Source organism: Salmonella sp. SJTUF15581, assembly GCF_043356775.1.
In the GTDB taxonomy this organism is placed as follows: domain Bacteria; phylum Pseudomonadota; class Gammaproteobacteria; order Enterobacterales; family Enterobacteriaceae; genus Salmonella; species Salmonella enterica.
The window spans coordinates 1-57671 of the sequence record NZ_JBEUJY010000004.1 but is presented as its reverse complement, the minus strand read 5'-3'; the positions used below and the strand labels follow the sequence as shown (position 1 = coordinate 57671).

56 protein-coding genes and 3 pseudogenes (1 of these 59 running past the window's edge) are annotated in these 57671 nt (G+C 51.6%); 35 read left to right on the top strand and 24 right to left on the bottom strand.

The genetic code is table 11. The annotated features are described in order from the left end of the window. The 3 genes from rluC to ABVN36_RS09310 form a co-directional block, all read left to right on the top strand. A protein-coding gene (rluC, locus tag ABVN36_RS09320) for a 23S rRNA pseudouridine(955/2504/2580) synthase RluC (protein ID WP_023138620.1) crosses the window boundary here: on the top strand, nucleotides 1–633 show its 3' portion. It extends 327 nt beyond the left edge of the window; the window shows 633 of its 960 coding nt (coding positions 328–960); its start codon lies beyond the left edge, outside the window; its stop codon occupies nucleotides 631–633. A gap of 155 nt (nucleotides 634–788) precedes the next feature. Further along, the gene (locus ABVN36_RS09315; RefSeq protein ID WP_077908632.1) at nucleotides 789–1532 is read left to right on the top strand and encodes a DUF3053 domain-containing protein; all 744 of its coding nucleotides are present in this window, start codon (nucleotides 789–791) and stop codon (nucleotides 1530–1532) included. A 203-nt stretch (nucleotides 1533–1735) separates the two neighbouring features. Further along, complete coding sequence (locus tag ABVN36_RS09310) at nucleotides 1736–1960, top strand: hypothetical protein (RefSeq protein ID WP_023138622.1); 225 nt, start codon at nucleotides 1736–1738, stop codon at nucleotides 1958–1960. 71 nt (nucleotides 1961–2031) lie between these two features. On the opposite strand, the gene ABVN36_RS09305 is transcribed toward ABVN36_RS09310, so the two are convergent. Beyond that, entirely contained in the window at nucleotides 2032–2616 is a 585-nt protein-coding gene (locus tag ABVN36_RS09305; protein WP_001137605.1) for a nucleoside triphosphate pyrophosphatase, read from the bottom strand. Nucleotides 2617–2813: 197 nt separating this feature from the next. Here ABVN36_RS09305 and yceD point away from each other — a divergent pair, with 197 nt between their 5' ends. From yceD to ptsG, 14 genes are all read left to right on the top strand, one after another. Beyond that, entirely contained in the window at nucleotides 2814–3335 is a 522-nt protein-coding gene (gene yceD / locus ABVN36_RS09300) for a 23S rRNA accumulation protein YceD (RefSeq protein WP_001174492.1), read from the top strand. Nucleotides 3336–3386: 51 nt separating this feature from the next. Then, complete coding sequence (gene rpmF, locus ABVN36_RS09295) at nucleotides 3387–3560, top strand: 50S ribosomal protein L32 (RefSeq protein WP_000290727.1); 174 nt, start codon at nucleotides 3387–3389, stop codon at nucleotides 3558–3560. A gap of 133 nt (nucleotides 3561–3693) precedes the next feature. Then, complete coding sequence (plsX, locus tag ABVN36_RS09290; RefSeq protein ID WP_001518286.1) at nucleotides 3694–4773, top strand: phosphate acyltransferase PlsX; 1080 nt, start codon at nucleotides 3694–3696, stop codon at nucleotides 4771–4773. Nucleotides 4774–4852: 79 nt separating this feature from the next. After that, complete coding sequence (fabH, locus tag ABVN36_RS09285) at nucleotides 4853–5806, top strand: beta-ketoacyl-ACP synthase III (RefSeq protein ID WP_000288148.1); 954 nt, start codon at nucleotides 4853–4855, stop codon at nucleotides 5804–5806. 15 nt (nucleotides 5807–5821) lie between these two features. After that, a complete protein-coding gene (gene fabD, locus ABVN36_RS09280; RefSeq protein WP_023138623.1) occupies nucleotides 5822–6751 on the top strand; it encodes an ACP S-malonyltransferase in 930 nt (309 codons plus the stop codon). 12 nt (nucleotides 6752–6763) lie between these two features. Next, a complete protein-coding gene (fabG, locus tag ABVN36_RS09275) occupies nucleotides 6764–7498 on the top strand; it encodes a 3-oxoacyl-ACP reductase FabG (RefSeq protein ID WP_000007236.1) in 735 nt (244 codons plus the stop codon). 155 nt (nucleotides 7499–7653) lie between these two features. Continuing rightward, nucleotides 7654–7890: an acyl carrier protein gene (gene acpP / locus ABVN36_RS09270; protein ID WP_000103754.1), complete on the top strand. Its 237-nt coding sequence runs from the start codon at nucleotides 7654–7656 to the stop codon at nucleotides 7888–7890. Nucleotides 7891–7975: 85 nt separating this feature from the next. Beyond that, nucleotides 7976–9217: a beta-ketoacyl-ACP synthase II gene (gene fabF, locus ABVN36_RS09265; protein ID WP_023138624.1), complete on the top strand. Its 1242-nt coding sequence runs from the start codon at nucleotides 7976–7978 to the stop codon at nucleotides 9215–9217. 123 nt (nucleotides 9218–9340) lie between these two features. Next, on the top strand, nucleotides 9341–10150 hold the full coding sequence (gene pabC / locus ABVN36_RS09260) for an aminodeoxychorismate lyase (RefSeq protein ID WP_000478649.1): 810 nt from the start codon (nucleotides 9341–9343) through the stop codon (nucleotides 10148–10150). A gap of 2 nt (nucleotides 10151–10152) precedes the next feature. Next, complete coding sequence (gene yceG / locus ABVN36_RS09255; RefSeq protein WP_023138625.1) at nucleotides 10153–11175, top strand: cell division protein YceG; 1023 nt, start codon at nucleotides 10153–10155, stop codon at nucleotides 11173–11175. Beyond that, complete coding sequence (tmk, locus tag ABVN36_RS09250; protein ID WP_000535399.1) at nucleotides 11165–11806, top strand: dTMP kinase; 642 nt, start codon at nucleotides 11165–11167, stop codon at nucleotides 11804–11806. The genes yceG and tmk overlap by 11 nt, the downstream gene beginning before the upstream one ends. Continuing rightward, on the top strand, nucleotides 11803–12807 hold the full coding sequence (gene holB / locus ABVN36_RS09245) for a DNA polymerase III subunit delta' (RefSeq protein ID WP_023138626.1): 1005 nt from the start codon (nucleotides 11803–11805) through the stop codon (nucleotides 12805–12807). The genes tmk and holB overlap by 4 nt, the downstream gene beginning before the upstream one ends. Nucleotides 12808–12817: 10 nt before the next feature. After that, a complete protein-coding gene (locus tag ABVN36_RS09240; protein WP_000480268.1) occupies nucleotides 12818–13615 on the top strand; it encodes a metal-dependent hydrolase in 798 nt (265 codons plus the stop codon). 294 nt (nucleotides 13616–13909) lie between these two features. Then, nucleotides 13910–15343, top strand: a complete 1434-nt coding sequence (gene ptsG / locus ABVN36_RS09235; RefSeq protein WP_000475705.1) for a PTS glucose transporter subunit IIBC — start codon at nucleotides 13910–13912, stop codon at nucleotides 15341–15343. Between the two features lie 85 nt (nucleotides 15344–15428). On the opposite strand, the gene fhuE is transcribed toward ptsG, so the two are convergent. Then, nucleotides 15429–17603 carry a ferric-rhodotorulic acid/ferric-coprogen receptor FhuE gene (gene fhuE, locus ABVN36_RS09230; protein WP_023138627.1) on the bottom strand — a complete coding sequence of 725 codons (2175 nt, stop codon included), beginning with the start codon at nucleotides 17601–17603 and terminating at the stop codon, nucleotides 15429–15431. Nucleotides 17604–17944: 341 nt separating this feature from the next. Between fhuE and hinT the strand changes: the two genes are divergently transcribed. From hinT to ABVN36_RS09190, 8 genes are all read left to right on the top strand, one after another. Then, complete coding sequence (gene hinT, locus ABVN36_RS09225; protein WP_033903635.1) at nucleotides 17945–18304, top strand: purine nucleoside phosphoramidase; 360 nt, start codon at nucleotides 17945–17947, stop codon at nucleotides 18302–18304. Between the two features lie 2 nt (nucleotides 18305–18306). Further along, complete coding sequence (locus tag ABVN36_RS09220) at nucleotides 18307–18681, top strand: YcfL family protein (protein ID WP_000589563.1); 375 nt, start codon at nucleotides 18307–18309, stop codon at nucleotides 18679–18681. A 13-nt stretch (nucleotides 18682–18694) separates the two neighbouring features. Then, entirely contained in the window at nucleotides 18695–19333 is a 639-nt protein-coding gene (gene lpoB, locus ABVN36_RS09215) for a penicillin-binding protein activator LpoB (protein WP_000164359.1), read from the top strand. Beyond that, entirely contained in the window at nucleotides 19314–20138 is an 825-nt protein-coding gene (gene thiK / locus ABVN36_RS09210) for a thiamine kinase (RefSeq protein WP_023138629.1), read from the top strand. Before lpoB ends, thiK begins: the two co-directional genes overlap by 20 nt. A gap of 10 nt (nucleotides 20139–20148) precedes the next feature. After that, entirely contained in the window at nucleotides 20149–21174 is a 1026-nt protein-coding gene (gene nagZ, locus ABVN36_RS09205; protein WP_000529342.1) for a beta-N-acetylhexosaminidase, read from the top strand. Between the two features lie 24 nt (nucleotides 21175–21198). Continuing rightward, entirely contained in the window at nucleotides 21199–21741 is a 543-nt protein-coding gene (ycfP, locus tag ABVN36_RS09200) for an alpha/beta hydrolase YcfP (protein WP_000587945.1), read from the top strand. A gap of 254 nt (nucleotides 21742–21995) precedes the next feature. Next, on the top strand, nucleotides 21996–23300 hold the full coding sequence (gene ndh, locus ABVN36_RS09195) for an NADH-quinone dehydrogenase (RefSeq protein ID WP_000211053.1): 1305 nt from the start codon (nucleotides 21996–21998) through the stop codon (nucleotides 23298–23300). Nucleotides 23301–23478: 178 nt separating this feature from the next. Then, nucleotides 23479–24018, top strand: a complete 540-nt coding sequence (locus tag ABVN36_RS09190) for a glycine zipper 2TM domain-containing protein (RefSeq protein ID WP_001043449.1) — start codon at nucleotides 23479–23481, stop codon at nucleotides 24016–24018. A gap of 73 nt (nucleotides 24019–24091) precedes the next feature. On the opposite strand, the gene comR is transcribed toward ABVN36_RS09190, so the two are convergent. After that, complete coding sequence (gene comR / locus ABVN36_RS09185; protein WP_000205985.1) at nucleotides 24092–24727, bottom strand: TetR family copper-responsive transcriptional repressor ComR; 636 nt, start codon at nucleotides 24725–24727, stop codon at nucleotides 24092–24094. 241 nt (nucleotides 24728–24968) lie between these two features. Here comR and bhsA point away from each other — a divergent pair, with 241 nt between their 5' ends. After that, complete coding sequence (bhsA, locus tag ABVN36_RS09180; protein WP_000800159.1) at nucleotides 24969–25226, top strand: multiple stress resistance protein BhsA; 258 nt, start codon at nucleotides 24969–24971, stop codon at nucleotides 25224–25226. A gap of 96 nt (nucleotides 25227–25322) precedes the next feature. Here bhsA and ABVN36_RS09175 read toward each other — a convergent pair whose 3' ends face one another. Both ABVN36_RS09175 and mfd read right to left on the bottom strand, forming a co-directional pair. Then, complete coding sequence (locus ABVN36_RS09175) at nucleotides 25323–26288, bottom strand: L,D-transpeptidase family protein (protein ID WP_000482967.1); 966 nt, start codon at nucleotides 26286–26288, stop codon at nucleotides 25323–25325. Between the two features lie 147 nt (nucleotides 26289–26435). Beyond that, nucleotides 26436–29882 (bottom strand): transcription-repair coupling factor, encoded by a 3447-nt coding sequence (gene mfd, locus ABVN36_RS09170; RefSeq protein ID WP_001114323.1) that lies wholly within the window; start codon nucleotides 29880–29882, stop codon nucleotides 26436–26438. Between the two features lie 337 nt (nucleotides 29883–30219). Between mfd and lolC the strand changes: the two genes are divergently transcribed. Genes lolC through cobB form a run of 5 tightly spaced genes read left to right on the top strand, consistent with a single transcriptional unit; the run spans nucleotide 30220 to nucleotide 35137 of the window. Beyond that, a complete protein-coding gene (gene lolC / locus ABVN36_RS09165) occupies nucleotides 30220–31419 on the top strand; it encodes a lipoprotein-releasing ABC transporter permease subunit LolC (protein ID WP_001518787.1) in 1200 nt (399 codons plus the stop codon). Continuing rightward, nucleotides 31412–32113: a lipoprotein-releasing ABC transporter ATP-binding protein LolD gene (gene lolD / locus ABVN36_RS09160; protein WP_001033714.1), complete on the top strand. Its 702-nt coding sequence runs from the start codon at nucleotides 31412–31414 to the stop codon at nucleotides 32111–32113. The genes lolC and lolD overlap by 8 nt, the downstream gene beginning before the upstream one ends. Continuing rightward, complete coding sequence (gene lolE, locus ABVN36_RS09155; protein ID WP_000168091.1) at nucleotides 32113–33357, top strand: lipoprotein-releasing ABC transporter permease subunit LolE; 1245 nt, start codon at nucleotides 32113–32115, stop codon at nucleotides 33355–33357. The genes lolD and lolE overlap by 1 nt, the downstream gene beginning before the upstream one ends. A gap of 28 nt (nucleotides 33358–33385) precedes the next feature. After that, complete coding sequence (nagK, locus tag ABVN36_RS09150) at nucleotides 33386–34297, top strand: N-acetylglucosamine kinase (RefSeq protein WP_000291319.1); 912 nt, start codon at nucleotides 33386–33388, stop codon at nucleotides 34295–34297. An 18-nt stretch (nucleotides 34298–34315) separates the two neighbouring features. Continuing rightward, nucleotides 34316–35137, top strand: coding sequence for a Sir2 family NAD+-dependent deacetylase (cobB, locus tag ABVN36_RS09145; RefSeq protein ID WP_001191856.1), 822 nt, complete (start codon nucleotides 34316–34318; stop codon nucleotides 35135–35137). Nucleotides 35138–35218: 81 nt separating this feature from the next. On the opposite strand, the gene potD is transcribed toward cobB, so the two are convergent. The 5 genes from potD to potA form a co-directional block, all read right to left on the bottom strand. Next, nucleotides 35219–36265 (bottom strand): spermidine/putrescine ABC transporter substrate-binding protein PotD, encoded by a 1047-nt coding sequence (gene potD / locus ABVN36_RS09140; protein ID WP_000759329.1) that lies wholly within the window; start codon nucleotides 36263–36265, stop codon nucleotides 35219–35221. 24 nt (nucleotides 36266–36289) lie between these two features. Then, entirely contained in the window at nucleotides 36290–37069 is a 780-nt protein-coding gene (gene potC, locus ABVN36_RS09135) for a spermidine/putrescine ABC transporter permease PotC (RefSeq protein ID WP_000580299.1), read from the bottom strand. 315 nt (nucleotides 37070–37384) lie between these two features. Further along, nucleotides 37385–38395, bottom strand: coding sequence for an SPI-2 type III secretion system effector SifA (gene sifA, locus ABVN36_RS09130; protein WP_020898685.1), 1011 nt, complete (start codon nucleotides 38393–38395; stop codon nucleotides 37385–37387). Nucleotides 38396–38723: 328 nt separating this feature from the next. Continuing rightward, a complete protein-coding gene (gene potB / locus ABVN36_RS09125; protein ID WP_000799391.1) occupies nucleotides 38724–39587 on the bottom strand; it encodes a spermidine/putrescine ABC transporter permease PotB in 864 nt (287 codons plus the stop codon). Further along, entirely contained in the window at nucleotides 39571–40707 is a 1137-nt protein-coding gene (gene potA / locus ABVN36_RS09120; RefSeq protein ID WP_000531607.1) for a spermidine/putrescine ABC transporter ATP-binding protein PotA, read from the bottom strand. The genes potB and potA overlap by 17 nt, the downstream gene beginning before the upstream one ends. A 250-nt stretch (nucleotides 40708–40957) precedes the next feature. Here potA and pepT point away from each other — a divergent pair, with 250 nt between their 5' ends. Then, the gene (pepT, locus tag ABVN36_RS09115; RefSeq protein ID WP_000359412.1) at nucleotides 40958–42187 is read left to right on the top strand and encodes a peptidase T; all 1230 of its coding nucleotides are present in this window, start codon (nucleotides 40958–40960) and stop codon (nucleotides 42185–42187) included. Nucleotides 42188–42190: 3 nt separating this feature from the next. Next, nucleotides 42191–43525 carry a lipopolysaccharide assembly protein LapB gene (locus tag ABVN36_RS09110; protein ID WP_023138630.1) on the top strand — a complete coding sequence of 445 codons (1335 nt, stop codon included), beginning with the start codon at nucleotides 42191–42193 and terminating at the stop codon, nucleotides 43523–43525. A gap of 39 nt (nucleotides 43526–43564) precedes the next feature. Here the strand turns inward: ABVN36_RS09110 and roxA are convergent, their stop codons facing one another. From roxA to rluE, 9 genes are all read right to left on the bottom strand, one after another. Further along, the gene (gene roxA, locus ABVN36_RS09105; protein WP_000456514.1) at nucleotides 43565–44686 is read right to left on the bottom strand and encodes a [50S ribosomal protein L16]-arginine 3-hydroxylase; all 1122 of its coding nucleotides are present in this window, start codon (nucleotides 44684–44686) and stop codon (nucleotides 43565–43567) included. An 80-nt stretch (nucleotides 44687–44766) separates the two neighbouring features. Beyond that, nucleotides 44767–46230, bottom strand: a complete 1464-nt coding sequence (phoQ, locus tag ABVN36_RS09100) for a two-component system sensor histidine kinase PhoQ (protein WP_001031687.1) — start codon at nucleotides 46228–46230, stop codon at nucleotides 44767–44769. Beyond that, nucleotides 46230–46901, bottom strand: a complete 672-nt coding sequence (gene phoP, locus ABVN36_RS09095) for a two-component system response regulator PhoP (protein WP_001537766.1) — start codon at nucleotides 46899–46901, stop codon at nucleotides 46230–46232. Before phoP ends, phoQ begins: the two co-directional genes overlap by 1 nt. 126 nt (nucleotides 46902–47027) lie before the next feature. Then, a complete protein-coding gene (purB, locus tag ABVN36_RS09090) occupies nucleotides 47028–48398 on the bottom strand; it encodes an adenylosuccinate lyase (protein WP_000423763.1) in 1371 nt (456 codons plus the stop codon). Nucleotides 48399–48401: 3 nt separating this feature from the next. Further along, entirely contained in the window at nucleotides 48402–49043 is a 642-nt protein-coding gene (gene hflD, locus ABVN36_RS09085) for a high frequency lysogenization protein HflD (protein WP_001519653.1), read from the bottom strand. An 86-nt stretch (nucleotides 49044–49129) separates the two neighbouring features. Further along, nucleotides 49130–50236, bottom strand: coding sequence for a tRNA 2-thiouridine(34) synthase MnmA (gene mnmA, locus ABVN36_RS09080; RefSeq protein ID WP_000004540.1), 1107 nt, complete (start codon nucleotides 50234–50236; stop codon nucleotides 49130–49132). A 53-nt stretch (nucleotides 50237–50289) separates the two neighbouring features. Next, nucleotides 50290–50751 (bottom strand): NUDIX hydrolase, encoded by a 462-nt coding sequence (locus ABVN36_RS09075; protein ID WP_023138631.1) that lies wholly within the window; start codon nucleotides 50749–50751, stop codon nucleotides 50290–50292. A gap of 11 nt (nucleotides 50752–50762) precedes the next feature. After that, a complete protein-coding gene (locus ABVN36_RS09070) occupies nucleotides 50763–51092 on the bottom strand; it encodes a lysozyme inhibitor LprI family protein (RefSeq protein ID WP_023138632.1) in 330 nt (109 codons plus the stop codon). After that, nucleotides 51089–51754, bottom strand: a complete 666-nt coding sequence (rluE, locus tag ABVN36_RS09065) for a 23S rRNA pseudouridine(2457) synthase RluE (protein ID WP_001249412.1) — start codon at nucleotides 51752–51754, stop codon at nucleotides 51089–51091. Before rluE ends, ABVN36_RS09070 begins: the two co-directional genes overlap by 4 nt. Nucleotides 51755–51925: 171 nt before the next feature. Between rluE and icd the strand changes: the two genes are divergently transcribed. Together icd and sopF are read left to right on the top strand one after the other, a co-directional pair. Then, complete coding sequence (gene icd / locus ABVN36_RS09060) at nucleotides 51926–53176, top strand: NADP-dependent isocitrate dehydrogenase (protein WP_000444508.1); 1251 nt, start codon at nucleotides 51926–51928, stop codon at nucleotides 53174–53176. A gap of 457 nt (nucleotides 53177–53633) precedes the next feature. Then, nucleotides 53634–54758 (top strand): type III secretion system effector SopF, encoded by a 1125-nt coding sequence (sopF, locus tag ABVN36_RS09055; RefSeq protein ID WP_000917278.1) that lies wholly within the window; start codon nucleotides 53634–53636, stop codon nucleotides 54756–54758. 285 nt (nucleotides 54759–55043) lie between these two features. Here sopF and ABVN36_RS09050 read toward each other — a convergent pair. The 5 genes and pseudogenes from ABVN36_RS09050 to ABVN36_RS09030 form a co-directional block, all read right to left on the bottom strand. Continuing rightward, nucleotides 55044–55227: pseudogene (locus tag ABVN36_RS09050) on the bottom strand (hypothetical protein); the annotation flags it as partial. A gap of 391 nt (nucleotides 55228–55618) precedes the next feature. After that, nucleotides 55619–55720: pseudogene (locus ABVN36_RS09045) on the bottom strand (tail fiber assembly protein); the annotation flags it as partial. Between the two features lie 161 nt (nucleotides 55721–55881). Continuing rightward, the gene (locus tag ABVN36_RS09040) at nucleotides 55882–56088 is read right to left on the bottom strand and encodes a hypothetical protein (RefSeq protein ID WP_023138633.1); all 207 of its coding nucleotides are present in this window, start codon (nucleotides 56086–56088) and stop codon (nucleotides 55882–55884) included. A gap of 320 nt (nucleotides 56089–56408) precedes the next feature. Further along, nucleotides 56409–56903, bottom strand: a pseudogene (locus ABVN36_RS09035) (lipoprotein EnvF); the annotation flags it as partial. A 15-nt stretch (nucleotides 56904–56918) separates the two neighbouring features. After that, a protein-coding gene (locus ABVN36_RS09030) for an IS1 family transposase (RefSeq protein WP_223367361.1) occupies nucleotides 56919–57616 on the bottom strand; the annotation gives its coding sequence in 2 pieces (ribosomal slippage) (nucleotides 56919–57367 and nucleotides 57367–57616; 699 coding nt in all). Nucleotides 57617–57671: the final 55 nt, after the last annotated feature.

Genomic DNA, 57671 nt, shown 5'->3' with positions numbered 1-57671 from the left:
GGCACCGCCGTACACGGCGGGAGCGGGTTAAGTTTTGGCGTCATCGAAGGGCTGCGGGCGTTGCGTCCGGAAGCGCGATTCCTGGAACTGGTGCATCGTCTTGACCGCGATACCTCCGGCGTGCTGTTGGTGGCGAAAAAGCGCTCCGCGCTGCGTTTGCTGCATGAGCAACTGCGCGAAAAGGGAATGCAGAAAGATTATCTTGCGCTGGTGCGCGGCCAGTGGCAATCGCACGTTAAAACCGTACAGGCGCCATTATTAAAGAACATTCTGCAAAGCGGCGAACGTATTGTTCGCGTGAGCCAGGAAGGCAAAACATCAGAAACGCGCTTCAAGGTGGAAGAGCGCTATGCCTTCGCCACGCTGGTGCGCTGTAGCCCGGTAACGGGCCGTACGCATCAGATTCGCGTACATACCCAATATGCCGGTCACCCTATTGCGTTCGACGATCGCTACGGCGACCGTGAGTTTAATCAACAGCTTACCGAAGCGGGAACCGGTCTTAAACGTCTCTTTCTGCACGCCGCGGCGTTGAAGTTCACGCATCCGGGAACGGGCGAAGTCATGCGCATTGAAGCGCCAATGGATAACGCCCTGAAGCGCTGTCTGCAGGTGCTGCGTAACGCAAAATAGTTCCTCTCTCGGGCAGGTTATCTGCCCGAATCTCACTTTTCTCATAATATTTTTGTTTTGCTGTATCCGACGCATTTTTACCGTTGTGTACTGTTTATTCTTGCGATCCGGATTTCGGCGTGTTTAAGGACGAACAGATGGCCAATACTAGCTGGATGCGCTCATTTACTCAGCGTTGGGGAAAATACGTTATCGTGCCGCTCGTGATCGCGATGTTGGCCGGTTGCGAAGGGAAGGGCGATAGTTCACGACGGGCTTTCGTTGAGTATTTGAATACGCAAATCATTACGTCTCCCGTGGTGGGCGTCTGTGAGTTGACGCCAGCCCAACGTCAGGCTTTTGGTCATTACGCCGATGACTACGATGTACTATTAGCTGCCTACGGGCAAATCTTTGCTGTGGTGTATGAGACCGGCCAAGAGGATAAGATCACCGGTGTTATTCAGTCTGAGCGTGATAATCTGGTTTTCCTGAACGAGCTACGTGTGGCTCGTGACGTAAACAATCGATTTATCCTTCGGTTGAAAAATGTGAGTAGTGAAAACAGAAAAAAATATTCTGCTTTAAAGCTCCCCTCTGATGTGAAGCCTGTCTTTGACGCTGCGTGGAATAAAACCGTAACACCGCTGGATGAGACGATGACTCGCTATTATTTTCTGCGCGGAAAGCGGCTCGACCAACTGGTCGCAATGGGCGAGTTTCTGCAAAAACAGGGAAATAAAGTCCGCTTTGAAACGAATGGAAAAGCGGTTTTTGCCGACCTGGCAGCAAAAGAACACTTTCAGGATCAACAATTTAATTTTTTCATTACGCAGAATGATATAAACCATCTTACTCAGCAGATGGTTGAATTTATAAATAGTCAACAAGATGCGGCTGATGCTGGCGGCGTTAATTAAAGGAATGTGTCGTGAGGTGAAGCAATGTTAGGGGGGGCGTAAACTCATCGCGAGATGGAATTTAACGAGTCGCAAGGGGAAGGTTTCAGGACAGTAAACGTCCTGAGAGTTGCTCGCGAGAAGAAGTTCGTAAGCCGCTTTTGACGCCGTAGAGCGCGTCAGGCGAGTGTTGAGAACATGTGTTTTTACAAAACTGAACTGAGATGGGGAATTCATTAACGCGCACGTACACCGCTATTGAAACCCTATGGGATAAAACGCACCGTACATCGGTTCGTAATGCCAATGCTTTTTTTCTGATCGGTGAATGGATTGACCAGGAAACGGGCCCGCACGAAGAGAGTGAAGATCGGCAGGCGCTAAATTGTTCACAACAAGCGCTTTCCAGTTGGTTAGAACTGGAAGCGGTCGAAACTGCTCCCCAATAAACGGGAGATAACTACCAACACGTGCAGAAACGGCTTTTAGCGGTATTTGAAAAGCCTACAGAGTAGGCCGTTTATTGCTGTAGCGGGTTGAAGCCCTCCCGTCGCAGCATCTGGCACAGAGCAATAAGCGGCAAGCCGATCAGCGTGTTCGGATCGCGACCCTCCAGGCGCTCAAATAATGCAATGCCTAAACCTTCGCTTTTAAAACTTCCCGCGCAGTGCAGCGGATGCTCTTTACGGACATAGTCGTCTATTTCCGCTTCGCTTAAATGGCGAAAATGAACGTCAAAAGGCTCCACTTCGGTTTGTAAGTGCCCGGAGGCGGAGTTATACAGTGCCAGTCCGGTATAAAACGTCACAATATTTCCGCTGGCTTTGGCTAATTGCTGACGCGCTTTTTCTTCCGTCAGCGGTTTGCCGGTGATTTCGCCGTCCAGAACACAAATTTGGTCGGAGCCAATAATCAAATGATTCGGGAAACGCGCGGCGAGCGATTGCGCCTTCGCCTGCGCCAGCCGCAGCACCAACTGACGCGGCGCTTCGCCCGGCATGGGGGTTTCATCAACATCCGGCGCGGCGCATTCGAAAGGAATCGTCAGCTTTTCCAGCAGCGCGCGACGCCAGGGAGAGGTAGACGCAAGGATGAGACGGGGCATATTTTTTCCCTCAGATATAGCGTAATGATGAGAGCCATCTTAAACTATGCTCTTCGGTCTTCAAGCCTGTCATACTGACTCGTCTTGAGCGAAAATAAGTCTGTAACCCGCAATGTGTGCGAATTATTGGCAAAAGGCAACCGCAGGCTGCCTTTTTCTTTGACTATATGACGTTACGAAGTTAATATGCGCGCCCTATGCAAAAGGTAAAATTACCCCTGACTCTTGATCCGGTTCGTACCGCTCAAAAACGCCTTGATTACCAGGGTATCTATACCCCCGATCAGGTTGAGCGCGTTGCCGAATCTGTAGTCAGTGTGGACAGTGATGTGGAATGCTCCATGTCGTTCGCTATCGATAACCAGCGTCTCGCCGTTTTAACCGGCGATGCGGTCGTTACGGTGTCGCTCGAATGCCAGCGTTGCGGGAAACCGTTTACCCATCAGGTTCACACAACGTATTGTTTTAGCCCTGTCCGTTCCGACGAGCAGGCTGAAGCACTGCCGGAAGCGTATGAGCCGATTGAGGTAAACGAATTCGGCGAAATCGATCTGCTGGCGACGGTTGAAGATGAAATCATCCTCGCCTTGCCGGTAGTTCCGGTGCATGATTCTGAACACTGTGAAGTGTCCGAGGCGGACATGGTCTTTGGCGAACTGCCTGATGAAGCGCAAAAGCCAAACCCATTTGCCGTATTAGCCAGCTTAAAGCGTAAGTAATAGGTCTTCCCCGCGGACGCAGGGATAAACCGTAATTGAGGAGTAAGGTCCATGGCCGTACAACAGAATAAACCAACCCGTTCCAAACGTGGCATGCGTCGTTCCCATGACGCTCTGACCGCAGTCACCAGCCTGTCTGTAGACAAAACTTCTGGTGAAAAACACCTGCGTCACCACATCACTGCCGACGGTTACTACCGCGGCCGTAAGGTCATCGCTAAGTAATCGCGCGATACTCGATGCCTTTTGCATCACAGGCGTGCCTGTGGTGTAAAAGCCGAAGAGTACAAGCGTGATAAAGCTTAGTGAGGATTTCTCCGCGTAAGCGGAGAACACCGAACCAGGCAGCGACGATACCTTGACACGTCTAACCCTGGCGTTAGATGTCATGGGGGGCGATTTTGGTCCTTCCGTGACGGTGCCTGCAGCATTGCAGGCACTGAACGCTAATTCGCAGCTCACTCTTCTTTTAGTCGGGAATCCCGATATTATCACGCCATTACTTGCCAAAGCTGACTTTGAACAACGTTCGCGTCTGCAGATTATCCCTGCACAGTCAGTTATTGCCAGTGATGCCCGGCCTTCGCAGGCGATCCGCGCCAGTCGCGGGACATCCATGCGTGTGGCCCTGGAGCTTGTGAAAGAAGGCCGAGCCGAAGCTTGCGTTAGCGCCGGTAATACCGGGGCGCTGATGGGGCTGGCGAAATTATTACTCAAGCCTCTTGAGGGGATTGAGCGTCCGGCGTTGGTGACGGTATTACCGCACCAGCAAAAGGGCAAAACGGTAGTGCTTGATTTGGGGGCCAACGTCGATTGCGACAGTACCATGCTGGTGCAGTTTGCCGTGATGGGCGCCGTTTTGGCGGAAGAGGTCGTCGGGATCAAAAATCCCCGCGTGGCGCTACTCAATATCGGGGAAGAAGAAACCAAAGGCCTCGACAGTATTCGCGAAGCCTCTTTAATGTTAAAAACAGTCCCAACCATCAATTACATCGGCTACCTTGAGGCGAATGAGTTACTGACGGGAAAAACCGATGTACTGGTGTGTGACGGCTTTACAGGCAATGTCACACTTAAAACGATGGAGGGGGTTGTCAGAATGTTCCTTTCACTGCTGAAATCACAGGGCGAGGGGAAAAAACGGTCGTGGTGGCTGCTGTTATTAAAACGTTGGTTACAAAAAAGCCTGACGAGGCGATTCAGTCACCTCAACCCCGACCAGTATAATGGCGCCTGTCTGTTAGGATTGCGCGGCACGGTGATAAAAAGTCATGGTGCGGCCAATCAGCGAGCATTTGCAGTCGCGATTGAACAGGCAGTGCAGGCGGTGCAGCGACAAGTTCCTCAGCGAATTGCCGCTCGCCTGGAATCTGTATACCCAGCCGGATTTGAACCGCTGGACGATGGCAAAGGCGTAAACCTGCGGGCGCACAGATAATATCGCTGTCTCCCCGGTGCCGCCAGCGTGCCAGACGTTTACAGGTAACGGTATATAACCGAAAAGTGACTGAGCGTACATGTATACGAAGATTATTGGTACTGGCAGCTATCTGCCCGAACAAGTGCGGACTAACGCCGATCTGGAAAAAATGGTTGAGACCTCTGACGAGTGGATTGTCACTCGTACAGGTATTCGTGAACGCCATATCGCCGCGCCGAATGAAACTGTCGCGACGATGGGCTTTACCGCTGCGAATCGCGCGATTGAGATGGCGGGGATCGATAAAGACCAAATTGGCTTGATTGTGGTGGCTACCACATCAGCAACGCATGCATTTCCAAGCGCGGCATGTCAGATTCAAAGTATGCTCGGTATTAAAGGTTGCCCGGCGTTTGATGTCGCGGCAGCGTGCGCAGGTTTCACCTACGCGTTAAGCATCGCCGACCAGTACGTTAAATCCGGCGCGGTTAAACACGCGCTGGTGGTCGGTTCCGATGTATTAGCCCGCACTTGCGATCCTGGCGATCGCGGTACGATCATTATTTTCGGCGATGGCGCAGGCGCGGCCGTACTGAGCGCTTCTGAAGAACCGGGTATTATCTCCACTCATCTTCATGCCGATGGCCGTTACGGTGAATTACTGACCCTGCCGAATGCCGATCGCGTAAATCCGGATAACCCGATTTACCTGACAATGGCGGGCAATGAAGTCTTTAAAGTGGCGGTCACTGAACTGGCGCATATTGTCGATGAGACGCTGGCGGCTAATAACCTGGATCGCTCAGAACTCGATTGGCTGGTGCCGCATCAGGCTAACCTGCGTATCATTAGCGCGACAGCGAAAAAACTCGGCATGTCGATGGACAATGTCGTCGTCACGCTGGACAGGCACGGCAATACCTCCGCGGCTTCTGTGCCGTGCGCGCTGGATGAAGCCGTGCGTGACGGGCGAATTAAAGCCGGTCAGCTGGTATTGCTTGAAGCCTTCGGGGGTGGATTCACCTGGGGCTCCGCGCTGATTCGTTTCTAGTATAAGGATTTAAACATGACGCAATTTGCATTTGTGTTCCCCGGTCAGGGTTCTCAGAGCGTTGGGATGTTGGCCGAAATGGCGGCAAATTACCCTATCGTAGAAGAAACGTTTGCTGAAGCTTCTGCGGCTCTGGGATATGATCTGTGGGCGCTCACCCAGCAAGGTCCAGCGGAAGAACTGAATAAAACCTGGCAGACGCAGCCGGCGTTATTAACCGCTTCCGTCGCGCTTTGGCGCGTTTGGCAGCAGCAGGGCGGTAAAATGCCTGCGTTAATGGCAGGTCACAGCCTGGGCGAATATTCCGCGCTGGTTTGCGCTGGCGTCATCAACTTTGCTGATGCCGTTCGTCTGGTGGAAATGCGTGGTAAATTCATGCAGGAAGCGGTTCCGGAAGGCACTGGCGGCATGTCTGCGATCATCGGTCTGGATGATGCCTCTATTGCTAAAGCCTGTGAAGAATCTGCCGAAGGGCAGGTTGTATCGCCGGTTAACTTTAACTCGCCGGGACAGGTGGTTATCGCCGGGCATAAAGAGGCGGTAGAACGCGCGGGCGCAGCCTGTAAAGACGCTGGCGCGAAACGCGCGCTGCCGCTGCCGGTGAGCGTACCGTCGCACTGCGCGCTGATGAAACCAGCGGCAGATAAGCTGGCGGTTGAATTAGCCAAAATTACCTTTAGCGCGCCAACGGTGCCGGTAGTAAACAACGTTGACGTGAAATGTGAAACCGATGCCGCCGCTATCCGCGATGCGCTGGTTCGCCAGTTGTACAATCCGGTACAGTGGACGAAGAGCGTGGAATTTATCGCGGCGCAGGGCGTTGAACATCTTTATGAAGTGGGTCCAGGTAAAGTCCTCACTGGTCTGACGAAACGTATTGTCGACACCCTGACAGCGTCGGCGCTGAACGAGCCGGCGGCGCTGTCTGCGGCACTTACGCAATAAAAGAGGAAAACCATGAGCTTTGAAGGAAAGATTGCGCTGGTGACTGGTGCAAGCCGTGGCATAGGCCGCGCAATTGCAGAGACTCTCGTTGCCCGCGGCGCGAAAGTTATCGGGACTGCGACCAGTGAAAATGGTGCGAAGAACATTAGCGACTATTTAGGTGCTAACGGGAAAGGTTTGATGTTGAATGTGACCGATCCTGCATCTATTGAATCTGTTCTGGAAAATATTCGCGCAGAATTTGGTGAAGTGGATATCCTGGTTAATAATGCCGGTATCACTCGTGATAATCTGTTGATGCGAATGAAAGATGATGAGTGGAACGATATTATCGAAACCAATTTATCATCCGTTTTCCGCCTGTCAAAAGCGGTAATGCGCGCTATGATGAAAAAGCGTTGTGGTCGCATTATCACTATTGGTTCTGTGGTTGGTACCATGGGAAATGCAGGTCAGGCAAACTACGCTGCGGCGAAAGCGGGCCTGATCGGTTTCAGTAAATCACTGGCGCGTGAAGTTGCGTCCCGTGGTATTACTGTCAATGTTGTGGCTCCGGGTTTTATTGAAACGGACATGACGCGTGCGCTGTCTGACGATCAGCGTGCGGGTATCCTGGCGCAGGTGCCTGCGGGTCGCCTCGGCGGCGCTCAGGAAATCGCCAGTGCGGTTGCATTTTTAGCCTCTGACGAAGCGAGTTACATCACTGGTGAGACTCTGCACGTCAACGGCGGAATGTACATGGTTTAATCACGATTGAAAAATATTTGCGTTATTAGGGCGAAAGGCCGCAAAATAACGTAAAATCGTGGTAAGACCTGCCGGGATTTAGTTGCAAATTTTTCAACATTTTATACACTACGAAAACCATCGCGAAAGCGAGTTTTGATAGGAAATTTAAGAGTATGAGCACTATCGAAGAACGCGTTAAGAAAATTATCGGCGAACAGCTGGGCGTTAAGCAGGAAGAAGTAACCAACAATGCTTCTTTCGTTGAAGACCTGGGCGCAGATTCTCTTGACACCGTTGAGCTGGTAATGGCTCTGGAAGAAGAGTTTGATACTGAGATTCCGGACGAAGAAGCTGAGAAAATCACCACCGTTCAGGCTGCCATTGATTACATCAACGGCCACCAGGCGTAAGTGAACATCTCCAGGCGGTCGTTCGACCGCCTGAGTTTTATCTTTTTGTCCCACTAGAATCATTTTCCCTCCCTGGAGGACAACCGTGTCTAAGCGTCGTGTAGTTGTGACCGGACTGGGCATGTTGTCTCCTGTCGGCAATACCGTAGAGTCTACCTGGAAAGCTCTCCTTGCCGGTCAGAGTGGCATCAGCCTGATCGACCATTTCGATACTAGCGCCTATGCAACGAAATTTGCTGGCTTAGTAAAGGATTTTAACTGTGATGACATTATCTCGCGCAAAGAACAGCGCAAGATGGATGCCTTCATTCAATATGGAATTGTCGCTGGCGTACAGGCCATGCAGGATTCTGGCCTTGAAGTGACGGAAGAGAACGCAAGCCGTATTGGCGCCGCTATCGGCTCCGGTATCGGTGGTCTCGGTCTGATCGAAGAAAACCACAGTTCGCTGGTAAAAGGCGGACCGCGTAAGATTAGCCCGTTCTTTGTTCCGTCGACGATTGTTAACATGGTAGCAGGCCATCTGACTATCATGTATGGCCTGCGTGGGCCAAGCATCTCTATTGCGACTGCCTGTACTTCAGGCGTGCATAACATCGGCCATGCCGCGCGTATCATCGCCTATGGCGATGCGGACGCGATGGTGGCAGGTGGCGCAGAAAAAGCCAGTACGCCGCTGGGCGTAGGTGGTTTTGGCGCAGCGCGCGCGCTGTCGACCCGCAACGATAACCCACAGGCGGCGAGCCGTCCGTGGGATAAAGAACGCGATGGTTTTGTATTGGGCGACGGTGCCGGTATGTTGGTGCTTGAAGAGTACGAACATGCAAAAGCGCGTGGTGCGAAAATCTATGCTGAAATCGTCGGCTTTGGTATGAGCAGCGATGCTTACCATATGACGTCGCCGCCGGAAAATGGCGCAGGCGCTGCGCTGGCGATGGTTAACGCGTTGCGTGATGCCGCGATTGAGCCTGCTCAGATTGGCTACGTCAACGCGCACGGCACGTCGACGCCTGCCGGCGACAAAGCTGAGACGCAGGCAGTTAAGTCAGTCTTTGGCGATGCTGCAAGCCGAGTGATGGTGAGCTCGACCAAATCGATGACCGGCCATCTGTTGGGCGCCGCAGGCGCAGTAGAGTCTATTTTCTCTATTCTGGCGCTACGCGATCAGGCCATTCCGCCAACCATTAATCTGGCTAACCCGGATGAAGGTTGCGATCTGGACTTCGTGCCGCACGAAGCGCGCCAGGTCAGCGATCTGGAGTACGCTCTGTGTAACTCCTTTGGCTTTGGCGGAACTAACGGTTCCTTGATTTTTAAAAAGATCTAAGTTAAGCCAGAGACAAACATTAATAAAAAGGTCCGCTTGTCGGGCCTTTTTTATCAGGCATATCACCTCTTGTTCTGCGTTATTCATCCTGCCACACTAGCAGGCGACGGATAAGGAGCCACTATGTTTTTAATTAATGGCCATGCGCAGGATCAACTTGCTGCAAGCGACCGGGCGACGCAGTTCGGCGATGGCAGTTTTACGACCGCACGTATTGTTGATGGCAACATTTGCCATCTGGAAGCGCATCTTCAGCGCTTGCAGGTTGCCTGTGAAAAATTACGGATCGCTTTTAGCCATTGGTCGACCCTTCGGCAAGAGATGACAATGTTGGCCACAGGGCATGATTCAGGCGTGTTGAAAGTGATCATTAGCCGTGGTAGCGGCGGCCGGGGATACAGCGCCATGAATTGTCAGGCAGCTACCCGAATCCTCTCCGTTTCTGCTTATCCCGCTTATTATTCTCAGTGGCGTAAGCAAGGCATCACTCTTACCCTTAGTCCCATACCGCTTGGGCGCAATCCTTATCTTGCCGGATTAAAACATCTGAACCGCCTCGAACAGGTGTTGATTCGCTCTCATCTTGAGCAGACGGACGCCGATGAGGCGCTGGTTCTTGACAGCGAGGGATGGGTTACGGAATGCTGTGCGGCTAATTTGTTCTGGCGTACAGGCGACATTGTTTTTACGCCGCGTCTGGATCAGGCCGGGGTGAACGGCATTATGCGACAATTTTGTTTACGCCAACTGGCGCAATCTCCTTTCCAGGTTCTTGAAGTACAGGCGAGAGAGGAGGCAGTCAGGCAGGCGGATGAGATTATCATTTGCAACGCGCTAATGCCGATTATTCCCATACGCGCCTATCACGGGACGTCGTATTCTTCGCGAACACTGTTTCAATTTTTAGCCCCATTTTGTGAGCATCCGAATTAGTTATGAAAAAATTGTCAGGCGTTTTCCTTCTGCTGTTGGTTGTGCTGGGTATTGCCGCGGGCGTGGGGATGTGGAAAGTTCGCCATCTGGCGAACAGCACGTTACTTATTAAAAACGAGACTATCTTTACGCTCAAGGCGGGAACGGGGCGGCTGGCGCTTGGCGACCAGCTTTATGATGAAAAAATCATTAATCGCCCCCGGGTATTTCAGTGGCTGCTGCGCGTGGAGCCTGAGTTATCGCACTTTAAAGCGGGAACTTACCGTTTTACGCCGGGGATGACCGTACGGGAGATGCTTGAGTTGCTGGAGAGCGGCAAAGAAGCGCAATTCCCGTTGCGGTTTGTGGAAGGGATGCGCCTTAGCGACTACCTGAAACAGCTACGAGAGGCGCCGTATATTCGCCATACATTGCCGGATGATGACTACGCCACTGTCGCTCAGGCATTAAAGCTTGCGCATCCGGAATGGGTAGAAGGGTGGTTCTGGCCCGATACCTGGATGTATACCGCCAACACCAGCGATGTCGCTATTCTCAAGCGAGCGCATCAAAAGATGGTGAAAGCTGTCGATACTATCTGGAAAGGCCGGGCCGAGGGGCTGCCTTATAAAGATCAGAACCAACTGGTGACAATGGCCTCGATTATTGAAAAAGAGACGGCTGTCGCCAGCGAACGCGATCAGGTGGCCTCAGTCTTTATTAATCGCCTGAGAATCGGTATGCGCCTTCAGACCGATCCCACCGTGATTTACGGGATGGGGACGAGTTATAATGGTAACTTGTCGCGTGCGGATCTGGAAAAGCCGACGGCTTATAACACGTATACCATAACCGGGCTGCCGCCAGGACCGATTGCATCGCCCAGCGAAGCGTCATTGCAGGCGGCGGCGCATCCGGCGAAAACGCCGTATCTCTATTTTGTGGCCGACGGTAAAGGCGGTCACACATTTAACACCAATCTTGCCAGCCATAATCGGTCAGTGCAGGAGTACCTGAAAGTGCTTAAGGAAAAAAATGGGCAGTAATTATATCGTCATCGAGGGCCTGGAAGGCGCCGGAAAAACCACTGCGCGCGACGTGGTGGTGGAGACCCTTGAGCAACTGGGTATTCGTAATATGATTTTTACCCGTGAGCCGGGCGGTACGCAGCTTGCCGAAAAACTAAGAAGTCTGGTGCTGGATATCCGATCGGTAGGCGACGAAGTGATTACCGATAAAGCGGAAGTACTGATGTTTTATGCCGCTCGCGTACAGCTCGTCGAAACGGTAATCAAACCCGCGCTGGCGCAAGGCGTATGGGTGATCGGCGATCGCCACGATCTCTCGACCCAGGCGTATCAGGGGGGAGGGCGCGGCATTGATCAAACCATGCTGGCGACACTACGCGATGCCGTGCTGGGCGATTTTCGCCCTGACCTGACGCTGTATCTGGATGTCACGCCGGAAGTCGGGCTAAAACGCGCCAGAGCGCGCGGCGATTTGGATCGCATTGAGCAGGAATCTTTTGATTTCTTTAACCGGACTCGCGCGCGCTATCTGGAACTGGCGGCGCAAGACTCGCGTATCCGCACCATTGACGCGACCCAGCCGCTGGATGCCGTCATGCGCGACATTCGCGCCACGGTGACGAAGTGGGTGCAGGAGCAAGCGGCATGAAATGGTATCCATGGTTACGGCCCGCCTATGAAAAACTGGTAGAAAGTTACCAGGCGGGACGTGGGCACCATGCGCTACTGATTCAGGCCTTACCTGGCATGGGCGACGAGGCGCTGTGCTATGCGCTGAGCCGTTATCTGTTATGCCAGCAGCCTGAGGGCCACAAAAGCTGTGGGCATTGCCGTGGCTGTCAGCTTATGCAGGCTGGCACGCATCCGGACTATTACACGCTGACGCCGGATAAAGGCAAAAGCAGCCTCGGCGTAGATGCGGTACGCGAGGTCAGCGAGAAATTGTACGAGCACTCCCGTCTGGGCGGCGCGAAGGTGGTGTGGATTGCGGATGCGGCGCTATTAACCGACGCCGCTGCCAATGCGTTGCTCAAAACGCTGGAAGAGCCGCCGGAGCAAACCTGGTTTTTCCTTGCCAGCCCGGAGCCTGCTCGTCTGTTGGCGACATTACGCAGCCGCTGCCAGCTGCATCATCTGGCGCCGCCGTCCGAATCGTATGCGATGTCATGGTTGTCGCGAGAAGTGACGGCGTCACAAGAAGCATTGCTCACGGCGCTACGTCTGAATGCGGGGTCGCCCGGCGCCGCGCTGGCGCTGTTGCAGTCTGAACGCTGGGCGCAGCGTGAGGCGCTGTGTCAGGCGTTAATGGACAGTTTGCATACGGGCGACTGGTATGCGTTATTAACGGCGCTCAATCATGAGCAAGCCCCGGCGCGCTTGCACTGGCTGGCGACGCTGCTGGTAGACGCGCTGAAACGTCAGCACGGCGCGTCGTACCTGACAAACGTTGATGCGGACGCGGTTGTTGCCGCGCTGGCGGGGCCGCTATCCCCGGCGCGTATTCAGGCAATCCTGAACGATGTTTGTCATTGTCGTGATCAATTACTTCATGTGACCGGATTAAACCGCGAACTGGTATTAACCGATCTCATTCTCCGCATCGAGCATTACCTGCAACCAGGCACCTTGTTGCCTGTTCCTCACCTTTGAGAGAGACATTATGTTTTTAGTCGACTCACACTGCCATCTTGATGGTCTGGATTATCAATCTTTGCATAAGGACGTGGACGATGTGCTGGCGAAAGCCGCCGCGCGCGATGTGAAGTTCTGTTTAGCGGTGGCGACGACGCTGCCGGGGTATCGCCATATGCGCGAGCTGGTGGGCAAGCGCGATAATGTGGTCTTTTCCTGCGGCGTGCATCCGTTAAATCAGGATGAAGCATATGACGTAGAAGAACTGCGCCTCCTTGCTGCAGAAGACGATGTGGTGGCGATGGGCGAGACCGGGCTTGATTACTTTTACACGCCTGAGACCAAAATCCGCCAGCAGGCGTCTTTTATTCATCATATCCAGATTGGCCGCGAATTGCATAAACCGGTGATTGTCCATACTCGCGACGCGCGTGCCGATACGCTGGCTATCCTGCGCGAAGAAAAAGTGACGGATTGCGGCGGCGTACTACACTGTTTTACAGAAGACAGAGAAACGGCCGGCAAATTGCTGGATCTGGGGTTTTATATCTCTTTTTCCGGCATCGTAACGTTCCGTAACGCTGAACAGTTGCGTGATGCGGCGCGCTATGTGCCGCTGGATCGGTTATTAGTCGAGACCGATTCTCCTTATCTGGCGCCGGTGCCGCATCGCGGTAAAGAGAACCAGCCTGCGATGGTACGCGACGTCGCAGAATATATGGCGGTATTGAAAGGGGTTGCCGTTGAAGAACTGGCGCAGATCACCACCGATAACTTTGCTCGCCTGTTCCATATTGACGCGTCTCGCCTGTCATCAATCCGTTAAACGAGTTTTTTTAAAGCTCGTAATTAATAAGCAAAGCGCGTAAAGTTCACCGCCACAAAAGGGGCGGTGAGCGAGCTCATGGAAACATTCGGAAACTCATTTTGGCAGAATGTGATACTTTTTAGGCTATCTGGCGCTGAAACGTGATAGCCGTCAAACAAAATCAGACGTATTTATTTTACTCTGTGTAATAAATAAAAGGGCACTTAGATGTCCTGTCCACGGCGGGGTTCTCCCCCCTCGCCAATGCGTGAGAACGTAGAAAAGCACAAATACTCAGGAGCACTCTCAATTATGTTTAAGAATGCATTTGCTAACCTGCAAAAGGTCGGTAAATCGCTGATGCTGCCGGTATCCGTACTCCCTATCGCAGGTATCCTGCTGGGTGTCGGTTCCGCTAACTTCAGCTGGCTGCCAGCCGTTGTATCGCACGTTATGGCAGAAGCGGGCGGATCTGTTTTTGCCAATATGCCGCTGATTTTCGCTATCGGCGTGGCGTTGGGCTTCACCAACAACGACGGCGTTTCGGCTCTGGCGGCGGTAGTAGCGTATGGCATCATGGTGAAAACCATGGCTGTGGTTGCGCCGCTGGTTCTGCATTTACCTGCTGAAGAGATCGCCGCTAAACACCTTGCTGATACGGGTGTTCTCGGGGGGATTATCTCCGGTGCGATCGCAGCGTATATGTTTAACCGCTTCTACCGTATCAAACTGCCTGAGTATCTGGGCTTCTTTGCGGGCAAACGCTTCGTGCCGATCATTTCGGGTCTGGCCGCTATTTTTACCGGTGTGGTGCTGTCTTTCGTATGGCCGCCAATCGGTACGGCTATCCAGGCGTTCTCGCAGTGGGCGGCTTATCAGAACCCGGTTGTCGCGTTTGGTATTTACGGTTTTATCGAGCGTTGCCTGGTGCCGTTTGGTCTGCATCATATCTGGAACGTTCCTTTCCAGATGCAGATCGGCGAATATACCAACGCAGCGGGTCAGGTATTCCACGGCGACATTCCGCGCTATATGGCGGGCGACCCGACGGCAGGTATGTTGTCTGGCGGCTTCCTGTTCAAAATGTACGGTCTGCCGGCTGCGGCCATTGCTATCTGGCACTCTGCTAAACCGGAAAACCGCGCAAAAGTGGGCGGTATCATGATTTCCGCCGCGCTGACCTCGTTTTTGACGGGTATTACCGAGCCTATCGAGTTCTCCTTCATGTTCGTGGCGCCGATCCTGTACATTATTCACGCGATTCTGGCAGGTCTGGCATTCCCGATCTGTATCCTGCTGGGGATGCGTGACGGTACGTCGTTCTCCCACGGTCTGATCGACTTTATCGTGCTGTCCGGTAACAGCAGCAAATTGTGGCTGTTCCCGATTGTTGGCGCCGGTTATGCGATTGTGTACTACACCGTCTTCCGCGTGCTGATCAAAGCGCTGGATCTGAAAACGCCGGGTCGTGAAGACACTACTGATGACGCAAAAGCGGGCGCGACCAGCGAAATGGCGCCGGCTTTGGTTGCGGCGTTTGGCGGTAAAGAGAACATCACTAACCTGGATGCCTGTATCACGCGTCTGCGCGTGAGCGTAGCCGATGTAGCGAAAGTGGATCAGGCTGGCCTGAAGAAACTGGGCGCGGCAGGCGTTGTCGTCGCGGGTTCCGGCGTTCAGGCTATTTTCGGTACGAAATCCGATAACCTGAAAACGGAAATGGATGAGTACATCCGTAACAGCTAAGCAGTAATGATGTTGGGGAGAATTAAGGCAGCCATTCGGCTGCCTTTTTTTAATGGTGCTTTATATGCCGCTCTCCGACAGTCTGTCAGAACTGATAATTGGCGGTGAGGCTGACGTTACGCGGCGCGCCGTAAACAATGGAACCATCAATATTGGTGTCGTAGGTTTTATCGAACAGGTTGTTGATGTTTCCCTGTACGGAGAAATTTTTCGTTACCTGATAGCGGGTAAACAGATCGACCAGCGCATAGCTGCCCTGTTCGGCGCGGAAAGTGCCGTACGGCGTCGTGGTATCTTTGTAAACCCGATTCTGCCAGTTCACGCCGCCGCCGACCGTCAGCTCCGGCATCGCCGGCAGACGATAGCGGGTGAATAACTTCACGCTGGTGCGCGGGAGATTAGGGTTCACGGCGTTACCTTCATTGTCCTCGGCAACATACCGGGTAGCCCCGAAAGTCATCTGCCAGTTATCGGTAATTGCGCCGTTCACTTCAAATTCGACGCCTTTGCTCACCGTTCCGTCAGTAGACTTCCAGGCAAACTCCCCATTACTGCCAGGGATGGGAATAGTGGTTGCCTGAGCGACGTTATCCTGCTCAATGCGGAACACGGACAACGTAGTGGTGAGGCGGCTGTTCATCCAGTCGGACTTCAGGCCCGCTTCATAGTTATTACCGGTAATCGGAGCCAGATATTGACCCGCTTTGTCGCGTTTATTCTGCGGCTGAAAGATAGAGGTATAACTGGCATAAGCGGACCAGTTGTCGTTGATATCATAAATTAGCCCGGCATACGGCGTGGTATGGTTTTTCTCCATGCTGTAGGTCAGTGTATCAACACGCCAGTTGGTATAACGAGCGCCAAGAATCAGATGCAGCGGGTCGGCCAGCGAAATGCGCGTAGCGGCATACAGCGATTTCATATGCGTGGTATCGTCCTGCGCCAGATTTTGTGGCGCCCAGTGGGTTTGGGGGAAATTACCGTTAAAGGCGCTGAAGTTGCCAATGTCGTCCGGAAAGACGTTCGCCCAGGCGCTAAAATAGCGGTTATTCTGTTTACTATAACTGCCGCCAAACATCATATTGTGCTGACGGCCAAACAGCTCATAAGCGCCATCGGCAAAGAGATCTATGGCATCTACTTTGCGTTTGCCGCTGTTCCAGCCCGTACCGCCGACCACGGGGTAGCTTGCGCCATAAGGACTCACCAGCGTACCTGTCTCTTTATCGACTAACGCATCGATATACATCATTTTACTGTCGAATTTGACCTCAGTATGGGTCGCATTCAGGGTCGCCTGCCAGCTTTCGGCAAAACGCTGCTTAAGCGTGACGAAGAATTTATTTATCTCTTTGTTGTTATAAGCCCAGTCCGGGGCGGTACTACGCGCGCGGTCATAGCTATTTTTGCTGCCATCGGTGTTCCAGCGCGGCAGACCGCCCCAGGTCGGGCTGTTGACATCAATTTTTTGATATTCATAACCGGCTGAAAGGCTGGTGGTTGCACCCAGATCGGCATCGACAATTCCGGAAAAGAACGCTTTCTCACTGTTATAGCGGTCCAGCCAGGAATCATTATTCTGATAACCCGCCACGATGCGCCCACGGACATCACCGTCTGCGGTGAGTGGACTTTGCAGATCCATGACGTAACGCTGCTTATTCCAGCTACCGTATTCTGTGGAGACGTTACCTTTGAACTCCCGACTGGTGGCGTGTTTACGGATCATATTAATTGAGGCAGAAGGATTGCCGGTTCCGGTCATCAGCCCATTCGCGCCGCGAACCACCTCCACACGCTCATACAGCGCGGTATCCGTTAGCGCATCGCCCAGATTCCAGCGGGACTCAAAATACGTTGGAATACCGTCAACCATATAGTTGTCAATTTCAAACCCGCGCGAGTAATAGCTGATGCGATCGGAGTCAGCCTGGCTTCCGCTGATCCCCAGCGTATTGGTCATCACCTCGCCCAGGGTTTGCAACTGCTGGTCTTCCATACGCTGTTGGCTGACAATACTGACCGACTGCGGGATATCGCGCTGAGTCATCGGCATTTTGGTGCCCGCTGCGGTCGTTTTCACGCTGTAATCCTGTTCTTCACGGTTTACGGCGTCAGCGGTCGTCGCGCCTTCGACAATAACGGTATCCTCAGCCGCGAAGGCGGCAGGCATAAATGCCATCGCCATACCCATAGCTAACAGCGACGGTGCGGCGGTGGACGGAAGGTGTTTGTCCCGGCGGTATTGAATGAAAGACATCTGAAAATCCTTGCTTGTTATTGGGGTAAGTTCAGGACGTATGACGTTGAACCTTTTCATTCTTTGCTAGTTAATGCGCATAAAAATGCAAATGAGAAATATACGCATTTGTATTAAATGTGTAAAACGGTATAACCAGGGAAACTAGAAATATTTTTTAAGCGTACAAAGGCGTCATGGCAGGGGGATATGGCGGTAAGTCCAGCATGTAGTCATTTTTCGCTTAATAAATCGTGGGTTAAAGTTGAAAGAGCGTCGGTAACTCGCTCATACTCTATACTCGCAGTATGGCTCGGCGTAGCATGTGCGCTGCAAGGGCTATTATGAAAAAGGAAAACGTCGTGGCAGAAGAAACTATATTCAGCAAAATTATTCGTCGTGAAATCCCTTCGGATATCGTTTATCAGGATGAGCTGGTCACCGCCTTTCGTGATATTTCACCGCAGGCGCCGACGCATATCTTGATTATTCCCAATATCCTGATCCCAACCATCAATGACGTGACGGCGGAACATGAACAGGCGTTAGGTCGGATGATCACCGTGGCGGCGAAAATCGCTGAACAAGAAGGCATTGCCGAAGATGGGTATCGTTTAATCATGAATACCAACCGTCATGGGGGCCAGGAGGTTTATCATATCCATATGCACCTACTGGGCGGCCGCCCGCTAGGCCCGATGCTGGCGCATAAAGGCTTGTAAGTATGATCAAAGGATGCATCGCGGTTTCTCTGGGCTTGCTGCTGCTTACCGGCTGCCGGTCACACCCTGAAATTCCGGTAAGCGACGCGCAGTCGCTGGTGATGGAGTCCACGGTTCTGGCGGCGGGCGTCACCGCAGAGCCGCCTGAACTGACGGCGTCTGATATCCAGCCATCAGCCTCTTCCCGCGTCTATAACGAAAGGCAAGAGCCCATAACCGTTCATTATCGGTTTTACTGGTATGACGCGCGGGGGCTGGAGATGCATCCGCTGGAGGCGCCGCGTAGCGTAACCATACCCGCGCGTTCGTCGGTAACGCTATTTGGCAGCGCCAATTATCTGGGGGCGCATAAGGTCAGGCTTTATCTTTATTTGTGAGGAGTGAATTTTGATGACAAAAATGCATCGCTACGCTGCCATTGCTGCGCTGGCGATATTTCTCTCCGGGTGTATGGCGCAACGTCAACCTGCGCCAGTTGAAGAGGTAAAACCAGCGCCAGAACAACCCGCGCAGCCACCACAGCCTCCTGTTGTGCCGTCTGTGCCAACCATTCCACAGCAACCGGGGCCGATCGAACATGAAGATCAAACGGGCCAGCCAGCGCCTAAGGTGCGCCACTATGACTGGAACGGCGCGATGCAACCGCTGGTCAGCAAAATGTTGCAGGCTGATGGCGTGACGGCCGGAAGCGTATTGCTTGTCGACAGCGTGAATAACCGGACGAATGGGTCGTTAAATGCGAACGAGGCAACGGAAACGTTACGTAATGCGCTGGCGAACAACGGTAAATTTACGCTGGTCTCCGTACAGCAACTCTCGATGGCAAAACAGCAGTTAGGGTTGTCTCCGCAGGATAGTCTGGGAACGCGCAGTAAAGCTATTGGCATTGCGCGCAATGTCGGGGCGCAATATGTACTTTACTCCAGCGCATCCGGTAACGTTAACGCGCCTGCATTACAGATGCAGTTAATGCTGGTGCAAACTGGCGAGATAATCTGGTCAGGTAAAGGTGCGGTCCAACAACAATAATCCCTTAACGCGCGACGAGATCCTGTCGCGCTATTTTCCCCAGTATCGTCCCGCCGTCGCCGCATCGCAGGGGCTAAGCGGCGGGAGCTGTATTATTACCCACGATACTCACCGTATCGTGCTGCGCCGTCATCACGACCCCGACGCTCCACCAGCCCATTTTTTACGTCATCACCGCGCCTTATCCCAATTGCCGGCCAGTCTGGCGCCGCGAGCGCTTTTTTATACGCCGGGCTGGATGGCGGTAGAATATCTGCATGGTGTGGTAAATTCCGCTCTGCCAGATGCCGACGAACTGGCGGCCTTACTGTATCATTTGCATCAACAGCCGCGTTTTGGCTGGCGTATCGCGCTATCGCCACTATTGGCGCAGTACTGGTCGTGTTGCGATCCGGCAAGGCGTACGCCGTTTTGGTTGCGGCGGCTCAAACAGTTGCAGAAAAACGGTGAACCTCGCCCGCTGCGGCTCGCGCCTTTGCATATGGATGTCCATGGCGACAATATAGTATTAACGTCCGCCGGGTTGAGACTGATTGACTGGGAGTATGCCGGCGACGGCGATATTGCGTTGGAGCTGGCGGCAGTATGGGTTGAGGATGAACGCCAGCACCGACAACTGGCAGACGCTTATGCAGCGCGCGCGCGAATCGACGCCCGGCAGCTATGGCGACAGATACGATTATGGCACCCCTGGGTCATTATGCTAAAAGCAGGGTGGTTCGAATACCGCTGGCGACAAACCGGCGAGCAACAATTTATCAGGCTGGCCGATGAAACCTGGCGCCAGCTACGTATGAAAGGATAAGGAGAGCAGTGTGGGCCCAGTAATGTTGAATGTCGAAGGATGTGAGCTGGATGCGGAGGAGCGCGAGATACTGGCGCATCCGCTGGTTGGCGGGCTTATTCTGTTCACGCGTAATTACCATGACCCGGAACAGCTGCGCGAATTAGTGCGCCAGATTCGGGCGGCATCGCGTAACCATCTGGTGGTGGCCGTCGATCAGGAAGGCGGGCGCGTACAGCGTTTCCGTGAAGGGTTTACCCGCCTGCCCGCGGCGCAATCTTTTTTTGCGCTGCATGGGCTGGAAGAGGGGGGGCGACTGGCGCAGGAGGCAGGGTGGCTGATGGCCAGCGAAATGATCGCGATGGATATTGATATCAGTTTTGCGCCAGTGCTGGACGTCGGGCATATCAGCGCGGCAATTGGCGAGCGCTCCTATCATGCCGATCCCGCAAAAGCGTTGGCAATGGCAACGCGCTTTATTGACGGCATGCATGACGCCGGGATGAAAACGACCGGTAAGCATTTCCCCGGCCACGGCGCGGTCACGGCGGACTCCCACAAAGAGACGCCGTGCGATCCACGTCCTGAAACGGACATCCGTAGCAAAGATATGTCGGTGTTCCGCACGCTGATTAGCGAGAATAAACTGGATGCGATTATGCCTGCCCACGTGATCTACCGCGCTATCGATCCGCGTCCGGCAAGCGGTTCGCCGTACTGGCTGAAAACGGTGCTGCGTCAGGAGTTAGGCTTTGATGGCGTCATTTTCTCCGACGATCTGTCGATGGAGGGCGCGGCGATTATGGGCAGCTATGCTGAGCGCGCTCAGGCGTCGCTGGATGCGGGTTGCGATATGATTCTGGTCTGCAATAATCGTAAAGGCGCAGTCAGCGTGCTGGATAATCTGTCGCCGATCAAAGCAGAGCGTGTTACACGTTTGTATCATAAAGGTTCATTTTCACGCCGGGAGCTCATGGACTCAGCACGCTGGAAAACAGCCAGCGCCCAGCTCAACCAGTTACATGAACGCTGGCAGGAAGAAAAAGCAGGTCATTAACTCGAGTTTTCGTGAGGGTGCCAGATGATTATTTATTTACACGGTTTTGATTCAAATAGTCCGGGCAACCATGAAAAAGTGTTGCAATTACAGTTTATCGACCCGGATGTTCGGCTGGTAAGCTACAGTACGCGGCATCCTAAGCACGATATGCAGCATCTGCTGAAAGAAGTGGACAAAATGTTGCAGTTGAATGTGGACGAGCGCCCTTTAATCTGTGGCGTGGGGCTGGGCGGTTACTGGGCGGAGCGGATTGGCTTTTTGTGCGATATCCGTCAGGTGGTTTTTAACCCGAACCTGTTCCCCTATGAAAACATGGAGGGGAAAATCGATCGCCCGGAAGAATATGCGGACATCGCTACAAAGTGCGTGACCAACTTTCGCGAAAAAAATCGCGATCGTTGTCTGGTGATCCTCTCGCGTCATGACGAAGCGCTGGACAGCCAACGCTCAGCGCAAGCGCTTCACCCGTATTATGAAATTGTGTGGGATGAGGAACAGACTCACAAATTCAAAAATATTTCGCCGCATTTGCAACGTATCAAAGCGTTTAAAACGCTGGGGTAACGCCATCCGGCAATATGGCGTTATCAGTGACCGGATAACCAGCCTTGCGGCTGGTTTTTTTATGCTCAATTCTCGCAAACTGTCTATCTTTTCAGCATGAAAACTTGATGCACATCAATTTTGGTATGACCAATGCACCGTTCATGCTATTCTCATATCAGAAGCTTATTCTCATTAACGTAACTTGTTGTTAATTAAAGGCTATACTAATAACTTTTAATTAACAATTGGTTAATAAATTTAAGGGGGTCACGTTGACTACACCATTAAAAAAGATCGTGATTGTCGGCGGCGGCGCTGGCGGGCTGGAAATGGCGACGCAGTTAGGCCATAAACTGGGGCGCAAGAAAAAAGCGAAAATCACGCTGGTAGACAGAAATCACAGCCATCTGTGGAAACCATTGCTGCACGAAGTGGCGACTGGCTCTCTGGACGAAGGCGTGGATGCGCTGAGCTATCTGGCTCATGCGCGTAATCATGGTTTCCAGTTCCAGCTGGGGTCGGTGATGGATATCGATCGCGAAGCGAAGACCATCACCATTGCCGAGTTGCGTGATGAAAAGGGCGAACTGCTGGTGCCGGAGCGCAAAATCGCGTATGACACGCTGGTGATGGCGCTGGGCAGCACCTCTAATGATTTCAACACGCCGGGCGTGAAAGAGCACTGTATCTTCCTCGATAACCCGCATCAGGCGCGCCGTTTTCACCAGGAGATGCTGAACCTGTTCCTCAAGTATTCGGCTAATCTGGGCGCGAACGGTAAGGTCAATATCGCCATCGTTGGCGGCGGTGCGACGGGGGTTGAGCTGTCGGCTGAACTGCATAATGCGGTAAAACAGCTGCATAGCTATGGTTATAAGGGGCTGACCAACGACGCGCTGAACGTGACGTTGGTTGAGGCTGGCGAGCGTATTCTGCCTGCGTTGCCGCCGCGTATCTCCAGCGCCGCGCATAATGAACTGACCAAACTGGGCGTTCGCGTGCTGACGCAAACTATGGTCACCAGCGCCGACGAAGGTGGTCTGCATACGAAAGAAGGTGAATATATTCAGGCCGATCTGATGGTGTGGGCGGCGGGTATCAAAGCGCCGGATTTTATGAAAGAGATTGGTGGTCTGGAAACGAACCGCATTAACCAACTGGTGGTGGAACCGACGCTGCAAACCACGCGCGATCCTGATATTTATGCGATTGGCGACTGCGCTTCCTGCGCACGTCCGGAGGGAGGTTTTGTGCCGCCTCGCGCTCAGGCGGCGCATCAGATGGCTACCTGCGCGATGAATAACATTCTGGCGCAGATGAATGGCAAACCGCTGAAAGCTTACCAGTATAAAGATCATGGATCGCTGGTCTCTCTGTCCAACTTCTCTACCGTGGGTAGTCTGATGGGGAACCTGACCCGCGGTTCAATGATGATTGAAGGACGTATCGCCCGCTTCGTGTATATCTCGCTATACCGTATGCACCAGATAGCGCTGCATGGATACTTTAAAACCGGCCTGATGATGCTGGTGGGCAGTATTAACCGCGTCATTCGTCCGCGCCTGAAACTGCATTAATTTCTCTGCGCCTCACCGGCTGCTCGCGCCGGTGAGCGCTTCTCCATCTCTTGCTTCGGAGTTGTCCGAATCCTTCAGCTTTACCGCCTCATCCCGCATTTTTCATCCTCATTCCGATTGGCTTTGTTCGCATACTGGTTGCAAAATTGTTACCAATAGCAACGAAGGAGGAACTCCCGTGAATAAATCAATGTTGGCGGGTATAGGGATTGGCGTAGCGGCTGCGCTGGGTGTGGCGGCAGTGGCCAGTCTCAACGTATTTGATCGTGGTCCGCAATATGCGCAGGTGATATCGGCTAAACCGATTAAAGAGACGGTAAAAACGCCGCGTCAGGAGTGCCGTAATGTCACGGTCACGCATCGCAGACCGGTTCAGGACGAAAACCGTATTGCCGGCTCGGTGCTTGGCGCAGTAGCAGGCGGCGTGATTGGACATCAATTTGGCGGCGGTCGTGGTAAAGATGTGGCGACGGTCGTCGGGGCGCTGGGCGGCGGTTATGCTGGCAATCAAATCCAGGGATCAATGCAAGAAAGTGATACCTACACTACCACGCAGCAACGCTGTAAGACGGTGTATGACAAATCTGAAAAGATGCTTGGCTACGACGTGACCTACAAAATTGGCGATCAGCAGGGCAAAATCCGCATGGATAAAGACCCCGGAACGCAAATTCCCCTCGACGGCAATGGCCAACTGGTTCTGAATAACAAAGCATAAAAAAGCTGTACTCTGCAAGTTAGCCCCTCATTCGCTCAGGCTGAGGGGCTTTTTTTATCCGAAGCCGCGTCGTTCAGGGCTTGAGCAGTTCAGGCCAGATGCGCAGAGTCGTACGCGTAATTTGCATCAGTTGTTCGAAGGTGGCTCCCTCGCGGGCGCTGATCGACATTCCCTGTAAAATACAGTTTATATATTCCGCGAGCGCCTGCGGGTTACAGTGCGCCGGAATTTCACCGCGCTCCTGACGTTGGCGCAGAAACTGGATGAGCGTCTGTTCCTGCATGGCGTGGCGTGATTTTACCGTGCGGGCGATATCGCGCGAGGAGGCGGCCAGGGTGGCGGACGTATTAATCATAAAGCAGCCAGCCGGCGTGTCTGTACTGGTAAAGCAGGCGGCAATTTCTGTGAAGTAATCTTCCAGCGCCGATTCCACGCTTTTCTCTTCACAAAAGAGCTGGGCTTCGTGCTTTGAGGCAAAGCGAGTGATGTAGCGATCCAGGACAGCGCGAAATAATCCTTCTTTGTTAGTGAATTCCGCATAGAGAGTAGGCGCTTTCGCCCCGGTAGCCTCTACGAGATCGGCAAGCGAAGTTGCTTCATAGCCGTGCTGCCAGAAGAGAGTCATGGCCTTATCAAGCGCAGCTTCCCTGTCGAACACTTTTGGTCGGCCACGGCTTTTCTTCGCGCAACTCGTGGTATCCGTTGTCATGATGCCGTTGTACCTGTTTAAAGAGCGGTCTCTCTATTATAAAAACAAACCACTTCTGGCTCCAGAGTATTCATTAGAAAAATAAATCAATTCTATTCACATGAAAAATAACATCTTTATAAATTATATAACGATCATTATAAAAAGAGGTTGACGTGTGATGTAGATCACATCTATGATTAATTTATCGATCGTTAAGTTAATGCTTACGACACCCATTCATCTGCTAAAGGTCATCACTATGAAAAACGTAAAAACCCTCATCGCTGCTGCCGTACTGAGTTCGCTCTCATTCGCCAGCTTCGCCGCCGTTGAAGTTCAGGCAACGCCAGAAGGTCAACAGAAGTTCGGCACCATTTCCGCGAATGGCGGCACGAATCTGGGCTCGCTGGAAGATCAGCTGGCGCAAAAAGCGCAGGAGATGGGGGCGAAGTCTTTCCGTATTACCTCTGTTACCGGCCCGAATACCCTCCACGGTACGGCGGTAATCTATAAGTAAGCATTAACCCTCATTAATGCCGCTGCGATTGCCACAATAAAAAGAAAAAGCCTCGCGATGCATCGCGAGGCTTTTTTGTCGGTCAGCTATTCACGCTTACAGCGACTGCGGTTTCGCCTCTGCTTGACGGGTTACATCCACCGGCATTCCGGAACGCACTTCCATAACATGTTCCATCACCGCAGCATCGGTCTGCGGCGCGTCCTTAAAGGCCTGCATCGGGCCATTCAGCACAATCGGCAACACCTGCGGATCGTCGCCTATATTTTTAGACAGCGGCTGATGAACTTCCACCAGTCGCACGCCGCCTGGCTCCACCGAGGCTTTAATCGGCGTATTGATAATATTCACTTTGGTTCCCGGCGTGACCTGACGGAACAATGTCTCTATATCACCGTCGCGCAGACGGATACAGCCGGAACTGACGCGCATACCAATGCCAAAATCGGCATTCGTGCCATGTAACAGATAGACGCCGCCGTAGGCCGCTAAACGAATCGCGTGATGCCCCATTGGGTTATCGGGACCGGCAGGCACCACGGCGGGGAGATCGATACCTTGCGCTTTATAACGGGCGCGAATATTGGCGGTCGGCGTCCAGGTTGGATTGGCGCGTTTATCCGAAATGGTCGTCACCATCGTTGGCGTCAGGGTATCGCCGCCCAGTTGGCCAATCCCGATAGGGTAGACCGTGACCGTATTTTTCCCCGGTTGATAATAGTAAAGCCGTAATTCCGCGAGGTTAATGACGATACCTTCACGTGGCGCGTCCGGTAGCAGCGTTTGCAGCGGAATCGTTAGCACGCTGCCTGCGCGTGGCACGTAAGGATCAATGCCGGGGTTGGCCTGTAACAGGGCTAAAAAGCCCACGTTATATTTTTTGGCGATCGCCTCCAGCGAGCCGCCGTCGTCTTCAACGACATGGAATTTATTTTCTCCCACCAGTCGACTGCCGGGGGGCGGAAGAGGCCACGTATTCGCCTGCGCGGGAAGGGCAAGCATGATGGTCGCGGTAAGCGCAAGCAACGCCCACCAGCGAGAGAGTCGCGTATTGTTGAACATTATAATAAACCCATGATTATTATGTGGTTATTTTTATAAAAGAGGAAATAAGAATTATGGCGGCTGGCTGTGTCTGGAACTGCAGGGAAGTGCAAAGAATTTGTAAAGATTAGGCCGGACGCAGAGTAATGACGCCCGGCCTGACGCTTATGCAATAGCGTTTTCTTCCAGTTGCTGCATAAACTGGCGTACCCAGTCTATACGCGTTTTACGTTCGCTTAAATCCTGAATAAACTTGAGGCGCGTCGGGCCATCCAGACGGAAATGCTGCGGCTGTTTTTGCAGCAACCCGATAAGCCAGGCGGGGTCAACGTGGTTTTTCTCGGCGAACTCAATCGTTCCGCCTTTCTCGTTACCCTCCAGTTTTCGGATGCCGAGCTTTTGCGCCTGTTGGCGCAGGCGGGCGATATCCAGCAGATTACGCGCCGGATCGGGCAGCAGGCCGAAGCGGTCGATCAATTCCACTTTGATCTCCTCCAGCTCGTTTTCGTTCTTCGCGCTGGCAATGCGTTTATAGAATGACAGCCGGGTATTAACATCCGGAATAAAATCATCTGGCAGTAACGACGGCATTCGCAGCTCGACTTCCGTTTGCTGACTGGTGAGATCTTCCAGCGAGGGTTCGCGGCCTGCTTTCAGCGCATCAACGGCGTTTTCCAGCAGTTCCATGTAGAGTGAGAAGCCAATGGTTTCCATTGAGCCGCTTTGCTCTTCGCCAAGCAGTTCGCCCGCGCCGCGGATCTCCAGATCGTGGGTCGCCAGCGCAAACCCGGCGCCTAAATCCTCCAGCGACGCAATCGCCTCCAGCCGTTTTTGCGCATCGGTGGTCATGGCCTTAGGATGTGGCGTCAACAGCCAGGCGTAGGCCTGGTGGTGCGAGCGCCCAACGCGGCCACGCAGTTGGTGCAACTGCGCGAGGCCGAAATGATCCGCGCGTTCAATGATGATCGTGTTCGCGGTGGGGATATCAATCCCCGTTTCGATAATGGTAGTACACACCAGCACGTTAAAACGTTGATGGTGGAAATCATTCATGACCCGTTCCAGCTCACGTTCGCGCATCTGCCCGTGGCCTATAGCGATTCGCGCTTCCGGCACCAGTTCCGCCAGCCGCTCTGCGGCTTTCTGAATATTTTCGACGTCATTGTACAAATAGTAAACCTGACCGCCGCGCAGGATTTCACGCAGAATCGCTTCCCTTACCACCAGGCTATCATACTCGCGGACAAAGGTTTTTACCGCCAGACGACGGGCAGGGGGGGTGGCGATAATGGAGAGATCGCGCATACCGCTCATCGCCATATTCAGCGTCCGCGGGATCGGCGTCGCCGTGAGCGTCAGAATATCGACATCGGCGCGCATCGCCTTAATTCGCTCTTTGTGGCGCACGCCGAAACGGTGCTCTTCATCGACAATCAGCAGGCCGAGGTCGCGCAGCTTCACATCGCTTTGTAGCAGTTTATGCGTACCGATCAGAATATCGATCTTACCCTCGGCGGCTTCCGCCAGGATTTGCGTCTGCTCTTTGGCACTGCGAAAGCGAGACAGCATCTCAATGCGTACCGGCCAGTTGGCGAAACGGTCGCGGAAGTTGTCATAGTGTTGCTGCGCCAGCAGCGTAGTCGGCACCAGTACCGCCACCTGTTTATGGTTTTCCACCGCCAGGAACGCGGCGCGCATCGCCACTTCGGTTTTGCCGAAGCCGACGTCGCCACACACCAGCCTGTCCATCGCCAGCGGTTGGCACATATCGCTCAATACGGCGTTAATCGCCTGTGCCTGATCGGGCGTCGTTTCAAACGGGAAGCTGTCGCAGAATAACTGATACTGCTCACGATCATGCTTAAAGGCAAAACCCTCTTTTGCCGCCCGTTGCGCATAAATATCCAACAGTTCCGCTGCGACATCGCGCACTTTTTCCGCCGCTTTCTGCCGGGCGCGCGACCAGGCGTCGCCGCCCAGTTTATGCAGCGGCGCACTTTCTTCCGCGCCGCCGGCATAGCGGCTAATCAGATGCAATGAGGAAACCGGCACATACAGTTTGGCGTCATTGGCGTAGGTGAGCATCAGATATTCACCCTTGATGCCGCCAGCCTCCAGAGTGGTCATGCCGGCATAGCGTCCGACGCCGTGCTCCAGATGCACTACCGGTTGACCGACGTGGAGCTCCGCCAGGTTACGAATCAACGTGTCCGGGTTGATCGTACGACGGGAATCCAGGCGGCGACGCGCCACCCGCTCACCCAAGAGATCGCTTTCACAAATCAGCGCCAGATTGCGTTGGGTGTCGATAAAGCCATGTTCTGCGGCGCCAATCATCAGATAGCGTCCCGCATCCTGCGCCTCGTCCAGGCGTAATATCCGCTTCGGCGCGATTTTTATGCGGGCCAGGAGCTCCCCCAGCGCTTCGCGGCGTCCTTCGCTTTCTACCGAAAAAATCACCGGACCGCTGAAAGATTCGAGGAACTTACGCAGCGCGTCCAGCGGCGCTTTCTGCTGCGCCTGGATAGCCAAATCCGGTAATTTCTGGAAACCGAGATTGGTATTGGCGGCTTTTTCCGGCAGATGGTCGGTTTTAAGCTGGAGGCGAGGCCAGCGTTTAAGCTCGGAAAAGAGCTCATCTACCCGTAGCCAGAGGGCTTCCGGCGGCAAAAGCGGGCGCATAGGATCGACGCCACGATTTTCAAAACGCGCCAGCGTATCGGCCTGAAAGCGTTCGGCGCTGGTTTCCAGCGAGCCGGTATTCACCACCAGAGTATTGGCGGGGAAGTAGCTAAATAATGGCGGTAACGGTTCGCTGAAAAAGAGCGGCTGCCAGTATTCGATCCCGGCGGGCAGAGTGCCTTTGCTGACCTGCTGATAGATGTGCTCGGCGTCGCGTTTTACCTCAAAGGTATCGCGCCACTGGCTACGGAAAAGCTCAATAGCGGCTTTGTCGGTAGGAAATTCGTGCGCGGGCAACAAATTGATGGCCTCGACCTCCTCCAGCGTACGCTGGGTATCCGCGTCAAACAGACGCAGGCTGTCGATTTCATCATCAAAAAAGTCGAGGCGATAAGGCTGTTCGCTGCCCATCGGAAAGAGATCCAACAGCGCGCCGCGCGTCGCGTATTCGCCATGCTCCATCACCTGATCGACATGCCGATAACCGGCGCTGTCAAGCTGCGCGCGCAGAGCGTCGCGGGACAGCCGCTGGCCTTTTTTCATCACCAGCGCATGACCATGCAGATAGCTATGCGGACAAACGCGCTGCATCAGGGTGTTTACCGGTACAATCAAGACGCCGCGCTGCATCGACGGCAACTGGTAGAGCGTGGACAGGCGCGAAGAGATAATTTCCTGATGCGGGGAGAAGCTGTCATACGGTAGCGTTTCCCAGTCCGCCAGGTTCATCACCATCTGATCGGTAAACTGGCGGATTTCATCATGCAATCGCAGAGCATTTTGCATGTCAGGCGCTATGAGTACCACCGGACCGGCATGGCGTTCAGCTATCTCCGCCACCAGCGTAGCGCAGGCGGCACCGGTAAGTTCGCCCAACTGGCGCTGATCGCCCGCTTTTGTCGGCAGCGTGTAACGTTGTTTTTCAGGCATAACGGTTGTCAGTATCTCTTTTTGTTTTACGCCGCACTCTACGCGTCACCCTTCAGGCTGCTTCATGGTTGGCTGCACGCCAGGACAGCATGAAGGACTCAGGTATTCAGGGGCATATGACTGATAAGCAATGTTCTTTATTATCCGCGATCGTTGTTTATTAGCAAATTGAATCCGCCGCATAACACGCCGAACAGGTAAAGTATGAACATGTAAGTGACTTGATTTGTCGGCCTTTTTCAGAATAACGCTGACGAACTCTTACGGTTCAGACATTTACGCATTCCGCTTTCGCTTATATACTCGGGACTTTGCTAACAGCAACCAGACGGATTACATGTATCAACCTGTCGCTCTATTCATCGGCCTGCGTTACATGCGCGGGCGTGCAGCAGATCGCTTCGGTCGCTTCGTTTCCTGGCTTTCCACTATCGGCATTACCCTGGGGGTGATGGCGCTGGTCACGGTATTGTCGGTGATGAACGGTTTTGAGCGCGAACTGCAAAATAACATTCTTGGTTTGATGCCTCAGGCCATCCTTTCTGCTGAACATGGTTCTCTTAACCCGAATCAGATGCCGGAAAAAGCGGTGAATCTGCAAGGCGTTAACCGTATTGCGCCGCTGACGACGGGCGATGTCGTACTGCAAAGCGCGCGTAGCGTTGCGGTTGGCGTGATGTTGGGTATCGATCCGGCGCAAAAAGATCCGTTAACGCCGTATCTGGTCAATGTGAAGCAAAGCGAATTACAGCCGGGTAAGTATAATGTCATCCTCGGCGAGCAGCTCGCCGGACAGTTAGGGGTCAACCGCGGCGATCAGATTCGGCTAATGGTGCCATCTGCCAGCCAGTTTACGCCAATGGGACGTCTGCCCAGCCAGCGTCTGTTTACGGTGATTGGCACATTTGCCGCCAATAGCGAGGTCGATGGCTATGAAATGCTGGTCAATATTCAGGACGCGTCGCGTTTAATGCGCTATCCGGCAGGCAATATTACCGGCTGGCGTCTATGGCTGGATGAACCGCTGCAAGTCGATACCCTCAGCCAACAGACGCTGCCGCAAGGCACTAAGTGGCAGGACTGGCGCGAACGCAAAGGCGAGTTGTTCCAGGCTGTGCGCATGGAAAAGAACATGATGGGATTGTTGCTGAGCCTCATCGTGGCGGTCGCGGCTTTTAACATTATTACTTCGTTGGGTCTGATGGTCATGGAGAAGCAGGGCGAAGTGGCGATTTTACAAACTCAAGGGCTGACGCCGCGACAAATTATGATGGTCTTTATGGTGCAGGGCGCCAGCGCCGGGATTATCGGCGCGCTGTTGGGCGCCGCGCTGGGCGCATTGCTTGCCAGCCAACTGAATAACCTGATGCCGATCATCGGCGCGTTTCTGGATGGCGCTGCGTTGCCCGTGGCGATAGAGCCGTTACAGGTTATCGTTATCGCTCTGGTGGCAATGGCCATTGCGCTGCTTTCTACGCTTTATCCTTCCTGGCGCGCTGCCGCCACTCAACCCGCTGAGGCTTTACGTTATGAATAAGATCCTGTTGCAATGCGACAACCTGTGCAAACGCTATCAGGAAGGCACCGTACAAACCGACGTGTTGCACGATGTCAGCTTCAGTATCGGCGAAGGCGAAATGATGGCGATCGTCGGCAGTTCCGGTTCGGGTAAAAGTACGTTGCTGCATCTGTTAGGCGGGCTGGATACGCCCACCTCTGGCGATGTGATTTTTAGCGGCCAGCCGATGAGCAAACTCTCTTCTGCGGCAAAAGCGGAATTACGTAACCAGAAACTGGGGTTTATCTATCAGTTTCATCATCTCCTGCCGGATTTTACGGCGCTGGAAAACGTGGCGATGCCATTATTGATTGGCAAAAAGAAACCGGCGGAGATTGATGCTCGGGCGCGAGAAATGCTGCACGCCGTAGGGCTGGAGCATCGCGCAACCCATCGACCTTCGGAACTTTCCGGCGGTGAGCGCCAGCGTGTCGCGATAGCGCGCGCGTTGGTGAATAACCCGCGTCTGGTACTGGCGGATGAGCCGACCGGTAATCTGGATGCGCGTAATGCCGACAGTATTTTTGAGCTTCTGGGCGAGTTAAATCGTCTGCAGGGAACCGCGTTTCTGGTGGTGACTCACGATTTGCAACTGGCGAAACGTATGAGCCGCCAGCTTGAGATGCGCGATGGTCGCCTGACGGCAGAACTGAGCCTGATGGGGGCGGAGTAATGGCGTCGCCTTTATCATTGTTAATTGGCTTGCGTTTCAGCCGTGGACGGCGGCGCGGCGGTATGGTTTCGCTCATTTCCGTCATTTCTACCATCGGTATCGCGCTGGGCGTGGCGGTGTTGATTGTCGGTTTAAGCGCGATGAACGGTTTCGAGCGCGAGTTGAATAACCGTATTCTGGCGGTGGTTCCACACGGGGAGATTGAAGCAGTCAATCAGCCGTGGACCAACTGGCGTGAAGCGCTGGCAAAAGTGCAGAAGGTGCCGGGCATTGCCGCCGCCGCGCCGTATATCAATTTTACCGGCCTGGTAGAGAGCGGGGCGAATTTGCGCGCCATTCAGGTTAAAGGCGTCGACCCTAAGCAAGAGCAGCAGCTTAGCGCGTTACCGTCATTTGTGCAAAATCACGCCTGGGATCATTTCAAAGCGGGCGAGCAGCAGATCATTATCGGCAAAGGCGTCGCCGATGCGCTGAACGTGAAACAGGGCGACTGGGTGTCCATCATGATCCCCAATGCGAATGCCGACCATAAGCTGCTCCAGCCCAAACGCGTGCGTTTGCATGTCATCGGGATTCTGCAACTGAGCGGCCAGCTCGATCACAGCTTCGCCATGATCCCGCTTGAGGATGCGCAGCAGTATCTGGATATGGGGTCCAGCGTTTCCGGTATCGCGCTTAAAGTCCACGACGTGTTTAATGCGAACAAACTGGTGCGTGATGCGGGTGAAGTGACTAACAGCTATGTCTACATTAAGAGCTGGATCGGCACCTACGGCTATATGTATCGCGATATCCAGATGATTCGCGCCATTATGTATCTGGCGATGATTCTGGTGATCGGCGTGGCCTGTTTTAATATCGTTTCCACCTTAGTGATGGCGGTAAAAGACAAAAGCGGCGACATTGCGGTATTAAGAACGCTGGGGGCGAAAGATGGTTTGATTCGTGCCATTTTCGTCTGGTACGGGCTACTCGCGGGCTTGCTGGGCAGCTTGATTGGCGTGGCGATCGGCGTTGTCGTTTCGCTTCAGCTTACCGCCATTATTAATGGGATTGAAAAGGCGATCGGGCATCAGTTTTTGTCCGGCGATATCTATTTTATCGACTTCCTGCCATCCGAATTACATTGGCTGGACGTTGTTTACGTACTGGTCACGGCGTTGTTGTTAAGCTTACTGGCGAGCTGGTATCCGGCGCGGCGGGCGAGCAACATTGACCCTGCGCGAGTATTGAGCGGCCAGTAATCGCGGAATATAAAAACAAGGAGCGGTGATGTATTACGGGTTTGACATTGGCGGAACAAAGATTGCGTTAGGCGTATTTGACTCAACGCGGCGGCTACAGTGGGAAAAACGGGTTCCCACGCCTCATGCCAGCTATGGTGCCTTTTTAGACGCCGTGTGCGAACTGGTCGCGGAAGCCGACCAGCGATTTGGCGTAAAAGGGTCGGTAGGGATTGGCATACCCGGTATGCCGGAAACCGAAGACGGCACGCTGTACGCCGCGAATGTCCCGGCAGCCAGCGGTAAGCCGTTGCGCGCCGATCTCAGCGCCCGACTGGATCGCGATGTGCGTCTGGACAATGACGCTAACTGTTTTGCCTTGTCCGAAGCCTGGGATGATGAATTCACGCAATATCCTTTGGTTATGGGGCTTATCCTCGGCACCGGCGTCGGCGGCGGCCTGGTGCTAAACGGGAAGCCGATTACCGGTCAGAGCTATATCACCGGCGAGTTTGGTCATATGCGTTTGCCGGTTGACGCGCTAACGTTGATGGGGTTTGATTTTCCTCTCCGCCGTTGTGGATGCGGTCAGATGGGCTGCATTGAGAATTATCTGTCCGGGCGCGGGTTTGCGTGGCTATATCAGCATTATTATCATCAATCGCTGCAGGCGCCGGAGATTATCGCGTTGTGGGAGCAGGGCGATGAGCAGGCGCACGCGCATGTTGAGCGCTATCTGGATTTACTGGCGGTTTGTCTGGGGAATATACTGACGATTGTCGATCCCGATTTATTGGTGATCGGCGGCGGACTATCGAACTTTACGGCAATAACAACGCAACTGGCGGAAAGACTGCCGCGCCATCTCCTCCCTGTTGCCCGCGCGCCGCGCATTGAGCGTGCGCGGCATGGGGATGCAGGTGGGATGCGCGGTGCTGCTTTTTTACATCTTACCGACTAATCAAAAAAAGAGGTTGTTATGCAGTCGCGTCGGTTTCATCGATTAAGCCGCTTTCGTAAAAATAAACGTCTGTTGCGTGAACGTCTGCGCCAGCGGATCTTTTTCAGAGACAGAGTGGTGCCGGAAATGATGGAAAACCCAAGAGTATTAGTCCTTACAGGTGCAGGAATTTCTGCAGAGTCTGGTATTCGTACGTTTCGCGCGGCGGATGGCCTTTGGGAAGAGCATCGGGTTGAAGATGTGGCCACGCCGGAAGGATTCGCCCGTAATCCGGGGCTGGTGCAGACATTTTATAATGCCCGCCGTCAGCAGCTTCAACAGCCGGAAATACAACCCAATGCGGCGCATCTGGCGTTAGCGAAGCTTGAAGAAGCGCTTGGCGATCGCTTTTTGCTGGTGACGCAAAACATCGACAATTTGCATGAACGCGCGGGCAACCGCAACATCATTCATATGCATGGCGAGCTGTTGAAGGTGCGCTGTTCGCAAAGCGGCCAAATTCTGGAATGGAACGGCGATGTGATGCCGGAAGATAAATGTCACTGCTGCCAGTTCCCGGCGCCGCTACGTCCGCACGTGGTGTGGTTTGGCGAGATGCCGCTTGGCATGGATGAAATTTATATGGCGCTGTCGATGGCGGATATTTTTATCGCCATTGGCACATCCGGTCATGTCTATCCGGCTGCGGGGTTTGTGCATGAAGCAAAACTGCACGGCGCACATACGGTGGAACTGAATCTTGAGCCAAGCCAGGTCGGCAGCGAGTTTGAAGAGAAGCACTACGGCCCGGCAAGCCAGGTTGTGCCGGAATTTGTTGATAAATTCCTGAAAGGGCTGTAGTGCTGTTTGCCCGGTAACGCCTTATCCGGCCTACATTTCATGTTACGTTCATCTGTAGGCCCGACAGGCGCTTTGGCTGAATTAGCGTCCTGCTTTTAGCTTCTGATAATACTCTTCATAAATGGCGCTGGCGTCGCCGACATCGTTTTGCCACTCGCCTTTGCTGATGGTTTGCGCATCCGGATAGAGCGACTTATCATTGGCGACCTCCGGGCTTAACAGCTTACGCGCCGCCAGGTTGGGGGTAGGGTAGCCGATGGTTTCTGCCACCTCTTTCGCGACGTCAGGACGCAGCAGGAAGTTGATTAGCTTCAGCGCGCCCTCTTTATTTTTCGCGTTCGCCGGAATAGCCAGGCTATCCATCCAGAAAATACCGCCTTCCTTCGGCCAGACGACCTCCAGCGGCGTGCCAGCCTGACGAGCAACGAAGGCCGAACCGTTCCACACCATCCCCAGGTTGACTTCCCCTTCCATATACGGATTCGCCGGATTATCGGAGTTGAAAGCCGCTACGTTCGGCATCAGTTTTTTCAACTCTTCATATGCCGCTTCGATCTCTTTCGGATCGGTAGTGTTACCGGAATAACCTAGCTTGCGCAGCGCCATCTGGAAGACTTCTCGCGCATCGTCGGTTAAAAGCAGGCTGTTTTTATATTCCGGTTTCCACAAGTCAGCCCAGCTGGTAATGGTTTTTGGATCGATAGCATCGCTGTTCACGCCAATCGCCGTTGCGCCCCAGATATACGGGACAGAATAATCGTTGTTGGGGTCAAACGGTTTATTGAGCATTTCCGGATCGAGGTTGTGGAAATTGGTTAATTTCGACTTATCGATCTTCTGGATCATGCCTTCTTTGCGCATTTTGTCGACATAGTATGTAGAAGGAACAACCAGGTCATACGCGCCATCTTTATAGGTTTTGAGTTTGGCATACATGGTTTCGTTCGACTCGTAGGTCGAATAAATCACCTTAATGCCGGTCTCTTTAGTGAACTGTTCCAGCAGGCCCGGCGGTACATACTCAGTCCAGTTATAGAAATAGAGCGTGTCGTTGTCGGAGGCATGAGCGGCACTCATACCCAGCGCCAGGGCGCCCGCCGCGAGCAGGTGGCGTGACCATTTTTTCATTTAACGTCCCCTGAATTACGGGCCTTATCGGCCCTTGGTTTTATCACGAGCAATAAGCTGGCTGGCAATGACCATTACCAGAGACAGCACCAATAAAACGGTCGCCAGCGCGTTCACTTCTGGTGAAACGCCGACTTTTACCATGGAATAAATCTTTAAGGGTAAAATTTCATAGCCCGGCCCGGTGACAAACGACGAGACTACTACATCGTCCATCGACAACGTAAAGCTCAGCAACCAGCCCGCCGCCACCGCCGGCATCGCCAGCGGCAGAATGATTTTGCGTAAAATCGTTACCTCACTGGCCCCCAGGTCTTTTGCGGCTTCCAGCATTCTGACATCAAAGCCTTTCAGGCGCGAATAGACCGTGACGACCACAAACGGCAGGCTAAAGGTGATGTGCGAGAACAGCAACGACCAAAAGCCCAGTTGAATGCCGAGTAACATAAACAGCACCAGCAGGGAGATCGCCATCACGATATCCGGCGACATCATTACTACAAACAGCATCCCGCTGACGAATGGCTTCCCGCGAAAGCGGTAGCGATAAAGCGCCACCGCGGTTAACGAGCCAATCAACGTGGCGAAGGTCGCTGAAAAAATCGCCATCGTCAGTGAATGTTGAGCGGCCTGCAACAGACTGTCGTTATTGACCAGGAGTTCGTACCATTTAGTGGTAAAGCCCTGCCAGTTAATGCCGAACCGCGAACTGTTGAAGGAGTTCACGATCAGAATAATGATGGGAATATACAGATACGCATAGATGGCAGTCATGAAACCGCCACGGAGCAGCCGACCGATCATTCAAGTTCCACCTTCTTATTCAGAGGATGGGGTGCTTTTAGAGTATTGAAAATGATCAATTTTTTCTCTTCTCCAAAATCTCTCCAAAACGTCTCGCGGTTATCAGCAGCCAGGAAGAAGCAAGCTGCCGCTTGAAGCCGCGAATTTTACAACAAATTGCCAGACGAGCGGGAAAAAAAGGCCATTTAAATGACTATTCTCATCCGATCCGGTCATATGCGGCATTATTGCACCAGGCAAGAGGTTACTCTGTAGGCAAACAGGAAGTACGTGAGTAAACCCTGAACGTGACGTCTGAGAAAGCGTCGTCTGATTTTATAAAAAACAACATAAACAGCCGCTTTGTTGTTCTGAGCGAACGTGTAGCGTGGTTAACTGTTCTCCCGCCATTTTTTGTATAGCCTGGGGGGCTATTCTAAAAATGGCGTGAAAAACCTGATCAGAGATGACTTCGACTATCTCAGCTAACATACTTTGGCTGGTGCTGGGATCCGTTATGAGGAACGCCTGAAACGTCTTATCCGCCAGTAAAACCTCTTTTACCATTTTTTCAATAGGTATGTGGGTATGCGGTGGTGGTATTTCAAGCTGTTTTAAGCCACACATCGCCATTGTTTCTAAAAATGCGTTTTGCTGAGTACTTTCGGATATATTCGCATGCTGTAAAATGCGCGTTGTCTTTTCAATCCCAGACTGAATTTTCGCTGCCAGGTAGGTTACCTTTTCTTGCGTTTTCCACTCATCTAAATTTCCTTTTCTCCATTCAGAATATAGATACCCCTCTATGTTGTCTAATGGAACCGATAATGTCGGCGCGCCAGCAGGGTTGAGACATAATGTCGAAGGGAGGGGGTAATCTACGATTTCGCTATATCTTGTATTAATCATGGCCGTCATTTGTGGATGCGGTTTTAAAATATCGGGGCGATCTTTTATTAAAAAATAAGCATTCCCCATGACTTCACAGGTAAAGGCATCGGTATTTTGAGTGATACGTAACAATTCGTTCTCTTCGTTTTGATCCATGATGCAAAGAATAATAGTGTCATCATTTTCATTAGGATTATGAACCTGAAATCTATCTCTTTGCGATGCGCAGGCTAATGCCTTCAACTCAAAAAAAATCTCTGTAAGCCGCTCTCGTGTGGGGGTACAATCGGCAAACAACATCTCATGTAGACAACGGTCCGCTTTTGCTTTGCCAGTAGAAAAAAAGAAGTCTTTAATTTTTTCCCATAAAACTTTGCAACATGTTTCTTTCGTATTCCCTGGGGGATTGATAAGGATTTCACTTTTTAAAAGACCATTCCCTATAGTAATCGGCATATTAATCTCACTTATACTGGAGTAAAAATGACTACATAATTGATTAAATCGACCCTTTTTATCTCAACTGCGGGCGCATCGGATGTAATATAATTTTTAAAAGAGACTGGCAATCAGTATAAAACCTGAGAGCTTCGCGTATAAACGCATTACTGTCTGTGATAGCGTCGCTACAGGTAAAAATAAAAGAAGGCCTGGCGCGGATGATGCTGTAGATTTGCAATACTGGCGGCAACTGCTTTCATGCGTTTTTTATGCCGGAGGCATGAAGTTTACCCTTGAATAAACTTCATGCCTGGATGCGTGTGGATTTGTTAGCGTTGCGCAATTAATCGCTTATATCACTCACCTTCTTATTCAATAAGCGGGAAGCCCGCCAGTAAATCAACAGCATGAGTCCCATCACAATGGTCAGCGTAATGCTGGTCGCCGCGCCAAACGGCCAGTCGCGAATATTCAGGAACTGTACCTTAATGACGTTACCAATCAGCAGGTTTTTCGCGCCACCCATTAAATCGGAGACGTAGAACAGGCCCATTGCCGGTAGCATCACGAGCAGGCAACCGGCGACAATGCCCGGCATGGTTAATGGAATAATGATGCGGATGAACGTTTGCATTTTACTGGCGCCGAGATCGCGTGCGGCCTCCAGTAGCGGTTTGTCGAGCTTCTCAATGCTGGAGTAGAGCGGCATGACCATAAACGGCAGCAAAATGTAAACCAGGCCGATAATAACGGCGCTCGGGGTGAACATGATGCGAATCGGCGTATCAATCACGCCCAGCCACAGCAGGAATTCATTGAGATAGCCTTTAGTGCTCAGGAATATTTTTAGCCCATAGATGCGGATCAGTGAGTTGGTCCAGAAAGGAACAATCAGCAAAAACAGCAATAACGGACGTATCTTTTCCGGTAACTTCGCCAGGAACCAGGCAAAAGGATAGCCCAGCACCAGGCAGGAGAGGGTGGCGATCAGCGCCATATTCAGAGAGTGCAGGAGCACTTCAAAATAGAGCGGATCGAGCAGGCGTGCGTAGTTATCCAGCGTAAAGACCATCTTGACGAAACTGGCGTCGTCACGGGTCAGAAAGCTGGTGCCAATGATCATCAGGTTGGGCAGAAAAACAAACAACACAAGCCAACCGACGATAGTGACAATCACTACATTCTGGAATTTACTTGTGTTCTTCATCAGCCAGTACGACCTCCCAGCTTTCTACCCAACTAATGGCCATTTTTTGGTCAAGTGAATGGTCGAAGTCAGGATCGTCTTCGTTGAAGAATTCGCTGACCATCACCATTTTGCCATTTTCCAGTTCAACCACCGACTCCAGCGTCATACCTTTATAATTGCGCTCGCGCACGTAGCCGATAAGCCCTTCGATGTGGTTATCATCGTTGATCTCTTCGACGCGTAGATCTTCCGGTCGCAGCAGGACGTTCAGTTTTTGGCCCGGTTCGACAGCGAAATTGACGTATATATTGCACTCCCGACCTTCTACGCTGGCGCGGACGCGCTGTTCATCAAGCCGTTCAATGACGGTCGCGTCAAAGCGGTTAATTTCGCCGATAAAACCGGCGACAAACAGGTTTTTTGGCTCTTCATAGATTTCACGCGGCGTGCCGTCTTGCTCAATCACGCCATTACGCATTACCACGATACGATCGGACATGGTGAGCGCTTCTTCCTGATCGTGAGTGACAAAAACAAACGTGATACCGAGTTTACGCTGTAATGCTTTAAGCTCGTTCTGCATTTGTTTGCGCAATTTATAGTCCAGCGCGGAAAGCGATTCATCCAGTAATAACAGGCGAGGTTTATTCACCACCGCGCGAGCGATAGCCACACGCTGCTGCTGTCCGCCGGAAAGCTGGTGCGGTTTACGTTGTGCAAACTCTTCAAGCTGCACCATACGCAGCGCATCGGTCACGCGAGGCGCTATCTCGGCGGCTGGCGTTTTTTGCATTCGTAAGCCAAACGCGACATTTTCAAACACCGTCATATGCGGAAATAAAGCGTAGCTTTGAAATACGGTATTTACATAACGATTTTCGGCGGGAACGTGGGTGATATCCTGGTTATCCAACATGATATGCCCGGCATCAACGGTTTCCAGGCCGGCAATCAGGCGAAGAACGGTTGTTTTACCACAGCCGGAAGGGCCAAGCAGTGTGAGGAATTCGCCATTGTTAATGGTCAAATCCAGTTGCGAAATGACCTCTTTGCCATCGAAACTTTTGCTAATTCCAGACAAAAGCACCAGCGGTGAAAGCGAACGCGGTTGATTATTCAATTTCTTACTCTGTCCCATGTAAACGCAACGGATGGCTGACCGCTGCGGGGTTTGTGGTTAACCACCTTAATCACTCTTAATGAGGGCGGTCATTCTACGGCAAACCACTGTGATCGCCAATCCTTGTTGCGAATTACTGACTTAGCTTTATAGTCAGAAAGCGTGTCAAAGTGAAATATTCTTGTTTGCAGGGATAAAAGTGACCTGACGCAATATTTGTCTTTTCTTGCTTATTAATAATGTTGTCACGAAAAGTGAGGGTGACTGCATGGATAAACTACTTGAGCGTTTTTTACACTACGTATCGCTGGATACCCAATCAAAGTCGGGTGTTCGGCAGGTTCCCAGCACTGAGGGGCAGTGGAAGTTACTACGTTTGCTCAAACAGCAGCTCGAAGAGATGGGGCTGGTTAACATTACATTAAGTGAAAAAGGGACGTTGATGGCGACGCTCCCGGCCAATGTTGAGGGGGATATTCCCGCCATTGGTTTTATCTCCCATGTGGATACCTCTCCGGATTTCAGCGGTAAAAACGTTAATCCGCAGATTGTCGAGAATTATCGCGGCGGCGATATAGCATTAGGGATTGGCGATGAGGTGTTGTCACCCGTGATGTTCCCGGTACTGCATCAATTACTGGGACAGACGCTGATTACTACCGATGGTAAGACATTGCTGGGCGCGGACGATAAAGCCGGTGTTGCGGAGATCATGACCGCGCTGGCGGTGCTGAAAGGTAATCCTATTCCCCACGGCGACATTAAAGTGGCGTTTACGCCTGACGAAGAGGTAGGGAAAGGCGCGAAGCACTTCGATGTCGAGGAATTTGGCGCGCAGTGGGCCTATACGGTCGACGGCGGCGGCGTGGGCGAACTGGAGTTTGAAAACTTCAATGCCGCCTCGGTGAATATCAAAATCGTCGGCAATAACGTGCATCCTGGTACGGCGAAAGGTGTGATGGTCAATGCGCTGTCGTTGGCGGCGAGGATTCACGCGGAAGTGCCGGCGGATGAAGCGCCTGAAACCACTGAAGGTTACGAAGGGTTTTATCATCTGGCCAGCATGAAAGGCACCGTTGACCGGGCCGAAATGCACTACATCATTCGCGATTTCGACCGTAAGCAGTTTGAAGCGCGTAAACGCAAAATGATGGAGATTGCCAAAAAAGTCGGTAAGGGGCTGCATCCGGACTGCTATATCGAACTGGTGATTGAAGACAGTTATTACAATATGCGCGAAAAAGTGGTTGAGCATCCGCATATTCTCGATATCGCCCAGCAGGCCATGCGCGACTGTCATATTACGCCGGAGATGAAACCGATTCGCGGCGGTACAGACGGGGCGCAACTGTCGTTTATGGGCTTGCCGTGTCCTAATCTCTTTACCGGCGGATATAACTATCATGGTAAACATGAGTTTGTGACGCTGGAGGGGATGGAAAAAGCGGTACAGGTGATTGTACGTATCGCGGAGCTGACGGCGAAGCGCGGCCAGTAGCGAATGTTACGCATTGTGGTGAAGCGTTTTATTATTTATGGCGGGATATTTTCCGCCATCAATTTTTCTGCCTGGAGCGCCGAATATCCGCCTTCCTGGTCCCAGCGCCAGCAACAATCTGCAGCATGTTTTATGACCGGCGATGAAACCTGCATGACGTTTATTGATGATGCGGTGAGGCTGGCCTCGCGGCAATATGGCAAACGCTCAATACAGCTTGTTCGTAGCCTGCTATTACAAAGCGATATTTATCAATGGCTGGGTAAACCTGAATTAACGCCGCAAATGCTGCTGCGAGCGCGGGCAATCATGAAAACATTTCCGGCGGGCACTTATCCGGGCGATCGGGCCGATATGTTTGAACACCTTGCGGCCTTTAATGTTTACAGTGACGATCGCCATATAGAGTATTCACCTACAGAGCAGTGGCGATACGAGATCAAGGTTGATTACCGTCAGCGAATAGCCTGGCAAGAGCAGGCATTAACGTGGCGTCTTAAAGACAAAAAGGCATCGACGGAGGCATTGGTTTATACCTTAAACAGGATGCGCGACGCTTATTCTGATGCGCTGGAAGAGCGGGATGTCGAATGTGATAGTGCGCGTAAAGCCTATTATTTGGCGAAGATAGACGCAACGGAGCGGCAGTGGTTGGGCGTTATTTTACGGGATAAAACCTGGGATAATCGTGAGCGCGTCGCCTCTTTTTTGCAGCAGAAAGCGGATATTGCTTATAATGCAGGACATATTAGCGAGGCGATTAATGCGCTAAGTCAGGCGCTAAAAATTAAGCAAACGCTTTATGGCGCCGAATTCGGCGAAATGACGGTTGACAGCAATAATCTTGCTGGCTTTTATGCACAGGGCCATCATTATAAGGAAGCGAAAGATCTCTACCTTAAACTTATCGCGTATTACCAGAGCCGTTTAACGCCAATGGCGACGGTAATATCACGATTACGCTTTTATTTGCCCGAAAACATCGACCTGGACAGTACCTCCCCCTATCTCCCATTGCTGGAAGAATATAAACGTCGGCAGTCTGACGTATCAATGGTGTTGTATGGTATTTCGCTGCTTTATAAGAATAATCAACAGCTTGAACAAGCAAAAGACTTTGCGGAACGCGCCTTTACGCTTGATGCCGTAGCTTATCCAGCAAAGATGCAGTATGAACGATTACAGCAACTGGCTACTATTGCCGAAGGTCTTGGAGATAACGTACTGGCGCGGCGCTATCGGCAAATGTCATTTCGCCATCGAATGGCCCACTCGATTTATCCGGGCGATCCGCAATATAACGATTTCGCCAAACCTGGCGGCGATCGTTGTGGATAGTTTGCGTCAGCCCGGCGGTCGCCGGGCATTGCGATGTTCTTATCCTTCGAAGAACCAGTACCCGCTATTCACCAGTGCCGCCAGCATCGCGAGGAAGGACGGGTCTTCCAGCGCATCGCCGAAGTTTTCAGCGGTCAGTGCAATATGACTGGCGAGCGCCTCCAGAGCGGGGCGATGCGGAGAGTCTATTTTTTCGCCATTCGCATAGACCTCATCGCCGATACGCAATACGCGAAGCCCGCCGAGACGTACTAATACCTCGCCTTGCTTTAAGGCATCGTAAATTTCATCAGGCTGATACGGCGGCTCCGGCGGCGCAATATCCAGTTCGTGGCGTGACTGAGAGAGAAACTCGCCAAGCCACTGTTGGAAATGCGCGGGTTGATTGATCAAATCGAGCATCATATTACGCAGTTTATCCATCTCCTGCGGCAGGATATCCGCCGGATGCTTGCGGGACGGCATATCCGGATCGCTGTAGTATGTATTGCCCAACTCCCGTTGCAGGACGTAATCGGCAAAACCGCTGATCAACTCACGGCTATTGGGCGCGCGAAAACCGACCGAATAGTTCATGGCGTTTTCCAGCGCATAGCCTTCATGCGGGAATCCTGGAGGAATATACAGAATGTCGCCCGGCTCCAGCTCTTCATCAATAATGGCCTCGAACGGATCGACTTGTAACAGGTCGGGATGCGGGCAGTGCTGACGCATTTGCAGCTTTTCGCCCACGCGCCAGCGACGGCGACCGGTTCCCTGGATAATAAACACATCATACTGATCCAGATGCGGGCCAACGCCGCCGCCGGGGACGGAAAAAGAGATCATCAGATCGTCGATACGCCAGTCCGGCAGAGCGCGGAACGGGCGCATCAACGCGGCGGTGGGTTCATGCCAGTGGTTTACCGCCTGTACCAGCAGCGACCAGTTGCTCTCACCCAGATGATCGTAGCTTTCGAAAGGGCCATGACTGACCTGCCATTTGCCATCCTGATGGCTAACGAGTCGGCTGTCGATTTCGCTTTCCATCGCCAGCCCCGCCAGCTCATCCGGCGAGAGCGGATCGATAAAGTTGCTAAACCCACGTTTTAAGACCACCGGGCGTTTTTGCCAGTGGCGTTCAAGAAAGTCGGGCCAGTTAAGAGTTAATTGGTATTCCATGTTAAGTATCCGCAGGCTGGTATCTGACACCGATTATAACGGATGCTTAACGAGATGCGTGGAAGAACGCGCAGAAATGTTTATTCCTCTTTCTGTGTGGGATGCTGTCGGCCAAAAACGACCTCCATACGGGCGCCGCCGAGCAGACTGTCGCTGGCAATGATCTGCCCGGCGTATTGCTCCGTAATCTCGCGCGCGACAGCCAGCCCCACGCCTTGTCCTGGTCGTAGGGTATCGGCGCGCTGACCGCGATCAAACACCAGGGAACGTTTGCTGTGGGGAATGCCTGGGCCGTCATCTTCGACGAAAATATGCAAATGATCGTCGGTCTGGCGAGCCGAAATCTCGACAAACTCCAGGCAATATTTACAAGCGTTGTCCAGTACGTTGCCCATTACTTCGACAAAGTCGTTTTGCTCGCCGACAAAACTGATCTCTGGTGAAATATCCATACTGATATTCACCCCTTTACGCTGATAAACTTTATTGAGCGCGGAGATCAGGTTATCTAACAACGGCGCGACGGGATGCAGTTCGCGGCTTAACAATACGCCACTACCGCGCATACTGGCGCGATGCAGATAATAGCCGATCTGCTGGGAAATCCGGCTGATCTGTTCCAGCATCACCGGTTCAGCTTTGCTGACGCTCATCTTTTCGTTGCGTAAAGAGCGTAACGTACTCTGCAAAACCGCGAGCGGCGTTTTTAAACTGTGCGTCAGGTCGGTCAGGGTCGTGCGGTATTTGTTATAACGTTCACGCTCGCTTTTGAGCAGTTGATTAAGGTTGCGCACAAGGCTGGTCAGCTCACGCGTCGTCTCCGGATTGAGCATTTCGCGGTGATGATCTTCAAGCTCGCGGACTTCCCGCGCCAGCGCCTCGATAGGGCGTAAGCTCCACCAGGCGGCGATCCACAGTAAAGGAATGACTAACAGTAAATTGGCGGCCAGCACGTATACGAACCAGCTCCACACCATATAGGAGCGTTTTAGTTCTATCGGAATGGTATCGACCACCACGATGGTTAACTGCGGCATCCGCGCCGTGGCAGGATAAATATTTACCGCTACCGAGTGGGTCATCTCGGCATCATCGTCATCTTCACGTACTTCTTTGAGTTTTTCCTGCGCGGAATGGTCCTCGCTCAACAGCGTGCTGGTGGCGTCTACGTTGGTTTCAATTTCATGGAAGCCGTTCGTTTTTAACCATTCCGGTTGAATGCTTTTAATCAGCCAGGGGATGTTGCGCTGCGTCCATAATAATTTGCCCGTTTCATCGTAAATCAGGGTCATGGTCGGGCTTTGCATGTCCAGATTTTCAGGCAGCTCAACGCTGATTTTATTATTTTCCCATTTGGCGAGGGTATAAAACAGGTTGCTTTCGCCGCGCAGCAGACGAAAGGTGGTTTTATCAAAACTTACGCTATAGCCGACCAGCGCCACTATGCCATATGCCAGAGAAAGCACCAGCACGACGCCGGCTGTCGCCAGCAAAAAACGAACCCGCAGCGACAGCGGCAGAAAATGGCGAGCAAATTTATTCATTAGCGCAATTCAAAAAGATATCCTTGTCCGCGTACGGTGGTAATGACATCGTGCGGATACTGGGCCTGTATTTTTTTCCGCAGACGCCCCATGAGAACATCAATGGTATGGCTTTCCCGCAGTTCCGCATCCGGATACAGCTGAAGCATCAGCGAATCTTTGCTGACCACTTTACCGTTGTTACGGATAAGCGTTTCCATAATGGTGTATTCGAACGCCGTGAGTTTGATGACCTCTTCATTGACGGATAATTCCCGGCGTGAGAGATCCACCTGGAAAGGCGGGATGTTGATCACCTGGGAGGCCAGACCGCTATTACGGCGCATTAACGCCTGCATACGCGCCATTACCTCTTCGATGTGGAATGGCTTCGTCACGTAGTCATCGGCCCCTGAGCTGAGAACCTCGACTTTATCCTGCCAGCCTTCGCGCGCGGTTAACACCAGAACCGGCAGTGAAACATCACTGCTGCGCCAGCGGCGTATTAAGGAAAGGCCGTCTTCATCCGGCAGACCTAAATCGACAATAGCGATATCCGGAAGGTGTTCATTAAGGTAGTAATCAGCTTCCCTGGCATCTTCTGCGGCATCGACCTGGTGACCTGAATCCTGGAGCTGAACCTTCAGGTGGTGGCGTAATAATGCATTATCCTCTACAACCAGTACGCGCATCATCTCTTCTCCCTTGTGTTAACAATAAGAACAGTCTAGCGTTGATTATGGTGCTTTGGGGATAAACAGTTAATAAACCAGACAAATAGTCACCCTCTTTCTGAAGAAAAGAGGGTGAGGCAGACATTATTTAAGTTCGTCGACCAGAGTCACAGCGCGACCGATATAATTTGCCGGCGTCATGGCTTTAAGGCGCGTTTTTTCTGCTTCCGGCAGGGCCAGACTATCAATAAACTGTTTCATTCCTTCGGCATCAACACGCTTGCCACGGGTCAACTCTTTCAGTTTTTCATATGGTTTTTCAATACCATAGCGGCGCATGACGGTCTGGATCGGTTCGGCTAATACTTCCCAGTTGTGATCCAGTTCGTCAAGCAGATGATCGCGGTTTACTTCCAGCTTGCTGACGCCCTTCAGGGTGGACTGATAAGCGATAAGCGCATAGCCGATGCCGACACCCAGGTTACGCAGGACGGTTGAGTCGGTCAGATCGCGCTGCCAGCGGGAAACCGGCAGTTTGTTTGCCAGATGGTGCAACACTGCGTTAGACAGACCGAGGTTGCCTTCTGAGTTTTCAAAGTCAATGGGGTTAACTTTATGCGGCATGGTAGAAGAACCGATCTCCCCGGCGATGGTTTTCTGTTTGAAATGGTTCAACGCAATATAGCCCCAGACATCGCGATCGAAATCGATCAGGATGGTGTTAAAGCGCGCGATACAGTCAAACAGTTCCGCAATATAATCATGTGGTTCAATCTGGGTGGTGTAAGGGTTCCACTGGATGCCCAGCGAGGTGACGAACTCTTCGCTGAACTGATGCCAGTCAACTTCCGGATAGGCGGCGATATGCGCGTTATAGTTGCCTACGGCGCCGTTAATTTTACCGAGGATCTCCACCTGGTTGAGCTGGCGGAACTGACGCTCCATACGATACGCCACGTTCGCCATCTCTTTACCCAGAGTGGAAGGCGTTGCCGGCTGGCCGTGGGTGCGGGAGAGCAGAGGAATATCGCGATACTGTGTGGCGAGATCTTTAACCGCGTTAATCACCTGACGCCAGTAAGGCAGGATCACTTCATCGCGCGCGGTTTTGAGCATTAACGCGTGCGACAGGTTGTTAATGTCCTCAGAAGTGCAGGCAAAGTGGATAAATTCGGAAACGTCATGTAGCGCCGGGATCGCGGCGACTTTTTCTTTCAGAAAATACTCAACCGCTTTCACATCGTGATTCGTGGTGCGCTCAATGGTTTTAATGCGCGCGGCATCTTCTTCATTGAAGTTTGCTACAAGCGTATCCAGGTAACCGTTTGCGTCGGCAGCAAAAGCAGGAACTTCCTTGATCGCTGCGTGCGCGGCTAATTTCTGCAGCCAACGTACTTCGACTTGTACACGAAATTTCAGCAAACCGTATTCGCTAAAAATTCCGCGCAGCGCGCTGACTTTATCGCCGTAGCGTCCATCGACAGGGGAAACGGCGGTCAGTGAGGATAATTCCATAGATCATAACTCCGGGGTTAAATGAGCAAGAATTTGTTTTGCCTGAGTCGTCAGGCGATGACGAGAAAACATAAGCTGTAGGCGACCACCGCCTACCTGATGCCAGAGCACGGCTGCACGGATGCCTGCCAGTAGCGAGGCGCGGACTTTGGCCTGCACCTGCGGACTTTGCAGAACGGCCGGGGAGCCCGTCACCTGAATGCGCGGGCCCAATGGGCTAATCACATCCACGTAGATGCCCGCCATGGCGCTCATTAACGTGTCTGACTGTAAATCAAAATGATCAAGCTGGCGCTGCAGGCCGTTAATGCGATCGCCTAACGTATTCAATGCGCCTTTGGCGGATGACAGCTTGCGCTCCAGCACCATCAGGCTAAGCGTATAACGCGTCAGTTCGGCGTTAAGTCCCTGTCGGCTGCTGGCATTCAGCACGCCGAGCAGTGTTTCCAGACCAAGACGCAGGTTGGCTTCGCTGCCGCCGAACACGCCCAGAGTAGAACTGGGATTCATATCAATGACACTGTTGAGTGAAACGTGCAACGCGTCGGCATCACAGTGCCCCTGGTGCGCCAGTTGTTGCACCAGGCGTGCCGACTGGCAAATGCCAGAGAGCGCGAGGGTGATGTCATAATAATTCTTTGCCACAATCACTGCTTCCTTGTATCAAATAAAATACACTTCATCTTTTAAGCCGCTTTGAGGCGACTTGAATGGTGTTGTGTATTGAATAATCAGACCGTCAGCGGCAGTCGCTGCTCGATAATGCCGCCGCCCAGGCAGACTTCGCCGCTGTAAAAGACAGCGGACTGGCCCGGCGTAACGGCGGCAACCGGCTCGTCAAAAATGACCTCGATACGATCGTCATCCAGCGCGTTAATCGTGCACGGAATATCGGTCTGGCGGTAGCGGGTTTTTACCGTACAGCGCAGGGTGCCGGTGAACGGTTCGCGATCGACCCAATGTAGCTGCTGGGCGATGAGGCCTACCGACATCAGGCGTGGGTGCTCATGCCCCTGGGCGACAATTAACACATTGTTTTCAACGTCTTTATCCACCACATACCAGGGGTCTTCGCTACCGTCTTTGGTGCCGCCGATTCCCAGCCCTTTACGCTGACCGAGCGTATGATACATCAGACCCTGATGCTCGCCGATTTCATCGCCGTCAACGGTAATAATTTTCCCCGGCTGCGCAGGCAGATAGCGCCCTAAAAAGTCGCGGAATTTGCGCTCGCCGATAAAGCAGATGCCGGTAGAATCTTTTTTCTTTGCGGTTACCAGCCCCAAATCTTCGGCGATTTTACGCACCTGCGGTTTTTCCAGCTCGCCAACCGGGAACAGACTTTGCGCAATCTGCTCATGGCCAAGCGTATAGAGGAAGTAGCTCTGATCTTTGTTACCGTCGAGCCCGCGCAACAACCGGCTTTTGCCGTTTACATCCGCGCGGCGAACGTAGTGACCGGTGGCGATATAGTCGGCGCCTAAATCTTCTGCGGCAAATTCAAGGAAGGCTTTAAATTTGATCTCTTTATTGCACAGAATATCCGGGTTCGGCGTACGGCCCGCTTTGTACTCTTCAAGGAACAGTTCAAAGACGTTATCCCAATATTCTGCGGCAAAATTAACGGTATGCAGTTCAATGCCAAGCTTGTCGCACACGGCCTGCGCGTCAGCCAGATCGGCTGCTGCGGTACAGTATTCCTCACCATCGTCCTCTTCCCAGTTCTTCATGAACAGGCCTTCTACCTGATAACCCTGTTGTTGCAACAGCCAGGCGGAAACGGAGGAATCGACACCGCCGGACATGCCGACGATCACTTTTTTTGGGCTTTCTGACATTGGAATACTCGCGACATTGAACTTCAAGGCGGCGTATTCTACCACGCAGCCCTTTACTTGACACCCTCTGTAAACGGCCAGTTAAATTCGCCCACTATAGATAAGGGGTAACGTTGTCCCGTTTGATAACTGCGAATGCTTTCAGCCACCAGCGGAGAACGTAAATTCGGCGCGTTCAGAATCTCGTCGGCGTTCACCCAACGGCAGCAATCGATGTCATTGTCATGGGGTTCGGTCGCGCAAATATGATCAAGCTTGATAGCGAATAAAAAGCGCAGGAACGGGGTCTTATCCGGCGCAATCCACTGATGCATACGGATAAAATACTGTGGTTGCGCCGTGATGCCAGTCTCTTCCCACAGTTCACGCGCGGCGGCCTGCGCCAGCGTTTCATCTGCCTCCAGGTGTCCGGCAGGTTGATTCCATAACGATTTACCGTTGATGGTCTCTTCCACCACCAGAAATTTATCTTCGGCATGTACGATGCAGGCAACGGTCACGTGCGGCTTGAACATAGGCATCCTTATTAAAGCGGTTTATCAATGTGGTCATAGATCGCGTCAAGCTGTTTCAGACGCTCGTTATAAGCTTTTGTCAGGCAGGTGACGTCGGCCTTGCACTGCTGACGCTGTTTAAGCCAGCTCTGCTGGGCGTCCTGCAGGGCGCCGCGACTGCCCATCGCGAACAACCCTTTCAGAAACTGATATTTGGTGTGCATTTCCACGTCTTTATCATTCAGCGTCAGGTGCGCGCAGATAGCCTTTTCATCCGCAGCCTGCGCTTTCTGGCAGTCGAAGCTGGCCGCATCGACGGATAACGGTGTTAATAAAGCAAAAGCAATGAGAAGCCGTTTCATCTGTCTTTCTCCTGTGCGATCTCGCGCCACTGTCCATTATCGAGGCCGTTGAGCGTGTAGTCGCCCATGCTGTAACGAATTAATCGTAGAGTGGGATGACCGACATGCGCTGTCATGCGTCTTACCTGGCGGTTGCGGCCTTCATATAAGGTGACTTTTAGCCAACTGGTGGGAATATTCTTCCGTTCGCGAATCGGCGGGGTGCGCGGCCACAGCCAGTCAGGCTCCGCGACAATCTCAATACCGGCGGGCAGGGTAGGGCCATCGTTGAGCGTGACGCCAGTACGAAGCGCCTGCAGCGCTGCATTATCCGGGATACCTTCTACCTGAACATAGTAAATCTTGCCGGTGCGTTTGCCCGGTTGCGTGAGGCGCGCCTGCAGCGCGCCGTCATTAGTCAGCACCAAAAGCCCTTCGCTGTCGCGGTCCAGGCGGCCTGCGGCATAAACGCCTTGCACAGGAATAAAATCTTTTAACGTGCGGCGACCTGCTTCATCCGTGAACTGCGGCAACACATCGTAAGGTTTATTGAACAAAACCACGCGTTTTGGCTGGTTTTCTTTCCGTGATTTAGATGCTTGTCGTGAGCTGAATCGCTTAACGTAGTGATTTCTAAAAGAAGTTTTTTGCATGGTGTTTTCAGAACTTATTAATTGCCGCATTATAGCGCAATAATGAGTGTCTTTCATGGCGGCAAACAATAGGGTAGTATTGACATGCTCATTACAAAACATTAACAAAAAATTGCTCTAACGCAGTCGTGCAGCAGGACGCCATTGCACATGCAGCGCGATGACAGACGAGCAAACCAGAAGCGCTCGAAGGAGAGGTGAATGGAAAGCAAAGTAGTTGTTCCGGTGGAAGGTAAGAAGATCACCCTGCAAAACGGCAAACTCAACGTTCCTGAGAATCCGATTATCCCGTTTATTGAAGGCGATGGTATCGGTGTTGATGTCACTCCAGCCATGCTTAAAGTGGTCGATGCCGCCGTCGAGAAAGCCTATAAAGGCGAGCGTAAAATTTCCTGGATGGAAATTTACACCGGAGAAAAATCCACACAGGTTTACGGCCAGGATGTCTGGCTTCCCGCTGAAACCCTTGATTTAATTCGTGATTACCGCGTAGCGATTAAAGGTCCGTTGACCACGCCGGTTGGCGGCGGTATCCGCTCTCTGAACGTTGCCCTGCGTCAGGAGCTTGACCTGTACGTTTGTCTGCGTCCCGTTCGCTACTATCAGGGCACGCCAAGTCCGGTGAAACATCCGGAGCTGACCGATATGGTCATCTTCCGTGAAAACTCTGAAGACATCTACGCCGGAATTGAATGGAAAGCTGACTCTGCAGACGCTGAGAAAGTGATCAAGTTCCTGCGCGAAGAGATGGGCGTGAAGAAAATTCGCTTCCCGGAGCACTGCGGTATCGGTATCAAACCGTGTTCTGAAGAAGGCACTAAACGTCTGGTTCGCGCGGCGATTGAATACGCTATTACCAACGATCGCGATTCCGTTACGCTGGTACATAAAGGCAATATCATGAAGTTCACCGAAGGCGCGTTTAAAGACTGGGGCTACCAGTTGGCGCGCGACGAGTTCGGCGGTGAGCTTATTGACGGCGGTCCGTGGCTGAAAATTAAGAACCCGAACACGGGTAAAGAGATCGTGGTTAAAGACGTTATCGCCGATGCGTTCCTGCAACAGATCCTGTTGCGTCCGGCGGAATACGACGTTATCGCCTGTATGAACCTGAACGGTGACTATATTTCCGATGCCCTGGCGGCTCAGGTTGGCGGTATCGGTATTGCACCGGGTGCGAATATCGGCGACGAATGCGCGTTGTTTGAAGCGACTCACGGGACTGCGCCGAAATATGCGGGCCAGGATAAAGTCAACCCAGGCTCCATTATTCTGTCTGCGGAGATGATGCTGCGTCACATGCAGTGGTTCGAAGCGGCGGATCTGATTGTTAAAGGTATGGAAGGCGCGATTGCCGCGAAGACCGTGACCTATGACTTTGAACGCCTGATGGAAGGCGCTAAACTGCTGAAATGTAGTGAGTTTGGCGACGCGATTATCGCAAATATGTAATAACGATAATTGTTAAAAACAAAAACGGGGACTTAACGTCCCCGTTTTTATTATTAGCATTCGAACGGTTATCAAAATTTTATCAAAAAAATTTATCAAAACTTCCTCAATTCTGACCGCAATAGTAATCCATCCTTTACCCCGATCGTCATGATAACCTGAGCCCCGTTGAAAGCTGATAGTTACCGATTTTGATTGTGTGTGGTTTTCTTTATGATGTGTGGTTTGGCTATTTTTTGAAAGTGCCTTATTAGATTTGTTGTTATTATCAGGATAATATTTCAATAAAAGGTGATAATTTATTGCCTGCAATAGTGGGTAGATTAAGCATTTTATGAAATCATTAGTGTCTTTATTTGCACTTCTACAAGGCGGCTAAAAAGTGTTGAAATATCAGCCTGATAAAGAATACGTCAGCGAAAGTGAATACTATTAGTCGTAAAAATTCAGGAGACATATGCTCAAACCTATCTGCTATAGTGGAAGTGTAAAGGTTCCGGAATATCTGGAAACAGATAAGGAAAAAAATGTCGGACGTACTCCTCTGTCTTCAGATATTCAGCAAGTTAAAAATGTTGTTGAAGATGTTCCGCCATTTCCAGAAAGCGGAGCGGTGAGCGGTTCTGTAAGCGCAGCGTACAGGCTTTCTTTTGACGAAGTGTTTTGCGGTCTCAGCAATGAAGAGCGTAAAAAGGTGTATGGCCGCCTTTTTGGAAAACAAGTACTTGCGCATATTCATTCCAGGTGTCAGCGCGACGCTGACATAATAAGAGAAAAAGCGCTCAGGCGGATAAGCCGTGAGTGTGGTGCCGAAATAGATTGCGCTCTCTTGCTAAATAAGATGGTGGATATTTTACAAAATGCCCGGCTGACAATAAATTTTAATGCAGCAAAAATTGACTTTGTCTCTCTCTTAAAAAATAAAGAATATCTGAACTCTTATGCATTAGGTTGCAGACCGGGAGATTTACCTGCTTATAATGTCGGGCGTGATTCAGTTGAAACTAAAGCATTTGAACTGGAGAAGCTTGCAGATTCACCTTATGCCCCATATGGTCAGACAGGCGGTTTTTCCGTAGCATATACTCCCAACAGTAAAACTTTTAGCCCTACAAGCAGACCAATTTATGCTGCACTGGACTTTCTGAACGGTGAAAATGGAGGTGCCAGCGCCTATGGGAAATCATTTTTTGAATTAAATGATAATGTAAAAACAAATTGTACATTCTCACCTTTTGATATCTACGGTCACAGATTTGGCCTGGATACGAGTAAATTATCTACATTTTGCCATATGGAGAACCTGATTGCATCCTGTCAAAATGATTTTTTTGGTTATAATTGCTTTAAGAGTTTGGTTAAAATGGCTAAGGGCGAAAAATTTTTAGCTCATTCTAATTATGGTACAGGCTATGAAGGGAATTATATAGAAGCTCATATTCATGGTGATGTATGCTTATTTAGAGATATAAAACACGTTTATTTGTCTTTGCAAGAAAATTCTTACTCGAAAAGTCAACTATATGATTATGCAAAACAAATAAACCAGGCGCTTAATAGAGACTGCATAATATTATATTGACAAGCTTATTATCAGTCTCTTTAAAAGAGCTTTAAATGATCATGAGCACATACTTCTTGAGGTAGGCAGTAACTGCTTTTATATTTATTATCTCAGGACCGTTCTGTCAGATACCTGTGTGGCACTTCAGTATGGCCTGAAAAATAGAGGAATATGGACCAGCAGAAGCGCCTGCTGGCTACTTTTCACTTAAATCGCTGGAATTCACCGGCGCTACAGATGAAGCGACCTTAACAGTCATCAGGTGTCCTGCATTACCACAGGAGTGATTTACTGGCTATCGATATTCCTGCTCATCAGGTTTTTACGCCATCTACGTACATTTATTCTGCTATAAATTAAAATACTGCAAAAAATATTAAGGCTTATTATTTTTTTCTTTAAGTAAATTTTCGTTCAACAAACTTAATTGTTTATTCAATGATGATGAAGCATGAGTTATGCTGAAAATGAGGGAAGTTAACAGCAAGGATAATCTTAATATTTACGGGTGATATTATGAGACATCGTGTATTTTTCCCATTGCTTCTGGTGTTGTCGGCTACAGCCTTTTCGGCATCGGCGATGGCTGCCAGTGATTCAAAACCCCCACCAGATAATACAAAACACGCCTTCGGTGGCTGGCCAAACCCCGAATCATTGGTTCACCCAGGCTGGTGTGACCATTGGCCAGAAGGTGAGCTAAAGCCACCGGGGTGGTGTGATGTTTGTGGTTGTTAGTTTTTTACAGAAAACTATATCAACCATATCAGGACTGAGGGTATATCTGACTATTATGTTTCATCAGCTCATCCTGAACTGAATATTACCTCAGGCTGGTGTGTTTTATTAACGCCAGCCTGATTTTTCACAATGTTATATTACTGGCTTACAGGCCTATCAGGCCAGTCAGGTTTTGATGTGTCCACACGGTTTACCAACACCCTGTATTTTTCCATTTGTCGCTCATCATCTGTTGCCATCAATGACAGTATTGCGCTCTTTCCCGTACATTGCTCTCCCGACCAGCTCACGGTCCAGTACATGACAGTCCTCTACCACTTCGCTACGCCTAATTTTTTGTTTTTGAGTTGCTCTGTTTTATTGCGCTGAACTTGTACCTCAAAAAAATAATTTTCAATACTTATTTGAATATTTTTTTTATGATTTTTTCACGAAATGAGTAAAAAGCAAAATGAAGAATGAGATACATAATTAATGCAATAAAAAATGATATCACACCAATTGATGGTCCTGTTTTGTATACGAATAACATGCATAAAAATATAGCAAATAGATCAAGGGAAATATTCGCGATGAAATCAGTAATTATTTTGAAAAAATTCTTCATATTACCTCTTTAATATATCTATTTATTCGTCATTTTTAGGCCGGGCAGTGCTCTAAATTCTCACATATAACGTGTACGCTCCGGTTTCTGCGCGCTGCCCGGCTTTACACTGGCTCCAACAAGTACGCCCACTGGACCAGGTTCCTGGCGTCACATAACGTCACCTGTTTATCCACAAAAGGCTCAATAAATAAACATTTTGAGTACGAAAAATTACAGTGTCAGAGAATGAAATGGCGATTCGCTGTCTTCAGGCAGTGCTTTAGTACCTGGCACGTGTTCTTTCGCGCTATAATTTTTATCAATGTTTGTATCGCCTACTATTTTTTAAATGTCTGCTGTATTTCGTTCATCTTTTCAGCTGCTTTTTTACGCTGACTTTCAATGTCTTTTCTCGATTGTTCAACAAGTTGCTGTGCTTTTTCGGCTTCTTTTTTGGGGTCGAAAGGTTCTTTGGTCTCATATCCGGCAATAGAACCATCCTTATTTAAGGTCATTACCGCACGTGCTGTATTTTTAGCAGTAATGGTAATGTCATAGACGAATTCGCCATTATGAGCTATCTCTGCTCGTACAACGATATCGCTATCTTCCGTAACGGAAATGATGCCACTGGCGTTAGCGCGTTTAATTGTTTCCTTAATACGCTCTGGTATAATGCTGAAATCGATCGAGTCGAATTTGAATAAAGCCTCTTTTAGTGCTTCTTGTTTTTGCTCCTCTGTTATAGTGCCAAAGATGGTTAAGTTGACAGGCGAAGGTCCCCCCCAGTAGCCGTTGTTAAATTTAAACATCTCTACTTTAGTAGGGGCGTTGGTAATGACTCCAACTTATTGATAGTGTTTTATGTTCAGATAATGCCCGATGACTTTGTCATGCAGCTCCACCGATTTTGAGAACGACAGCGACTTCCGTCCCAGCCGTGCCAGGTGCTGCCTCAGATTCAGGTTATGCCGCTCAATTCGCTGCGTATATCGCTTGCTGATTACGTGCAGCTTTCCCTTCAGGCGGGATTCATACAGCGGCCAGCCATCCGTCATCCATATCACCACGTCAAAGGGTGACAGCAGGCTCAGAAGACGCTCCAGTGTGGCCAGAGTGCGTTCACCGAAAACGTGCGCCACAACTGTCCTCCGTATCCTGTCATACGCGTAAAACAGCCAGCGCTGACGTGATTTAGCACCGACGTAGCCCCACTGTTCGTCCATTTCAGCGCAGACAATCACATCACTGCCCGGTTGTATGCGCGAGGTTACCGACTGCGGCCTGAGTTTTTTAAGTGACGTAAAACCGTGTTGAGGCCAACGCCCATAATGCGGGCAGTTGCCCGGCATCCAACGCCATTCATGGCCATATCAATGATTTTCTGGTGCGTACCGGGTTGAGAAGCGGTGTAAGTGAACTGCAGTTGCCATGTTTTACGGCAGTGAGAGCAGAGATAGCGCTGGTGTCCGGCAGTGCTTTTGCCGTTACGCACCACCCCGTCAGTAGCTGAACAGGAGGGACAGCTGATAGAAACAGAAGCCACTGGAGCACCTCAAAAACACCATCATACACTAAATCAGTAAGTTGGCAGCATCACC

Coding starts and splice junctions, on each gene's coding strand:
- ABVN36_RS09175 (WP_000482967.1), bottom strand. CDS start 26,288: ATGTTCAACAATACGCGACTCTCTCGCTGGTGGGCGTTGCTTGCGCTT.
- pepT (WP_000359412.1), top strand. CDS start 40,958: ATGGATAAACTACTTGAGCGTTTTTTACACTACGTATCGCTGGATACC.
- ABVN36_RS09305 (WP_001137605.1), bottom strand. CDS start 2,616: ATGCCCCGTCTCATCCTTGCGTCTACCTCTCCCTGGCGTCGCGCGCTG.
- phoQ (WP_001031687.1), bottom strand. CDS start 46,230: ATGAATAAATTTGCTCGCCATTTTCTGCCGCTGTCGCTGCGGGTTCGT.
- potB (WP_000799391.1), bottom strand. CDS start 39,587: ATGAAGAACACAAGTAAATTCCAGAATGTAGTGATTGTCACTATCGTC.
- bhsA (WP_000800159.1), top strand. CDS start 24,969: ATGAAAAACGTAAAAACCCTCATCGCTGCTGCCGTACTGAGTTCGCTC.
- sopF (WP_000917278.1), top strand. CDS start 53,634: ATGCTCAAACCTATCTGCTATAGTGGAAGTGTAAAGGTTCCGGAATAT.
- lolD (WP_001033714.1), top strand. CDS start 31,412: ATGAATAAGATCCTGTTGCAATGCGACAACCTGTGCAAACGCTATCAG.
- ptsG (WP_000475705.1), top strand. CDS start 13,910: ATGTTTAAGAATGCATTTGCTAACCTGCAAAAGGTCGGTAAATCGCTG.
- fabD (WP_023138623.1), top strand. CDS start 5,822: ATGACGCAATTTGCATTTGTGTTCCCCGGTCAGGGTTCTCAGAGCGTT.
- holB (WP_023138626.1), top strand. CDS start 11,803: ATGAAATGGTATCCATGGTTACGGCCCGCCTATGAAAAACTGGTAGAA.
- ABVN36_RS09220 (WP_000589563.1), top strand. CDS start 18,307: ATGATCAAAGGATGCATCGCGGTTTCTCTGGGCTTGCTGCTGCTTACC.
- ycfP (WP_000587945.1), top strand. CDS start 21,199: ATGATTATTTATTTACACGGTTTTGATTCAAATAGTCCGGGCAACCAT.
- nagK (WP_000291319.1), top strand. CDS start 33,386: ATGTATTACGGGTTTGACATTGGCGGAACAAAGATTGCGTTAGGCGTA.
- mnmA (WP_000004540.1), bottom strand. CDS start 50,236: ATGTCAGAAAGCCCAAAAAAAGTGATCGTCGGCATGTCCGGCGGTGTC.
- phoP (WP_001537766.1), bottom strand. CDS start 46,901: ATGCGCGTACTGGTTGTAGAGGATAATGCATTATTACGCCACCACCTG.
- ABVN36_RS09315 (WP_077908632.1), top strand. CDS start 789: ATGCGCTCATTTACTCAGCGTTGGGGAAAATACGTTATCGTGCCGCTC.
- ABVN36_RS09070 (WP_023138632.1), bottom strand. CDS start 51,092: ATGAAACGGCTTCTCATTGCTTTTGCTTTATTAACACCGTTATCCGTC.
- cobB (WP_001191856.1), top strand. CDS start 34,316: ATGCAGTCGCGTCGGTTTCATCGATTAAGCCGCTTTCGTAAAAATAAA.
- fabH (WP_000288148.1), top strand. CDS start 4,853: ATGTATACGAAGATTATTGGTACTGGCAGCTATCTGCCCGAACAAGTG.
- rluE (WP_001249412.1), bottom strand. CDS start 51,754: ATGCGGCAATTAATAAGTTCTGAAAACACCATGCAAAAAACTTCTTTT.
- sifA (WP_020898685.1), bottom strand. CDS start 38,395: ATGCCGATTACTATAGGGAATGGTCTTTTAAAAAGTGAAATCCTTATC.
- ABVN36_RS09075 (WP_023138631.1), bottom strand. CDS start 50,751: ATGTTCAAGCCGCACGTGACCGTTGCCTGCATCGTACATGCCGAAGAT.
- lolC (WP_001518787.1), top strand. CDS start 30,220: ATGTATCAACCTGTCGCTCTATTCATCGGCCTGCGTTACATGCGCGGG.
- pabC (WP_000478649.1), top strand. CDS start 9,341: ATGTTTTTAATTAATGGCCATGCGCAGGATCAACTTGCTGCAAGCGAC.
- yceG (WP_023138625.1), top strand. CDS start 10,153: ATGAAAAAATTGTCAGGCGTTTTCCTTCTGCTGTTGGTTGTGCTGGGT.
- purB (WP_000423763.1), bottom strand. CDS start 48,398: ATGGAATTATCCTCACTGACCGCCGTTTCCCCTGTCGATGGACGCTAC.
- tmk (WP_000535399.1), top strand. CDS start 11,165: ATGGGCAGTAATTATATCGTCATCGAGGGCCTGGAAGGCGCCGGAAAA.
- ABVN36_RS09240 (WP_000480268.1), top strand. CDS start 12,818: ATGTTTTTAGTCGACTCACACTGCCATCTTGATGGTCTGGATTATCAA.
- ABVN36_RS09040 (WP_023138633.1), bottom strand. CDS start 56,088: ATGAAGAATTTTTTCAAAATAATTACTGATTTCATCGCGAATATTTCC.
- potD (WP_000759329.1), bottom strand. CDS start 36,265: ATGAAAAAATGGTCACGCCACCTGCTCGCGGCGGGCGCCCTGGCGCTG.
- roxA (WP_000456514.1), bottom strand. CDS start 44,686: ATGGAATACCAATTAACTCTTAACTGGCCCGACTTTCTTGAACGCCAC.
- comR (WP_000205985.1), bottom strand. CDS start 24,727: ATGACAACGGATACCACGAGTTGCGCGAAGAAAAGCCGTGGCCGACCA.
- acpP (WP_000103754.1), top strand. CDS start 7,654: ATGAGCACTATCGAAGAACGCGTTAAGAAAATTATCGGCGAACAGCTG.
- icd (WP_000444508.1), top strand. CDS start 51,926: ATGGAAAGCAAAGTAGTTGTTCCGGTGGAAGGTAAGAAGATCACCCTG.
- ABVN36_RS09310 (WP_023138622.1), top strand. CDS start 1,736: ATGGGGAATTCATTAACGCGCACGTACACCGCTATTGAAACCCTATGG.
- fhuE (WP_023138627.1), bottom strand. CDS start 17,603: ATGTCTTTCATTCAATACCGCCGGGACAAACACCTTCCGTCCACCGCC.
- lolE (WP_000168091.1), top strand. CDS start 32,113: ATGGCGTCGCCTTTATCATTGTTAATTGGCTTGCGTTTCAGCCGTGGA.
- potC (WP_000580299.1), bottom strand. CDS start 37,069: ATGATCGGTCGGCTGCTCCGTGGCGGTTTCATGACTGCCATCTATGCG.
- ABVN36_RS09110 (WP_023138630.1), top strand. CDS start 42,191: ATGTTACGCATTGTGGTGAAGCGTTTTATTATTTATGGCGGGATATTT.
- mfd (WP_001114323.1), bottom strand. CDS start 29,882: ATGCCTGAAAAACAACGTTACACGCTGCCGACAAAAGCGGGCGATCAG.
- rpmF (WP_000290727.1), top strand. CDS start 3,387: ATGGCCGTACAACAGAATAAACCAACCCGTTCCAAACGTGGCATGCGT.
- potA (WP_000531607.1), bottom strand. CDS start 40,707: ATGGGACAGAGTAAGAAATTGAATAATCAACCGCGTTCGCTTTCACCG.
- fabG (WP_000007236.1), top strand. CDS start 6,764: ATGAGCTTTGAAGGAAAGATTGCGCTGGTGACTGGTGCAAGCCGTGGC.
- yceD (WP_001174492.1), top strand. CDS start 2,814: ATGCAAAAGGTAAAATTACCCCTGACTCTTGATCCGGTTCGTACCGCT.
- lpoB (WP_000164359.1), top strand. CDS start 18,695: ATGACAAAAATGCATCGCTACGCTGCCATTGCTGCGCTGGCGATATTT.